Here is a 45024-nt window from a genome sequence, read left to right as displayed (position 1 = left end):
GCAGGCATCGTACAATCTAAATATCATGAGGAAGTTATCAATAAGTATCTTAAAAATGATAGAGGTAGGGAATAAACCATTAAGCCTGAAAAAGAAACGGTATGCAATCGGAACAAACCTCGAAAAACATTTGGAGCAGATCATAAATCTGTAAAATTGGGGATGAAAACGGGGTTTGGTTGAAGAACACATTCATGCGTTTGTCGTGTGGTAAGACCAGTATTACATTGACAGCCATTGAGCAGCTTGTATATGACAGCTTTGATGTGAGTAAGGTTCTGGTGGTAGCGCCACTGAGAGTAGCAAGAAATACCTGGAGTGATGAGATTCATAAGTGGGATCATCTGAAACACTTAAGATATTCCATTGTTCTTGGCTCTGCTACAGAGAGAAAAAGGCTCTGGAAGCGGATGCAGATATTTACATTATTAATCGTGAAAATCTGCAGTGGTTAATTGAACAAAGTGGAGCGAATTTCTTCTGGGATATGGTAGTGTTGGATGAATTATCAAGCTTTAAGAATTGGAACAGTAAACGTTTTAAGGCGTTTATGAAGATTCGACCAAAGGTGAAAAGGGTAATCGGATTGACTGGTACACCTTCCAGCAATGGTTTGATGGATCTGTTTGCAGAATTCAAATGTCTGGATATGGGAGAACGACTTGGTAGATTTATCAGTCAGTATCGTGTGAATTATTTTGTGCCGGACAGGATGAATGGTCCGATTGTTTATTCTTATAAGCTAAGAAGTGGAGCTGAAGAACAGATTTATGAGAAGATTTCCGATATCACGATTTCCATGAAAGCCTTGGATCATCTTCAGATGCCGGAGCTTATCAGTAATGAATATACGGTTTATATGAATGATGAGGAAGCGAAGCTTTATGCAGATATGGAAAAGAATTTATTTGTTCCTTTGAAAAAGGGAGAGATTACAGCAGCAAATGCAGCAGCTCTTTCAGGTAAACTTCTTCAGATGGCAAATGGCGCTGTATATTCTGATGATGGTGAAGAAATTGTAATTCATGATCAGAAGCTGGATGCTTTAGAAGACATGATCGAAGCAGCAAATGGCAGACCTGTGATGGTAGCTTACTGGTTCAAACATGATTTAGCAAGGATTATGCGAAGGCTTACTGAGAAAAAGATTCCTTTTGAAAAGCTGGATTCTGAGGAAAGCATTAGAAAATGGAATCGTGGGGAACTGCCGGTGGCGTTAATACATCCGACTTCTGCCGGGCATGGTTTGAATTTGCAATCAGGTGGAAATACATTGATATGGTTTGGGCTGACCTGGAGTTTAGAGCTATATCAGCAGACGGTGGCAAGACTTTGGAGACAGGGACAGACTGCGGGGACTGTGGTGGTTCAGCATATCATTACTGCTGGAACAATAGATAAAGATGTTATGAAGGGTTTGAAAAATAAGGATATGACACAAAACAGATTGATTGCAGCAGTAAAGGCGAGGGTGACACATGGCAGGTAAGAATCAAATAGATGATCCATATGAAAGACTTGCGAATGCGATTATTCTGAATGCGGTTGCTGATTACAGAGCCGCACTTAAAAAGGTAAAGCGCAATCCCAAGAGCAAGGCAGCAATAGATGAAGCATTACAGCTAGAGAAGTTTTTTAGAAGTTCGTGGTATCGACAACTGACTTCCGTTGATGGAGAGTTTCTGATCCGTAAGTTTCAGGACGAAATAAGACAATCAGAGTAAATCCGAGGAAAATAACTTTTCGGAGGTGGCTTATGACAGCTAAGGAATATTTGAAGCAGGCGTACCTGTTGGATAAACAGATACAGGTTGAGGTGAAGGAACTGGAGCAGCTTCGCGAGATGCGTGGCACGATCCAAGGATGTTCTTATGGAGAAAAGATTGGGACAAATCCCAATAGAAATCTGGAAGCACCATTTATTAAGACCATTGAAAAGATATGGGATTATGAGCAGAGGATTGATACCAAAATAAATAGACTGGTAGATCTTCGTTCAGAAATTAATGGTGCGATTGAGATAATGGAGAATCCGGAGGAAAGACTTCTTCTTAAGTATCGTTATCTGAAAAATGAAAGCTGGGAAGATATTTCCTATGAATTAAATGTATCCTATAGAACCGTACATCGTATCCATGCATCGGCATTAAATAATTTTGTTGTACCAGAATAAGGTTGGCACACTTTGACCCAACATGACATAAGCATATATGTTATTATGATAGTGTCGAAAGTAGGACAAGACAAAGCGCCTTGAGGGAGTAATCCTTCAGGGCTCAAATTAGTAGGAGGTGCGTATGCCAAGAAGACCGAATATATCGTGTAAACATCCTGGCTGTGCAGCACTTATTCCGCATGGTCAGATGTATTGCGAGGAACATAAGCCTTTACACACAAAGGACAGAGCCCATGCAGCAGAGCGTGGTTATGGTGCCAAGTGGCAGCGTGAGAGAAGAAAGTTCTTAGAGAGCAATCCATTCTGCGTGAAATGTTATGAAGAAGGTCATGTTACTATGGCTACTGTCGTGGATCATATCGTTCCGCATCGTGGAGACCAGAAACTCTTCTGGGATAGGTCGAACTGGCAGCCTTTATGTGAGCATCATCATAATGTAAAGACGATGACCGAGGATAGATTTAAGGAATATCGGTTCTGATGAAGCGAGGGTAGGGGGTATTTGAATCTTCGCAGGCCTTAGGCTACAAGACCGGCGCCCCCTTTTCTGTGTAAAATCGCGAAATGAAAGATGGGGGACATTACTATGCAAATGCAATGTATCGTAATGTTCAAAAGTCGTTGCAGGTATCTTTTTTTGAAAAACAAATAATACTATCATTGTAAAAAAGAGTTTTCGTAATGTTATTGAAAAGTTCCACCGTGCTGTTTCAATGTTATTAAGTCTACAAGTGTTGCGAATATAGGAACAAAATAGAATGCAATAAAGAAGCGGAGTCAAGAAAACGTTGACTTTTTCTGGCACTGCGAATATAATGAAAGTGTAGAAGAGAGAAAATGCTTTGAATTATGTTGGAGGTAACGATGATGGTAAAGGCAAGCGAGATTATTAGCAACAATATAATGAATATTATGAAACAGAACGGAAAAAAGCAGATTGATCTTGCAGACTATCTCGGGGTGTCCAAGCAAGTGATAAGCAAGATGCTTACCGGTGGAAGGATGATTAATGCAATTGAACTGCAGAAAATTTCGGAGTTCCTGGGTACTTCCATGGAGAATCTTGTTAAACCCCCAGCAGCGGCTGTAGAGACGAATGCGGTAAAGGCTTTTATGGGAAAGGTGGAGTCTCAGGAAGCAAGGGATGGACTTGGAATTGCAGATGAGATTGCAAATCTTATTTGTTTTTATGCACGTACTCGTGAAAACGCTGAGGAAATGATGAAACCATGGGAGGCTTAGAACTATGTGCCGAGTTTTGGATAATAGTCTTTATATTAAAGACAGAAAGAAATATACAAAAATAAGCGAATGTGCAACAAGTTTTAATTCGCTCTATAATAAGAATAATATTATTCAGGATGATATCTTCAACGTGTTGGAGAATTATGTGACACGACATGATATGCCCTTTGATATGCTGAGATATCCTATTGAAGATGCCGATTTGTGTGCATGTACTTTCATTCGTAAAGGAAGAATGTTTGTTATGGTTAATTCTGCATTGCCATTATCAAAGCAGATATTTGCAACAGCACATGAATTGTATCATATTTATTGCTATTTCGAGGAGCATGATTCCGCATTATTACAATCTGGGTCAATTTTGGCATCTGGTATTATAGATGAAGAAGCAAAAGAGATTGAGGATATGGAAGCAAATGCTTTTGCAGCTATTTTACTGGCTCCAAAGGAGCGGCTTGATGAGCAGACGGATGTGTACAATTTGTCATATAAAGATATTTCAGTGCAGACAGTGCTTAAGATAATGGACATTTTTGCAATTCCTTATAAGGCAGCGGTACTTCGTCTCTTGGAGGAAAACAAGATTGATGTTAAAGCTGCAAAGAATCTTTTGCAAGTTGAAGAAAAGGAAATTTGCAGGCAAATGGAACTTACGGGAAAAGCTGCACGCTGGCAGGAGATACCTAAGGATTTCATTAGATTTGGAAGCTTACCTGAATTGATGTATGATGTGGAGCAGTTGGATGCTGTTCGCGATGAACGGTTAGCAAGTGATAAGAGCAGATTGAGTGAAATTATGAAAAGTTTAAGAAAACAGTGAGGTAGTGCCTATGGAAATGGACAAAAAATATGCCTTGCTGGATACTGACTTTTTGTATAAATCACATTTAGCAAGAAATGCAAAAAATCATACGCTGACAGACTTTGTAATGGAATTTGCGGAGTATGAGTTTTTCTGTCATGAAATGATAAAGAAAGAACTGAGCAGACATGAACTGAATCCGGATCCGAATCCTTGGCTTGAAGAGAAAATTAAAGCAGGAAAAGTGAAATTGTATTCGGATCGAGAGATCATAAGTGAATTAGGAAAAATATACGGAGAAGAAGCAACAAGCGTATATTTAGAGTTACTGGAAACGAGTTGCGATACTTTTAATGTCAATTTTTATAAACAGTACTATGGTTCTTTGAATGAGATGGAGAACCTGAACGATGTTGAGGCCTTTTTGGCGGCATTAAAAGATTGTGATGATAATGTTCCACATAAAAAGGGACTAGGCGAGAAAAAGACCTATGTATTAATTCAAATGATGGAAGTGCTGTATGGTAATCGGGTGTATATATTCTGTTCAGATGATTTTAAAGCAAGACAGAGTATTGCAAGTTTAGAAACGCCGGTTCATTGTATCAGTATCTTAGGTGTATTCTATAAGCTGATGAAGATGGGAAAGAAAAAATCTGAAATGCAGGAATATTACGATCATTTATCTGCGTTTTTGAAGAAGCAGACGGAATATAAGGTTTGGTCGATATCTGGTCACCAACGAGATAGTGTGCCGATTAAACAAGTGTTTGATGAGATATATGATGAAAAGTTTCAGATGTTGCGGAACGGAGATTTGCAATACATAAAGTAATATGTTAGATAGTATGTAACAAAGCCTTGAGGAAAAGAAATCCTTCAGGGCTTTTCTTATGCAAAAAATTAAGGAAGGAGGGTATGACCATGGCAGGAAGAAAGCCAAAGCCTACAGCAGTAAAGAAGTTGGAGGGTAATCCTGGTAAGAGAAAATTGAATACAAAAGAGCCAATTCCGGCAAAGGGAATGCCCAACTGTCCGGAATGGTTATTACCTGAGGCTAAGAAAGAGTGGGAACGCCTGGCTGACTTGATGAATCAGATGGGGGTTCTTACAGAAGTGGACATGGCCGCATTTGCTGCATATTGTCAGTCTTATGCCAGATGGAAGGAAACTCAGGAGCATATTGATTCTGGGGGGTCGACTTTTGAAACGGATAAAGGATATCAGCAGCAGACATCTTGGGTTGGTATTGCAAATACAAATCAGAAGTTAATGCTACAGGCGGCATCCGAGTTTGGGCTTACGCCTTCATCCAGATCACGTATTGTGGCTGGTAGTACAAAGGGTAAGGAGCCGGAAGATGAGATGGAGGCATTGCTTGGGGGTGATTCTTAATGGCAAAGGAACTAAGACCAAAGGGATATCCAAAGCTTAAGAATTATAAACCTTCTCAGTTTATGCTTCCGACTTCTCACTATGACAAGAAGAAAGCGGACAGAGCAGTTACTTTTATTGAGAATCTTTGCCACACGAAAGGCAAATGGGCCGGAACACCATTCTGGCTGTTGCCGTGGCAGGAGCAACTTATAAGAGATATTTTTGGAATTGTAAAACCAGATGGGAACAGGCAGTTTCGTACTGCGTTTGTGGAAATATGTAAGAAGGTAGGAAAGAGTGAATTGGCTGCGGCTGTCGCTCTTTATTTATTATATGCAGACAATGAGCCAAGTGCGGAAGTGTATGGTGCAGCAGCTGACCGTCAGCAGGCATCTATTGTATTTGATGTGGCGAAACAGATGGTGGAGATGTCACCGGCTTTGATGAAAAGAAACAAGCTGATGGGAGCCACCAAGCGTATTGTGAATTACAGTAATGCCGGCTACTATCAGGTGCTGTCGGCTGAGGTTGGTGGTAAGCATGGATTTTCGGTAAGTGGCTTGGTATTTGATGAAATTCATACCCAGCCGAATAGGCAGTTATATGATGTACTTACCAAGGGTTCGTCGGATGCAAGACAGAATCCGTTGCATTTTATTATCACGACTGCAGGCAATGACAGACATTCTATTGCATATGAGCTTCATACGAAGGCGGTGGATATTCTGGAAGGCAGACGTGTGGACCCGACTTTCTATCCTGTGGTTTACGGGCTTAAGGATGATGAGGACTGGGAAGATGAAGCGAATTGGTACAAGGTCAATCCTTCTCTTGGATATACCGTTGATATTGAAAGGTTGAGGGATGCGTATAGAGAAGCAAAGCAGAACCCAGCTGATGAAGTCATATTCAAATGGCTTCGATGCAATATGTGGGTCAGTTCGACCGTTGCATGGATTCCTGATGCGATTTATATGAGAGGCAATGAGCCGATTGATATGGATGCGCTTGCTGGCAGAGATTGCTATGCGGGCCTGGACTTATCCAGTACCGGAGATATTACAGCATTGGTACTGATATTTCCACCAAGGAATGAAGATGAGAAGTATGTACTTTTGCCGTACTTCTGGATTCCTGAGGAAACCATTCCAAGAAGAGTGAAGGCTAATTCTGTACCATATGACATCTGGGAAAAACAGGGCTACATCATGTCTACCGAAGGAAATGTGATTCATTATGATTTCATCGAGAAGTTCATCATGGACTTATCGGAGAAGTATCACATTTTGGAAATCGCAGTGGATAGATGGAATGCGACTCATGTGATCCAGAATCTGGAAGATAATGGTTTTACAATGGTGCCTTTTGGACAGGGCTTTGCTTCTATGTCAGCTCCGACGAAGGAATTTTACAGACTGCTTATGGAAGGAAAGATTATTCATGGCGGTCATCCGGTAATGAGGTGGATGGCAGGAAATGTAGTAGTTGATACAGATCCAGCCGGAAATATAAAGGTGACGAAAGCGAAATCGAAAGAAAAGATTGATGGCATTGTTGCTGCAATCATGGCTTTGGATAGAGCAGTCAGACATGATGGCGAAAGCGGAAGTGTCTATGATACAAGAGGGCTATTGGTGTTTTGATAAGGAGGCTTTATGGGATTTTTGAGTAATATATTCCGGGGCAGGGATGCTCCCGCAAACAGAACATCAGGAAGTGCGTATTCCTTCTTTATGGGTGGTTCGACTTCCGGTAAGAGGGTAAATGAGAGAACTGCGATGCAGATGACGGCGGTGTACTCCTGTGTGAGGATCTTGTCAGAGGCTGTGGCAAGTTTGCCACTGCAGTTTTACAGATACAATGCAGATAGTGGTAAGGAAAAGGCGGTGGATCATCCGCTTTATTTTTTGCTCCATGATGAACCGAATCCAGAGATGACTTCCTTTGTATTCCGTGAGACCTTGATGACACATTTACTTCTGTGGGGTAATGCATACAGTCAGATTATCAGGAATGCGAGAGGGGAGATTATTGCTCTGTACCCGCTGATGCCCGACAGGATGGAAGTGAATCGTGACCAGGATGGCCAGATTTATTATGAGTACTATCTTAGTTCAGATGATGCGCATACCATGAAGGGAACATCGGTAAGATTGCAGGAACAGGATGTACTTCACATTCCGGGCTTAGGCTTTGACGGTCTGGTGGGATATAGTCCGATTGCGATGGCAAAGAATGCAATCGGTATGGCAATCGCCTGTGAAGAATATGGTGCTAAATTCTTTGCAAATGGTGCTGCTCCATCTGGTGTGTTAGAGCATCCGGGTACTATCAAAGATCCAAGCAGAGTAAGGGAAAGCTGGCAGGCAACCTTTGGTGGTTCTGCCAATGCAAACAAAGTGGCTGTGTTGGAAGAAGGTATGAAATATACACCGATTTCCATCAGTCCGAATGAAGCACAGTTTTTGGAAACAAGGAAATTTCAGATTGATGAGATAGCTCGAATCTTCAGAGTGCCGCCACATATGGTGGGTGATCTGGAGAAGTCGAGCTTTTCTAATATTGAGCAGCAGTCCTTGGAGTTTGTGAAGTACACCTTGGATCCGTGGGTGGCAAGATGGGAGCAGGCGATGGTTAGAGCCCTTCTTACACCGGAAGAGAAAAAGAAGTATTTCTTTAAGTTCAATGTGGACGGTTTGCTTCGAGGTGATTACCAAAGCCGAATGGCCGGGTATGTGACAGCAAGACAGAAGGGCTGGATGTCAGCAAATGATATCCGCGAGCTTGAGAATCTTGACCGCATTCCTGCAGAGGCAGGTGGTGACCTTTATCTTATCAATGGAAATATGACCAAATTGGAGGATGCAGGTATCTTTGCTGCAGATGGTGGCAGTACGTCGGATGATGCTGTGCCAGAGCAGAAGAAAGGGCAACCACCAGATGAAGGTGGTCAGCAGAATAAAAAATATGGAGGTATGCGATGAAACGAAAGTTTTGGAACTGGATAAAGAATCAGGATGAGAGCGGCTCTATGATGAGAACGATCTTTTTGAATGGAGAAATATCAGATGAAACCTGGTATGGGGATGAGGTAACACCGAAGATTTTTAAGGATGAGCTTGAAAGTGGTACAGGTCCGATTTCTGTATGGATTAACAGCCCTGGCGGTGATGTGTTTGCCGCAACCCAGATTTGCAACATGCTGATGGATTATCCATACGATGTGACAGTTAAGATTGATGGTCTTGCGGCTTCGGCTGCATCCGTGATTGCAATGGCTGGCACAACTGTCGAAATGAGTCCTGTGGCAATGATGATGATTCATAATCCGGCCACGATCGCAATCGGAGATTCCGAGGAAATGAAGAAGGCGGTGAAGATGTTGGACGAAGTAAAGGAGTCCATCATGAATGCCTATGAGATTAAGACTGGGCTTTCCAGGGACAAGATTTCAAAGCTTATGGATGCAGAGAGCTGGTTCAATGCGAAAAAGGCAGTAGAGCTTGGCTTTGCAGATAAGATTCTTTTTGCCGAGGGGCAGGAAGGTGTAACTGGTGGAGAAACAGAAGAGGACATTAAAGTTGGAGTAGTTATGTTTTCGAGACAGGCTGTGACAAATTCTATGTTGTCCAAGCTTATCCCACCGAAACAAAAGACAGAGAAACGTACTCCGGTAGATCAGCTGGAGAAGAGACTGAGCTTGTTATCACATTGATAGTGGGCTATTTACATTTTAGAAAATGGAGGATTTTCATTATGAGTAAGATTTTAGAACTTAGAGAAAAAAGAGCAAAGGCCTGGGATGCAGCAAAAGCGTTTTTAGATGCCAAGAGAGGCGCAGACGGTATGCTCTCCGAGGAAGATACTGCGACCTATGACAAGATGGAACAGGATGTTATGAATTTAGGTAAGGAGATTGAGAGACTGGAGAGACAGGCTGCGATTGATGTATAGCTTTCTAAGGCTACCAGCACTCTAATTGTCGGAAAGCCGGGTGCAAAGATGGGTAAGGATGAAAAGACAGGTCGTGCTTCTGATGAGTACAAGGGTTCCTTCTGGAATGCCATGAGAGCCAAGGCTCCTTCTGCAGCAGTGTACAATGCATTGCAGGTAGGTACAGATTCTGAAGGAGGTTATTTAGTTCCTGATGAATTTGAACATACACTGGTTGAAGCTTTGGAAGAGGAGAACGTATTTCGTACTCTTGCGAAGATTATCAATACTTCCTCTGGTGACAGAAAGATTCCGGTTGTGGCAACTAAAGGAGAAGCTTCCTGGATTGACGAAGAAGGTCTTTATCAGGAAGACGATGATGCATTCACGCAGGTATCTATTGGTGCTTACAAGCTTGGTACTATGATTAAGATTTCTGAGGAGCTTCTTAATGACAGTGCCTTTGATCTGGAAAGCTACATCAGCAGAGAGTTTGCAAGACGTATCGGTGCCAGAGAGGAAGATTCCTTCTTCAATGGTGATGGTACAGGTAAGCCTCTTGGTATTCTTGCAACAAACGGTGGTGCTGAGATTGGTGTTACGGCAGCGAGTGCCACAGCCATTACTGCAGATGAAGCTATCGATTTATTCTATAGTCTGAAGTCTCTCTATCGCAAGAAGGCAGTTTGGGTATTGAATGATGCTACAATCAAGGCAATCAGAAAGCTTAAGGATAATAACAATCAGTACTTATGGCAGCCTTCCTTAGTTGCCGGTACTCCGGACACGATCCTTGGAAGACCTGTAGTAACCTCTGCTTATATGCCTACGGCAGCGGCTGGAGCAAAGACAATCGCATTTGGTGATTTCAGCTACTACTGGATTGCAGACAGACAGGGCAGAAACTTTAAACGTCTCAACGAGCTTTATGCTGCAAATGGTCAGGTTGGTTTTCTTGGAAACCAGAGAGTGGATGGTAAGCTTGTGCTTCCTGAGGCGATCAAGGTGCTTCAGCAGAAGGTCGGCGCTACAGGCTAAAAATGATTAATGCCAGGCCCGTGGATATCTTCGGATGACCATGAAAGCTTACTGTTTGCGGATAGTGTGAGAAAGGCAAGGCTATTTATACGAGGTGATGTGGATGGTAGTGACATTAGAAGAAATGAAGAATTATCTCAGGGTGGACTTTGAGGATGATGACGCGCTGCTTTCCGGCATCATTGCTCAAAGTCAGCAGTTGTGTGTGGACATCGCAAGACTTTCTGAGGAAGCATTTGAGAAACAGAAGGTAAGTAAGATTGCGATGATGTATGCAGTAGCTTACCTGTATGAGCACAGGGAAGAGGCTGACCATCATGCTCTTACTTTATCGTTGAGGTCGCTTTTGTTTGGTGTAAGAGAACCGGGATTTTAGGAGGTGCTGATGAACATTGGACTTTTGAATGAGAAGGTAACCTTCCAGAAGAATGAACTAGTGGTAGATGCAATCGGCAATCATAAGAATGCTTGGGTTGATTTCTACAGTTGTTCGGCAACGATTGGCGGTGAAGGTCTGGCAAGCTCCAAGGAAAAAGAAGAGGCAGGAACCCTTGTGGAGGATGTGGGAATGACGGTAATTATTCGTTATTGTAAGAAAGCATCCGAGATTGGTTCTACTACGCACAGGTTGATTTTTCATGGAGAGATTTATGATATTACAAATGTGAATCATATGAATTTTAAGAAGAAAAGTCTGAAATTCAGCTGTAGGAAAGTGAGGCGGTAAAGATGACCAGGGACAGATGCAGGGTGGATGAGATGGCACATGTCATCATGGAAGGTTTGCAGGAATATGCAGACCTTGCGACAGAGGATATGAAAGCCGCTGTGAAAAAGGCAGGCAGGAAAGCAAAAAGTGATGTGCAGGCAGGAGCACCTGTGGATACCGGTCAGTATAAGAAAAGCTGGACGGTGAAAACCACAAAGGAAAGTGCCAATGCGATGGAAGTGACAGTACATTCCAAGAACCATTACCAGCTGGCACATCTTTTAGGATTTGGTCATGCCAAACGGGGTGGCGGCAGAACGAGAGCATTTCCGCATATTGCTCCGGCAGAGGAAGCTGCAGCTGAACTTTTGGAAAGAGAAGTGGAGGCGGCGTTGAAATGACAATGGAAAAGTTAGTGGAAATGCTGCAGGAGATAAAGATACCTTTTGCGTATGACCACTTTGCAGAAGGGGAAAGTCCTAAGCCACCCTTTATCTGCTATCTCTTACCCGGCAGCAATAACTTTGCTGCAGATGGGAAGGTGTATTTCAAGGTAAATGAGGTTCATATAGAACTGTACACGGATTTTAAGGCTTTGGATCTGGAGAAGAGGGTCGAGGACAGCTTTGATTCTCATGATATTTTCTATAACAAATCTGAAACATGGATTGAAAGCGAAAAGCTTTATGAAGTCCTATATATTTTTGAAATGGAGGGTTTGAACGATGGCTAAAAATAAAGTCAAATACAATCTTAAGAATGCACACTATGCAATGCTTAAGGTGGATGAAGAGGGAGTGATTTCTTTTGATACTCCTGTGGCTTTGCCTGGTGCGGTATCAATTTCTTTGGATGCCAATGGGGAACCAGAGAATTTTTATGCAGATGGTGTGGCTTATTACGTGATCAATAACAACATGGGCTACGATGGAGATTTGGAGCTTGCAATCATTCCGGAAGATTTCAGGGTATCTGCTCTGAATGAATCTCTGGATGATAATAAGGTTCTGATTGAGGATGCGAATTCCGAGCTGAATGCGTTTGCATTGCTTTTCGAGTTTGATGGCGATGTGAAGCATATCAGACATGTACTTTATAACTGCTCGGCATCAAGGCCTGGTATCGAGGGTAAGACCAATGAGGATTCCAAGGAAGTGCAGACGGAAACACTTACGATTAAGGCAACACCGCTTCCTTCCGGAGTGGTGAAGGCAAAGACTGGAAATGAGACAGATACTTCTGTTTATACCGATTGGTACAAGGCAGTTTATATGCCGTCTTTTACCGGTGTGAATACGGATACTGAGACAGTGTAAGGTAAATGGAGCTGAGGCTGATGCTTTAGCTCCAGATTTTTTGAAGGGAGACTATGCATATTCTTGATGAGCGTTCTTTTAAACGAGTAGAATCAGTGAAAACAAGAGATTATTTTAAGAATTGCTCCGTATTAAGTGGCAAAATAATTTGTGGAGAGTGTGGTTCTGTATATACACGACAGGTAAGGAAATTATCTGGTGGTGACCGGATATATGATTGGATGTGTGCAAGATACAGGGAGTTTGGGAGAAAAACTCCTAACCAATATAAGCCTTGGGTGAGTAACCGTACTAGTGTAAGATTTTCGGAAGAAGGCTGTGATAACATTACGATTAAACAGGAAACTGTTTATAAGGTATTGAATGACATAAAATGTGAATACTTTGGAAGTGATAATCAACTGATAGGAGATACAATAGGACTTTTAAAGGAAAGTATTGAACGTTGTAAAAAAGATGATACTATGCAGAAAGAAATTGAAAACATAGAATATGAGATAGAACGGTTAAATGAAACAATCCGTAACCTTACAGAAAATATGTTGGACGGGGTTATTAGTAAAGAAACCTATAAAGATATGGTGAAACGATATGAAGAGGAGCGAATGGAGTGGGATAGCCAGTTGTCCGGTATGAAAGGCAAAGGGGACAAAGTCAAGACATTAGAAGATAGAATAAGGGATATAGAGGCTGCGTTAAATGAAGAAACATTGGAGGAGGCCACCATCAGTTCTATTTTGGAGTACATAGATAAAATATATGTCTATACGGATAGATTTGAGATAACATTTCATATGGATAAGGTGCTGAGTGTAGAAAACCATGAACTGCTGAAGGAGTTGGAATCTTCCTCAAGGTTGGTTTACATGATTGCCAAAGAAGATATGAAATATAAGAGAAATGCACTGGATAAAACCAATGAAATCATATATAATGCAATCAAGGAAAACAGCAAAATTCAGATACAGGAATTGGCGGAGTTGACAGGCCTGAGCAGAACCACCATACATTTCAGAATACAGAGATTTAAAGAGTTAGGATACTTGGGCCACAGAACAGAGCCTGGAAGAAAAAAAGAGTGGGAAATTTATAGAGAATTGGACTCTGGAATAGAACGTGTAGACGCAGGATAAGAAACTGTGTGGTAGATAACGAATCCCCTAAATGGAATTACAATAACTGTTTAGGGGATTTGAAATACTCCCATAGTAGTTTGCCGCCTCATGATGTACGAAAAGAAAGTTTAACAAAAGGAAAGTTGGTTTTGTGAAAAATGAATAAAAAATTGAATGAAAATTTAGTGAAAAGCGATGAAAATAAAGGGAAAAGCTCAATTTCTGTGCTCATGGTATGCCACGGCAGTATCTTGAAAAGTCCCGGAAAAGCCAGTAAAATCAATGGTTTCACGGAGAAAAACGGCGTTTACTACACCACTACTACACCATTTTAGAAAGAACCTTGATGTGACAAATTTTAATAGACGAAAACGCAAGCGGTGGTATTCCTAAGTAGGAGTATTGCCGCTTGTTTCATGCAGTGGATATGAATCTTGAGTAAATGCTCATGTGACACAAATTAACACAAAAAGGTTTGATAGACGCCACCCCATTATTCCGTATTCCACAAAGAGAATCAAGCAATTTTTTCGTAGGAACAGGCAAGTATTTTGACGGTCATTTCTGTAAAATGGGATTAAACAACCAAACAGGAGGTAAAGACAATGGCAACAATGCGAGCAATACAGGTAGCAGCAAAAGGCGAGCCTATGACATTAGTGGAAATCCCTATTCCTCAGCCGGGAAAAGGACAGGTGCTTTTGAAAGTTGAGGCGTGCGGTATCTGTCATGGCGATTCCAAAGTAATTGAGGGCGCGGCGTCCTCATATCCCCGTATTCCCGGACATGAGGTAGTCGGGATTGTAGACAAGCTAGGCGAGGAAGTCAGCCAGTGGAAAGTAGGCCAGCGTGTGGGAATCGGCTGGCATGGCGGGCATGGACATACAACCGCACTTACAACGGACGGCGGCTATGCAGAGTATATGGTAGCTTACGAGGATGGGCTGATTGCCATTCCCGACGAAATTACCGCCGAAGAAGCCGCCCCGCTGCTTTGTGCAGGAGAAACAACATTCAGCGCACTTCATAACAGCAGCGCAAGACCCGGCGATTTAGTAGCAATATCCGGCGTCGGAGGATTAGGACACCTTGCAATACAGTATGCGAAAAAAGCCGGATATGAGGTAGTGGCTATCTCCCGCGGCAAGGATAAGGAACAGCTTGCAAGAGAACTGGGCGCACATCATTATATCGACAGTGAAAAGGAAAATGCCGCTGAAACCTTGCAGGCTTTGGGAGGCGCAAAAGTTATCCTTGCAACTGCTCCTAATGCAGATGTCATTTCCTCACTTATGGGCGGGCTGGGTACTGGAGGAGAGTTAATTATTGCCGCCGTAGACGATAATCCGCTCAAATGGTCTGCTATGGATTTTCTGAATGGCCCCAATACGGTCAAGGGTACTTTCACAGACATAAAGGAAATGGAGGCTGCTGTCCGATTCAGCATTTTAACCAATGTTCGCCCTATGATTGAAGTATTCCCGTTGGAGCGGGCAAAAGAGGCATACGAAAAAATGATGGCAGCAAAAACACATTTCCGCGCTGTACTGCGTATGGAGAAATAAATGTGTTATCTGCCCTCTACGGACAGAAAGGCACAGTTACAAAAAACTGCGCCTTTCTTCCGTATCGGAGCATTACGTTTTCTTTGCCTGCGCCCCGATACACTCTTTTATTTCCTGAACATCTTTTTGCGGGGAACGGCCAAACATACGTCGATAATCGCGGATAAATTGCGACACACTTTCATAGCCGACTTCCATAGCTGCGTCCGTTACATTTGCCGAGTTGTCCAACATAAGGCGGCGGGCTTCCATAAGGCGAAGTTTCTTTTGACATTGTAATGGCCCCATGCCTACGGCGCTTTTGAATTTTTGATGAAAGCTGGACAGGCTCATATTGCCCTGTTCTGCTAAATCCTCAACCGAAAAATCAATTTTGTAGTTTTGTTTAATCCAGCTATTGATGTAATAAATATCTCCTGCCTGCTGAATATTGATAATGTTTTGCATAAACTGCTTTCCATGCAGCCCGGTAATAAGGTCAAATATCAATTCCTTTTTCAAATGCTTTCCCATAAAGGATAATTCCGAAGAAGTCATGGAAAAGAGCCGCACAACGATATTTATAATTTTTTCATCAGTACAGGAAAATACAGGTTCAGATGTGTTTTCGTCAAATATTTTTTCAGGCAAATCGCCGTCAATATCCAGCATGACGGAAATCACATCGTCCAAAGAGAACTCTATCAGAAGTGCGGCAAACGTATTTTCTGATAATGCAGAAAAAGTTTCTGCTGTCCGAGGGCTGTCAATGGCAGAAATAAAATATTGTCCCGGAGAATAATCGCAAAATCCGTTCTCATTGTAAAGCCGCATATTTCCGTCTACCACAAGGAGAATGTAGGGATTTCCCATATCCGGCAAAAGAAAATTATGTCGATTGCAGAACAAGATAGAAATATAGGGAATGGCAGTTTTATTAAGCCCATTTGTTAATTCAAACCGGCTTATGTATGAACTTAAAATTTCATTAAAGTTTTCCATGCTATCGCCTCGCAAATACGCTTTTGTCTTGTTCTGATTATATCATAGTCCAGCCCAAATTACAGCAATCTTTAAGTGGCAAAGCCAGCCGAGCCAGAGGGCGGTCAAGATGAACGGCGCGTACCGCGCCGCCGTTGACAGCCCCGCCCGCCTTTGCAGGAGGGTAATCAAGGGGCGACAGCAAAGAGTGCTGCCGCCCCCTGTTTATCATAAACGCAGCCCGTCAACCATGCACAAGCCTTTGAGGAAAGGGGGAATTTCCATGACCTGTACGGAAGAATACAAAGAGCATATCGAGTACACGTTCCACGCTTTTTGTAAAGTCGTTATCCGCAACGCTATGTGTACTGCTGTCAGAACAAGGAACCGCAAATACAAAAGAGAAATATCCCTTGAATACCTCACAGAAGAAAAATACCACCCTTTAGGCACGAACGATAAATGTTTTCAAGCCCCGGAGCCGGACGAGGAATACATACTGAACCTTTGCGGCGATACGGTTGTCTTGAACAACGGCCTGCTGGTACAAGCCCTCTCCCGTCTGCCGGTTGAGAAACAGGAAATGCTTTACCTGTCCTTTTACCGCCGCATTTCACAGGAGAAAATCGGCAAGCTATACGGGCACAGCTGCAGCGCGACCGGCCGCCGTATCCGTAAGTCTATACAGCGGCTTTATGAGGAAATGGAGAAAATGGCGTATGAGGAATAGCCGACTTCTTCCCTACGAAACAATCATAAAAGCCACCAGCGGCGAGCCGGAGGCAGTCAACACTGTTTTACAGCATTACCGGGGGCTTATCTGTTATTACTTTCTTGTTGATGGACGGGTAGACCGGGACACAGAGGACTACATCACAGAAACGCTATTGACCGCAATTTTCAAATATGAGTTTGGAAGATAACGCCGCAGACAGCTATACTTATGTGACGAAATAGAGTATAATAAAGCCAGCGACAAAAAGAATTTACCGAAAGAAATAGGCAACTATGAAAATGCCAGAAAAAATTAATATAAGTATGTTTGCTCCATGCGGAGTGAATTGTAAAGTTTGTTATAAGCACTGTTACCATAAAAACCCTTGTGCTGGGTGTTTGAATAGTGATAAAGGGAAACCTGAACATTGTCGTGAATGCAAAAACTACACCATTTGCCCGTGAATTTGCGTAGATTTATATAGAATTGCGTGAGTTTAGGGCAAAACAGAAAAATCGAAAAAAGCGCCGAAAAGCCCATAAAATCAAGGTTTGAAGGCTTATGAAGGGATATAAGAGATATGATTAAAATACTATTTATCTGCCACGGCAACATCTGCCGCTCCCCCATGGCCGAATTCGTCCTCCGCGATATGGCCGCCCGCCGCGGCCTGGGGGATCGTTTATTCGTTGCCTCCGCCGCCACCAGCACGGAGGAGATCGGCAACCCGGTTCACCGGGGGACCAGGGAGAAGTTGCGGGAGCACGGGATCAGCACCGACGGGAAACGGGCGGTGCAGTTAAAGAAAAGCGACTATGACCAGTACGACTATCTTCTGGGCATGGAGAGCTGGAACCTCACTAACATGATGCGGATTCTGAAAAACGACCCGGAGCACAAGGTTCACCGTCTGTTAGATTTCTCCGACCGTCCCAGGGACATCGCCGACCCCTGGTACACCGGCAATTTCGACGTGACCTACGACGACGTAGTGGAAGGTTGCGAGGCATTTCTGGCCCATTTGGAGGAGACCGGTGAAATCTGACCGGCAAGAGCTTTTCACCATCGGCGAGATTGCAAAGCTTTTCGACATCAATATCCGCACGCTGCGCTATTACGACGGGGCCGGCCTGCTGAAACCGGAGCGGACGGATGAAACCACCGGCTACCGCTACTATTCCACCAAGCAGTTTGAGCGCTTAAACGCCATCAAATACCTCCGCGCCCTGGATATGCCCATCGAGCGGATCCTCCGTTTCTTTGAAAATAAGGACACAGACACCCTGATGGCCCTGCTAAAGGAGCAGCAGGAGGAGACCCGGCTGCAGCAGGAACGGCTGGAACAGATTTCCAGAAAATTACAGCGGAGAATCAGCCAGCTCTCCGACGCCCTGGAGTCCCGTCTGGAGGAAATCCAGGTGAAACACCTCCCCAGGCGCCCGGTGGCCTTTCTGCGCCGGGACATTTCCCTGGAGGAGGATCTGGAATACCCCATCCGGGAGCTGGAGCGTAGCAGTGAGCTGAAAGCCGCCATGTTTCTGGGAAAGGTGGGGGTTTCTATCCCGCGGGAACGGATTCTGCGCCGCCAGTTTACCGGCTTTTCCCAGATTTTTGTGCTGTTGGAGCAGGAGGACGGCTACCACGGCAAGGAGGAATACTTGGAGGAGAGCGACTGGATCACCGTCCGCTACTCCGGCACCCACAAAAACGCCGGTCATTACTATGAAAGGATGCTGGATTTCATGGAAAACCAGGGCTTAAAATGCCGGGGGGATTCCGTGGAAATCACCCTCATCGACTCCGGTTTCACCAACGACACGGACAAATACATCACGGAACTTCAGCTGCCAGTGAAAGAAATGTAAAACGGCAGGAACGAACCGTCAAAACAGCCCATCAAAACAAAGCGCCAAAACAAATGCGCGGATATAAAACAAAAAAATCCGACAAAAATTTTTCCGTCCTATTGACCCTCCACTAACTGGAGGGTTTATTGTTTAACAGGAAACTTTGTTTCCTGTTAAACAATAATGCTCCGCAAGGAGGCGCACTCCGCGCAAAGGAAGATGGCTGCTGACGCAGCCGCGCTCCGGCGCGAGTGTGCGCCAAGTGCACACTTTTTGTTTCCTATAAACATAACCCTGCGGAACCTATCAAAGCCAGCCGCGGCCCCAAAATCCGCCCGGCCAAGCCACCCAGTTTCCGCAGGCCCAGACTACATCACAAGGAGGCACCAAACCCTATGCTAGGAACCATCGTAAACACCACAACCATTCTCACCGGCAGCATCATCGGCAGCCGGATCAATAAAGGAATTAAGGAGGAGCACCAGCAGGTCATGTTTAACGCCATGGGCCTGGCGGCCTTCGGACTGGGCATCAACTCCGTTGTCCAGAATATGCCAAACAGCGCCTACCCCGTGCTCTTTATCATTAGCCTGGCCGTGGGTAGCCTGGTGGGAGAGCTGCTGGACATTGACGGCCGGTTTAAACGGCTGACGGACCGCTTTTCCGGGGGAAACAGCCTGGCTCAGGGCCTGTCCACGGGGATTCTCCTGTTCTGCGTGGGAACCCTGTCCATCCTAGGCCCCATCCAGAGCGCCCTCTACGGGGACAACACCTATTTGTTTACAAACGCCACCCTGGATTTCTTCTCCGCCACCGTCCTGGCGTCCACCTACGGAATCGGGATGTGCGCCGCGGCTATCGTGCTGTTTTGCTGGCAGGGGGCCATTTACCTCTGCGCCGGTTTCCTGGGCCCATTTTTGTCCCAGGAGCTGCTGACCGAGATCTCCGTCATCGGCGGTTTCCTCATTGCCAGCTCCGGAATGTCCATTTTGAACGTGAAACAGTTTAAAACCATGAATATGCTCCCCTGCCTTCTGGTGCCCCCAGTGTGGTTCCTGATCAAAGGCGTGATCGGCCTGTAGGCTGTTGCCGTTCCGGCCGCGCCCGGCACAATGCTCTAAGAATCTGTTTCCCTACACCGATTGGCTTGCCGCACCGGGAATATTTCCCGGTGCGATATCAGGAAAGAAAGCGTTTCATCATATCTTCCAGATGAAAACCATTTTTCACTTCTTGAAAACGGATTGAAAAGACTCATAATTCGGACATACATTATGAGTTTTCTTGATCGCAAAAACAACTTTTTTAAAATATGCAGCATATTGTCGATCAATCAGCAATTTACGGAATACTTCTGCAACTAATTGCGGCGGATTGTTAAATGCACCACATCCAAAAGCACCAAGCACCAGATAATCGACTTCGTTCGCAATCGCTACTTCCAAAATATTTTGAATTCGATTCATAAATACCTTTTCCAGGTTCTCCCTACTGACTGGTTTCCGTTTCTGGGTATCATAATATGGAGCTGCACAGCTGATCACGTCTACTTGAAACCACTCCGAAAGCATTTCCGGAATCTCATCATCTGACTTAAATACGGTTATATTCGGAGAATAAATGATACGGTCTGAGCCCATATCTCCTGTATTCTTCTGATTCCATTTATAGTAATGGCGAATCATATACGGCACCGTCAGAGCTTCATATAAATTACTGCATCTGCAAAGGGACTCTTCCTGAGCAGGCGCACCGTTTTTTACTCCGCCGCCCGGATGATATGAATTGGCAAAATTCAGAACCGCTGTCTTTTTCCCTTCTTCAATTAAACTTTTTGCACAGCGCAACGTGGTATCTGCCACTACTGAAATGTCCGGATTTTCACACTTTGGCTCTGCGTTTATCGCCTGAAACTGTTCCAGATACAGGAGAGAACCCGCCTGAATCTTTCTTGTTTCTTCCCGCAGCTTTTCATTCTCTTTTATCTGTATCTGTGTATCGCGGAATGCCTCCATCAGTGCAATCTGGCTAGCCATACACGTCATCTCCTTTCCATATATTTTTGATAGCTATCCAAAAAGATGTTGGGGTCAAAAGGTATTTTGCCCCCCTTTGATACCGGATTGCTCCGCACTACGTGCTCCCGCAATCCTCAAAACATTCATAATCCGCTCATTTTTCTACGAAAAATGGCTGCTTATTCATGTTTTGGCGGGTCCCAAGGTCAAAAATCCTCTTGCAAGCAAGCTTGCATCGGATTTCCGACCTTTTGACCCTGGTATCCCAAAAACAATATAACATATTTTTTTCATAATTTCGTCCCCTGAAAAGCGACATTTTGTTTTTGATTATTGAAATTGTCCGCGAACAAATCTGCATGGCGGCCGTTTTGCTCTGTAAAACCGACCGTCGTAGGCCGCATTTGCAGCAGGAAACTGCGTTTCCCATGGCAGAAAAGCCTCCGGCGGGAGACGCGCACGTTTTCAAACCCCGCAGATCCCCAATCACTGCAAAAATTTTGTCATTCGGGTCAACTGACCTGTTTTTTTCATAGATTTTATCTTATGCTGACATCAGCATAAAGGAAAGCTAGGGAGGAACATCATGAGACGTATTTTAGAAAAGGGAGGAATTTTATCCTTATCGCTGATGCTGGTATCCACCTATTCCGTATCCGCCGTTATCCCTGAAATGATCCGGTTTTATGAGGGGTACGGGCGGAGCCAGGTGGAGCAGCTGATTTCCATATCATCCGTCGCGGTCACCCTGATCATCATTCTGAACCCGTGGATTTCCCAGATACTCAGCGACAGGGCCAGCATTGTGCTTGGCCTGCTGTTTCTGACTCTGGGCGGAGCCGCCCCGGTGTGGGTCCAGGACTATGGGGCAGTTTTTGTGGCGCGTCTGATCCAGGGCGCCGGCGTTGGCCTGATGAATGTATGCGCCATCGACATGATCAACCAGCGGTTTGAAGGGGATGAACGGTCGGCCCTGTTAGGCTATCGCGGTTCGGCGGAGACGGTGGGAAACGTCGTTTTAACTCTGATCGTGGGACGGATTCTGGGTTCCGGCGCGGAGTGGAGATACTGTTTCCTGATTTATTTCTTCGGAGCGGCAGTTTTGCTCCTCTATCTCCTGTTTGTGCCGAATGGAAAGAGAGAAAAGAAGGTTTGCAGGACAGAAGAACGGACCGGCCGGCGGATGGAGAAAGGCGGAAGGAACGGATATGTATTCTGCGGCCTCTGGGGCGGATTTTTTGTGGGAGTCAATACGTGCTGTACCATGCGAATCCCCAGTCTGGTTGTGGAAAAAGGGATTGGCACCGGGGCGCAGTCCAGCCTGGTTTTGAGCCTGATGATGATCACCGGAGTGTTCGCCGGAATGGCTTTCGGTGCGCTTAAGAAACGATATTCCGGCCGCCTTCAGGGAATCTCTTTGTGCGTTTGGGGCCTTGGCCTGGCAGTCATGGCCGCGGCGGGAAACCTGATCGTCCTCGGTCTTGGGGCGGTGATTGCGGGGTTTGCCAACAATATTCTGATTACCACCGTCTTTGAGGGCATTTCAGAACAATTTCCGCCCCAGGCGGTGAAGGCGGCGACCACCTGCGCCTTAGTGGGATGCAACCTGGGCTCGTCCGCATCCCCCTATGCCCTGAACGCGATTTCCTTTATAAATGGCGGAATGTCCGCGCCGTTTGTGGTATTTTCGGCAGCGGCCGTGGCGGCTGGCATTCTGAAACCGCGCGTCCCGCGGGAAAATCACAGCTGCGATATGGCCTGATAATTGGAAATCTGCTCCAAAAGCGGCCGGTCGGTGATCTGGATCCGCTTTTCCGAAACGCGGATGCAGCCCCGCTGGGTCAGAGTTTCCAGGGCGCGGTTGACGCTGCGGATGGGGGTCTGGGCCAGGACGGACAGGTTCTGTTTGGTCAGAAACTCCAAAGCGCCTGCGTCGTCATGGGCGAGGATGGCGCAGGCAACCCGCTCCTTCACGCTGCAGAGCTGGAGAAGGACGGCCCTGCGGGAATGATAGCGCAGTTTTTTCACCAGATGTTCGATCAGGCTTAAGGTAAAGTCAAAATCCAGTTTCATCCACTCCAGAACATAGGTTTTGTGCACCATGTAAATGGTGCTTTTTTCAACGGCGACCACCTCCGCCGTCTTGAGATCCTCACAGAAAATTTCCAGCTCGCCGAACATATCACCAGAGTGATAGCTGTCAATGAACGCCACGGCGCCGCTGTAGCCTTCCATGGTCGCCACACAGGAACCGGACTCGACGAGATAGAGATGGAGGTTGTCGCCGCCGGCGGTTAAAATATACTCCCCCTTCTCATAAACCCGCTTGATGAGAAAGGGACGGATCGGTTCCGGAATATTTGCAATGGTATGAAATAACATTTTCACTCTCCTTTGGAAATGGGGGCGCAGGGAAAAAGGGAACTGTAAAAAAGAGAAACGCCCCGCGGGGATTCCAGGCCCTGAAACAGCCGGAATGCCGCGGGGCGCCTCATTTTGACCTTAATTTCCGAAACGTCAGATCCACCCGCCGTCCAGCCCGATCACCTGTCCTGTCAGGTAATTGCTCTTATACGCCAGATGGTACACCAGATCCGCCACTTCCTCCGCCTTTCCCAGACGTCCCGCCGGGATCTCGTCCACCAGGCTGATCAGCTCGTCGTCCTCCATCCAGCGGTTCATCTCCGTGTCGATGGCCCCGCAGGCCACGGCGTTTACCTGGATGTTGCTGGGGCCCAGCTCCTTTGCCAGGGCCTTGGAAAAAGCGTTGATCCCGCCCTTGGTGGCGGAGTAGGCCACCTCGCAGGAGGCCCCGGCCACGCCCCAGACGGAGGAAATGTTGATGATCTTCCCCGCCTTCATGGACACCATGTCCGGCACCGCCAGGCGGCAGCAGTTAAACACGGAGGTCAGGTTCGTCTTTACGATCCGGTCCCAGTCCGCCGGGGTCATGTCCTGGAGCAGTCCAATGTAGGAAATGCCCGCGTTGTTTACCAGCACGTCCACGGAGCCGAACTGTTTCTTCACCTTCCCGAACATGGCCTGGCAGGTTTCCCAGTCCCCCATATCCCCCAAAAACGCCAGACAGGAGGTCTGGAAGGATTCAATATCCCGTTTCGCCTGCATCAGCCGGTCCTCGTTCCGCAGGCAGCTGATGGCCACATTGTAGCCCTTTTTCGCGAATTTCACGGCGATGGCCTTTCCGATTCCGCGGGAAGCGCCAGTCACCAGTACCGTTTTCTTTGCCATAAATCATCACCTCTTGCCTCCTATTATACCAGAAAACCGCCGTTGCGTAACCAGGATTCCGTCCAAACCTTAAAACTTTCTTACACCCCCGAATCTGGGATTGTATTCCGGACGCCATACATGATATACTATTCCTTGAACGGTAAAAATATGGAACGATAAAGGAGGGATTCCCATGGGCGAGATTTATGACGTAGTCATCATCGGCTCCGGCCCGGCAGGACTGGCGGCGGCCATCTACGCGGAGCGGGCGGAGCTAAATGCCATTGTAATAGAGAAAAATGTGGTCAGCGGCGGCCAGGTGCTCACCACCTACGAGGTGGATAATTACCCCGGCGTCCGCGGCATCGGCGGCTATGATCTGGGCATGAAGTTCAGAGAGCACGCCGACAGCCTGGGCGCGGATTTTGTGGAGGACGAGGTGCTCTGCATTGAGACGGAGGGAAAGGTGAAAAAAGTGGTCTGCGCCGGTCAGACCTACGAGACGAAAACGGTGATCATCGCCACGGGAGCCGGCCACAGGAAACTGGGCATCCCCGGCGAGGAGGAGCTCTCCGGCATGGGCGTTTCCTACTGCGCCACCTGCGACGGCGCCTTCTTCCGCGGCAAGACCACGGCAGTGATCGGCGGCGGCGACGTGGCCATCGAGGACGCCATTTTCCTGGCCCGCCTGTGCAAAAAGGTCTACCTGGTACACCGCCGGGATGAGCTGCGGGGAGCCAAGAGCCTGCAGAAGAAACTGTTTTCCCTGGAAAATGTGGAGCTGGTCTGGGACAGCGTCCCGGAGCGGATCGAGGGAGAGAATAAGGTGGAAAAACTGGTGGTTTCCAACGTAAAGACGAAGGAAACAAAGGAGCTGGAGCTCCAGGGCGTCTTTGTAGCCGTGGGCATCAACCCCAACAGCGCCCCCTTTGAGGGACTTGTGGAAATGGAAAACGGCTACATCAAGGCGGGAGAGGACTGCGCCACTTCCTGTCCCGGCATTTTCGCCGCCGGGGATGTGAGAACGAAGGGGCTGCGCCAGATCGTGACCGCTGTGTCCGACGGCGCCAATGCCATCACCAGCGTGGAGCGCTATCTCACGGAAGAATAAGGGGGACGCGGACGAATGAGAACAGACAGAATGAAAAACGGTTTCTGCGCCGCCCTTTTAACCGGCGGCCTGGCGGTCTTCGCCTGCGTTCCGGCGTGGGCGGACGAGGTACCGGCCCTTGGGCTCAGCGGCAACTCCGCTCACACCGTATTGGCCACCAGCGGGGACTCCTATGACTCCATCGCCATCAGCCAGGTGACAAACTACGTAAACGTGCGGGCCGAGGCCAATACCTCCAGCGCCGTGGTGGGGAAAATTTATGACGACTGCGCCGCCACCATCCTGGCTACCGTGTCGGGAGAGGGCGGAGACTGGTATCAGATCCGTTCCGGTACGGTGGAAGGTTACGTAAAGGCCCAGTATTTCATCACCGGAGACGAGGCGGAGGCAGTGGCGAAAGAGGTGGGCACCACCTACGCCACCGTCACCAGCAATTCCGGCCTGCGGCTGCGGGAAGGCCCGTCCCTGGAGACGGCCATCCTCACCACCCTGGATTCCGGGACAAGCTATGAGGTGATCGGAGAGCAGGACGGTTTCGCCCATCTGCTCATTGACGATACCCTTCAGGGATACGTTTCCTGCGACTACATCAGCACCCGGGTGGAGTTCCGGGAGGCGGTGAGTCTGGAGGAGGAGGCTGAAATGCAGCGGCAGAAGGAGCAGCAGCGGGCGGAGGCCGAGGCGGCCATCCAGAAACTGGAGCAGACGAAGGAGGAGAACATCATCCCCGTCAACCCGGCGGGAGACGGCACCTCCCACAGCACGGACGCTCCGCCGGTGGCGGACAGCCAGACGGGAACGGGCAGTCAGGGATCCCAGAGCAACGGCCCCGGCTACTTCACTCCCGAGGGAGAACAGGCCGTCATGAGCGCCACCAGAGAGGCTATCGTGGCCTATGCCAAGCAGTTTTTAGGAAATCCTTATGTCTACGGAGGCTCCAGCCTGACAGACGGAACGGACTGTTCCGGATTTACCATGCGGATTTATGAGCATTTTGGCATCAGCACCGGCCGCAGCTCCAGAGACCAGGCGGCTAAGGGCAAAGAGATTCCCGTATCGGAGGTACAGCCCGGCGACCTGCTGTTCTACGCCAGCGGCGACACCATCAACCACGTGGCCATGTACATCGGCGGCGGACAGATCATCCACGCAGGCTCGTCCAAGACCGGCATCTGCATCGCCAATGCCAATTACCGTACGCCCTGTAAGGCTGTCACCTTCCTGGATTGACCGGAGGAGCGGAGCAGAGAGGCTACATAGAATAAAAACTCTGTCAAATGCGGAAAAAACAGCCACAGGGCGCAGGCTGCAATGTAAAACCATCTGATCAGACATCACAGAATTCATAAAACCGTTCCGGACGGAATGCGGAAACGACACCAGACACCTCGTTTTCGCCTGTCTGGAACGGTTTTCCTGTCTCCGGGAATCATCCTATCGCGGTCAATTTCTCCATAGTTTTCCTCTTTCATACACGCACAAAAATGGAAACCGCCGCAAAAAAAAACAGTTCGGACACCCAAATTGTTAAGACTACCTAATTGACATTAGGATGTCTTAACCGTAAAATAAAAGGAGGTACTTGTATACAAGGCTTTCGCCGTCCGGGACAGCGCATCTCGGAGGCAGAAAAGAGAGGCGGTAGAACAAAAGATGAAACAGCACAGATTTTGGGCATGGGCCATGCTTTTTTGTCAATAGGAAACTGCGTTTCCTATTGACAAAAAGCCTCCGGCGGAGGCGCACTCCGCGCAGAGGAAGATGGCTGCTGGCGCAGCCGCGCTCCGGCGCACGTGTGCACTGTAGCGCACACGTTTTCCAGTTTGATGGCTTTCTATACAGGCTATCGCCACAAATAGGCTGGCCAACCCAAACGGGCCGAATCCCCGCCCCGCGCAGCGGTTTCCCGACCGCCGCCCAAACGGGATAAAGGAAAAACATCACAAACCACAACACAAGAAGAAAGAAGGAATGAACAATGTTTGACTGCAAATATGGAAAAGCGTGCATCTGTTTCGCCACGGGAGTATTATTTGGAACGGCAGGCATCAAGCTGCTCTCCAGCCGGGATGCCAAAAAGGCGTATGTCCACACCACCGCCGCGGTGCTCCGCGCCAAAGAGTGCGTGATGGATACGGTAAACAAGGTGCAGGAGAACGCCGAGGACGTGCTTGCTGAGGCGAAGGCCGTGAACGAGGAGCGGGCGCAGAAAGAGGTGTTCGAGGCAGAGACGGCGGACGTTGAAACCGACGGGGAGTAATCATGAAACTTCGTATTGAGCATGAAATCAGAGGGCGGATCCGGTTTTCCACAAGCCTGGGCCGCCTGAATTCAGAGCAGGCGGACTGCCTGCTCTATTATCTTTTATCCCTTCCCGGAGTGAGGAGCGGGAAGGTGTACGAGCGCAGCGGAGACGGAGTGGTGTTCTATCAGGGGGAACGGAATGAGCTTTTGCGGCGGATTGCCGCCTTTTCCCTGGAGGACGAGTCCGTCCGGCGGCTGGTTCCGGAGTGCACCTCCCGGAAATTAAACGGGGAGTACCGGGAACGGCTCATCAGCCGGTTTGTAAAACGGGCCCTCTTTAACACCTTCGTGCCGTCCCCCATCCGCGCCGGATGGACCTGCTGCAAAGCCGTCCGCTACCTGGGCGCCGGCCTTGGCTGCGTCCTGCGCCGGAAACTGGAGGTGCCGGTACTGGACGCCACAGCCATCTCTGTGTCCCTGCTGCGGCGGGACTTTAACACCGCGTCCTCTGTCATGTTCCTGTTAGGCGTCGGTGAGCTGATGGAGGAGTGGACCCACAAAAAATCCGTGGCCGACCTGGCCGGCAGCATGGCCCTGGGCGTGGATTATGTTTGGCTGAAACGGGAGGAAGGAGACGTGCAGCTCCCCTTAGACCAGGTGCGGGAGGGCGACCTCATCCGCGTGGCCGTGGGCAGCATGATCCCTCTGGACGGCGTGGTGAGAGAGGGGGAGGCCATGGTCAACCAGGCATCCCTCACGGGTGAATCCATCCCAGTGAAAAAGGGGCCGGAATCCTCCGTTTACGCCGGTACCGTTCTGGAGGAAGGGGAGCTGGTCATCCAGGTGAAAAAAGCCGCCGGAAACACCCGCTATGAAAAAATCATCAAAATGCTGGAGGAGTCAGAAAAATTAAAATCCTCCTTAGAGAGCCGGGCGGAACACCTGGCGGACCGCCTGGTGCCCTACAGCTTTCTGGGGGCGGTGGCTACCTACGCCATCACCAGAAATCCCATGAAGGCCGTTTCCATCCTTATGGTGGACTTCTCCTGCGCCCTGAAACTGTCCATGCCGGTGGCAGTCCTCTCCGCCATGCGGGAGTGCAATGAGCGCCAGATCACCGTAAAGGGAGGAAAATTCCTGGAGGCCCTGGCCGAGGCAGACACCCTGGTCTTTGACAAGACCGGCACCCTCACCAAGGCGGAGCCGAAGGTGCGGGAAGTGCTGACCTTCGGAAAATGGGACCGGGATGAGATGCTGCGCCTGGCCGCCTGTCTGGAGGAACACTTCCCCCACTCCATCGCCAACGCGGTGGTGCGCCAGGCCGAAATCGAGAACTTAAAACACGAGGAAATGCACGCCAAAGTCAACTACGTGATCGCCCACGGCATCGCCTCCGAGGTGGCCGGCGAGGACGTGCGGATCGGCAGCCGTCATTTTATCTTTGAGGATGAAAAGTGCGCCGTGCCGGAAGACGAGACGGAGAAATTCGCCCACCTTCCAGAGGACTGCTCCCTGCTCTATCTGGCCATCGGCGGAGAGCTGGCTGCGGTCATCTGCATTGAGGATCCCCTCAGAGAGGAGGCCCCCGCGGTAGTGCGGCGCCTGAAAGAACTGGGCATTCAGAAGGTTGTGATGATGACCGGGGACAGCGAGCGCACCGCCCGCGCCATTGCCCGCCGGGTGGGCGTGGACGAGTACCATTCGGAGGTTCTGCCGGAAGACAAGGCGGCCTTTGTCCAGGCGGAACAGCGTGCCGGCCGCAAGGTGGTGATGATCGGGGACGGCATCAACGATTCCCCGGCCCTATCCGCCGCCGACGCAGGCATCGCCATCAGCGAGGGCGCCCAGCTGGCCAGGGAAATCGCCGACATCACCATTTCTCAGGACAATCTCTGGGGCCTGGCGGTGTTAAAGGAGATCAGCAATCAGCTGGTGAAACGGATTCACTGCAATTACCGCTTTGTGCTGGGCTTTAATTCCGGCCTGCTGGCCTTAGGCCTTCTCGGCGTCCTGGCTCCTGGCGCCAGCGCCTTTCTCCACAATATGTCCACCCTGGGCATCGGCCTTCACAGCATGACGAATTTGCTGGAAGGAGAGTAGAAAGGCTACGGATAAAAACAGGCGGCTGAAAAGCGCCGCCCATTTCCCTGCCCACACTCTAACTCCAAAACACAAAACCACCGCCAGTCCCTGCGCCCCTTTTTTCGCGCGCCGGAACTGGCGGTGTTGTGTTTTCTCTTATTCTCCAGGCTGTCCTTCCAGCCTCGTCCGGATCCTTAGAACTCCGGCTCAATCAGCCCGTAAGTATTTCCCTTTCTCTTGTAAACCACGTTTACCTCCTCCGTCTCGGAGTTTAAGAAAACGTAAAAGCTGTGTCCCAAAAGCTCCATCTGTACGCAGGCTTCCTCCGGATCCATGGGTTTTACGGCAAACCGTTTGGATTTCACGATGCGGATCTCGTCGTCTGCCTCGTACTCCTCCTGCATAAACGCCTCGGAGAAGGAGAGGGCCGACTGTTTCTTGTCGATGAGTTTCTTCTTGTACTTCTTTATCTGTCTCTCGATAATTTCCTCTACCAGGTCGATGGAGACGTACATATCATTGCTTGTCTCCTCTGCGCGGATAATATTGCCTTTCATGGGGATGGTCACTTCAATTTTCTGCCGGTCCTTCTGAACGCTCAAGGTGACGATCACCTCAGTGTCCGGGGTAAAGTAGCGCTCCAGTTTTCCGATCTTGTCCTCTACCGCCGCTCTCAGTCCAGGAGTTACCTCAATATTTCTGCCAGTAATTGTATAACGCATAAACCATCAGCTCCTTTTTCTTGTGATGACCTTATTATAACACGCGAATTCAAAAAATTCAACGGGACAGCGAGAAATATTATGACAATTATTCTAAATATTTTCTAAAATTTTTATTTGTCCCCGGCAGAAAAACGTTGTAAAACTATATATCCCGTTCGGAAAAAGTCAAGTAAAATCCGGCTTTTTTTGTCGAATCCGGTAAGTTTATGACAAGTACACAAAAAAACGGATGAAAAAGAATTGTCGCGGGAACGCTGAGAAAGAGGGGAAAAGAATGTGGATAATGTGGATAACTTGGTGTATAACTACTTTTTCTGTGAAAAAGGCGATTTTCCGGTGTGGACAAAATTGAGGGATTTTGTCGAAGGAAAGTGTGGATAATGTGGATAACCACAAAAGGAACCTGTGTTCTTGTGCAATGTGCTAAGTTTACCATAAAATTCCTTTTATGTAAACACTGGAAATATGACGGAGCCGTGAATATTGTTAATTTTTCATGAACAAGTTGAATAAGCGGGAGGAAGGTGTTACAATATACAAGATTATGGTATATTCCGCTACTTGCACCATGGCGGCGGAATGTGACAGGGAATCCGACAGGACCCGCCCACGGCGCGTTTTGCCGGGGCGTCCCAGGAGCCGCGGACGGAACAGACCCGTCCTCCCCGTGAATCCCTGGGGAACCTGTGAATTATATTTATATATGTAGTAGGAGAATTTAAATGAACGTTTTTGAAAAAGTCTTTGGCACACACAGCGAGCGGGAGTTAAAGCTCATTTATCCCATTGTGGATAAAATAGACGCGTTGAGACCGGAGATGCAGAAACTCTCCGACGAGGAGCTGCGGGACAAGACGAGACAGTTTAAGGAGAGGCTGGCAGAGGGGGAGACTCTGGACGATCTTCTGCCGGAGGCCTTCGCGGCAGTGAGAGAGGCGGCAAAGCGCACGCTGAATATGGAGCACTACCGGGTGCAGCTCATCGGCGGCATTGTCCTTCATCAGGGCAGAATCGCGGAGATGAGAACCGGTGAAGGTAAGACACTGGTTTCCACCGCCCCGGCCTACTTAAATGCCCTGGCAGGAAAAGGCGTCCACATCGTCACGGTCAACGATTATCTGGCAAAGCGTGACGCGGAGTGGATGGGCCGCGTCCATGAGTTCCTGGGCCTGACGGTGGGCGTGGTGCTCAACAGCATGACCACCGAGGAGAGAAAGAAAGCCTACGCCTGCGACATCACCTACGTGACGAACAACGAGCTGGGATTTGACTACCTCCGCGACAACATGGCTATTTACAAGGAGCAGATGGTGCTCCGGGAGCTGGATTACGCCATCATCGACGAGGTGGACTCCGTGCTCATCGACGAGGCCAGAACGCCTCTGATCATTTCCGGCCAGAGCGGAAAGTCCACAAAGCTCTACGAGGTCTGCGATATTTTAGCCCGCCAGCTGGAGCGGGGCGAGGAATCCGCGGAGTTTTCCAAGATGGCGGCCATCATGGGCGAGGAAATCGAGGAGTCAGGAGACTTCATTGTAAATGAAAAGGATAAGATCGTAAACCTGACGGAGCAGGGCGTAAAGAAGGTGGAGGACTTCTTCCACATTGAGAACCTGGCCGATCCGGAGAACCTGGAGATTCAGCACAACATCATCCTGGCCCTGCGGGCAAACTATCTGATGTTCCGGGACAAGGACTACGTGGTAAAGGACGACGAGGTGCTCATCGTAGACGAGTTCACCGGCCGTATTATGCCGGGACGCCGCTATTCCGACGGCCTGCACCAGGCCATTGAGGCGAAGGAGCACGTAAAGGTAAAGAGGGAGAGCAAAACCCTGGCGACCATCACCTTCCAGAACTTCTTTAATAAATTCCGTAAAAAATCCGGCATGACCGGTACGGCCCTCACAGAGGAGAAGGAGTTCCGCAACACCTACGGCATGGACGCCATTGCCATCCCCACCAACCGTCCGGTGATTCGCGTGGATCACGAGGACGCCGTCTATAAGACGAAGAAAGAGAAATTTAACGCGGTGGTGAACGAGATTGTGGAGACCCACGAGAAGGGCCAGCCGGTGCTGGTGGGTACCATCACCATCGAGACCTCCGAGATGCTCAGCCGGATGTTAAAGAAACGGGGCATTCCCCACAAGGTATTGAACGCCAAATACCATGAGCTGGAGGCGGAGATCGTGGCAGACGCCGGTATCCACGGCGCCGTGACCATCGCCACCAACATGGCCGGCCGTGGTACGGACATCAAGCTGGACGAGGAGTCCAGAAACTTAGGCGGATTAAAGATCATCGGCACGGAGCGCCACGAGTCCAGACGGATTGACAATCAGCTGCGCGGCCGTTCCGGACGTCAGGGCGACCCCGGTGAATCCCGGTTCTACATCTCCCTGGAGGACGATCTCATGCGTTTGTTTGGTTCCGAGCGCCTGATGAGTATGTTTAATGCCTTAGGCGTGCCGGAGGGCGAGCAGATCGAGCACAAGATGCTGTCCAACGCCATCGAGAAGGCCCAGATGAAGATCGAGAACAACAACTACGGCATCCGTGAGAACCTCCTCAAATACGACGAGGTGAACAACGAGCAGAGAGAGATCATCTACGCTGAGCGCCAGAAGGTGTTAAACGGCGGCAACATGAGAGACCTGATCTTAAAGATGATCACGGACATTGTGGAGAATGCGGTAGATATGTGCATCTCCGACGAGCAGAGCGCGGAGAACTGGGACTTTAAGGAGTTAAACAGCCTGCTCCTTCCCATCGTGCCCCTGCGCCCGGTGACCCTCACCGACGAGGTGAAGGCCATGAAGAAGAACGAGCTCAAGCACTACCTGAAGGAAACGGCCATTAAGCTGTACGAGGCCAAGGAGGCGGAGTTCCCCGATCCGGAGCAGATCCGTGAGATCGAGCGCGTGGTGCTCTTAAAGGTCATTGACAATAAGTGGATGTCCCACATCGACGATATGGATCAGCTGCGCCAGGGCATCGGCCTGCAGGCCTACGGCCAGCGCGACCCGCTGATCGAGTATAAGATGAGCGCCTACGAGATGTTCGAGGGCATGACCGCCGCCATCCAGGAGGATACGGTGCGCATCCTTATGCACATTCGGGTAGAGCAGAAGGTGGAGCGGGAGCCGGCTGCCAAGGTGACCGGCACCAATAAGGACACCAGCGCCGTGGCGGAGCCGAAACGCCGCGAGATCAAAAAGATCTACCCCAACGACCCGTGCCCCTGCGGAAGCGGAAAGAAATACAAGCAGTGCTGCGGCAGAAAACCGGTGTAACAGCCGGAGACTGCCCGTTTCAGCCGGCGGCCGGGACGCCAGCCCGGCAGCCGACGCCCCGCGGACGAGACAGAGAGCTGCCAGACGGCCGCGCGGCATAAAAGCATAAAAGTAAGGAAAACAGGAAAGAAGGTGACATTAGTGGTAGAGTTAGACCAGTTCAAATACGAGCTATCCACGCTCGACAAACCATTAGTGGAAGTGAGGGATTCACTTTAACCTGGACAGTAAGGTAAAGCGAATCGCTGAATTGGACAAATACATGGAGGAGCCGGATTTCTGGAACGACCCGGACCGCTCCACCAAGCTGATGAAGGAAGCAAAGAATTTAAAAGATACGGTGGAAGGCTTTCAGAAACTGGAGGAGGAGTACGAGGAGATCGGCCTGATGATCGAGATGGGACAGGAGGAAAACGACCCGTCCCTGATCCCGGAAATCGGGGAAATGCTCGCTTCCTTTAAGGAAAAGCTGGAAACCCTGCGGATCGGCACCCTGCTGTCCGGCGCCTATGACCGTGCCAATGCCATTCTGCGCTTAAACGCGGGAGCCGGCGGCACCGAGTCCTGCGACTGGTGCGGGATGCTGTACCGGATGTACTGCCGCTGGGCAGACAGCAAGGGCTTTTCCACGGAGGTTTTAGACTACCTGGACGGCGACGAGGCGGGCATCAAGTCCGTGACCGTGCAGATCAACGGCGAGAACGCCTACGGCTATTTAAAGTCGGAGCACGGCGTACACCGCCTGGTGCGCATTTCCCCGTTCAACGCCGCGGGCAAGCGGCAGACCTCCTTCGTGTCCTGTGACGTGATGCCGGACATCGAGGAAGATCTGGACGTGGACATCAACCAGGACGACCTGCGCATTGATACGTACCGCTCCAGCGGAGCCGGCGGCCAGCACGTCAACAAGACGTCCTCCGCCATCCGTATCACCCACATTCCCACAGGAATCGTGGTGCAGTGCCAGAACGAGAGATCTCAGTTCCAGAACAAGGATAAGGCCATGCAGATGCTGAAGGCCAAGCTGTTTTTGTTAAAGCAGCAGGAGAACGCGGAAAAGCTTTCCGACATCCGCGGCGACGTGAAGGAGATCGGCTGGGGCAGCCAGATCCGTTCCTATGTACTGCAGCCCTATACCATGGTGAAGGATCACCGCACCGGCTGCGAGAGCGGAAACGCCCAGGCCGTACTGGACGGCGCTTTGGATCCCTTTATCAGCGCGTACTTAAAATGGCAGAGCCTGGGCGGAAAGCCTCAGGACGACGGCGGGGACGATCTGTAAACCCGCCGGCGGCGCAGGGCGCGCCGCAAAGCACACGTTTTCAACTGATACGGGCGGTACCGCCGGGAAACCGGATGGGCCGCCTGTTTCGCTTGCATTTCCGCGGCGGACGTGATATTCTTTGTAGGAGAAACAGATGTATTTCCATTCCATACATGAGAGGACTTATGAAAGAGAAAAGCAAATATTTTGTGGTAAAACAGAAGGCGGTCCCGGAGGTTCTTTTAAAAGTGGTGGAGGCCAAACGGCTGCTGGAAACGGAGCGGGTGATGACCATACAGGAGGCGGCAGACCGGGTCGGTATCAGCCGCAGCTCTTTTTACAAGTATAAGGACGATATTTTCCCCTTTTACGACAATACGAAGGGGAAGACGGTGACCCTGGTGATCCAGATGGACGACGTGCAGGGCTGTCTGGCGGAGATTTTGGGCCACGTGGCGGCCTGCAAGGCCAATATTCTCACCATTCACCAGAGTATCCCGGTGAACGGGGTGGCCACGGTGACCTTGAGCGTAGGCGTAGGCATCCAGACCGGGGACGTGTCCGGCCTGGCGGACGAGATCCAGGAGATGGCAAACGTCCACTACGTGAAGATCCTGGCGGGAGAGTAAAGCTGTGGCGGAGACGATTTCCAGCCTGTTCTGGAAACTAGGGATTCCCTGCGTATTCCATCTGCTGACGGGGGCGTACTGCCCCGGATGCGGCGGGACGCGGGCGGCGAAGGCCCTGCTCACAGGCCATATACTCACCAGCCTGCGCTACAATCCCATGGTGTGCTACGCCGCGGCGGTGTTTCTGGGATTTGGGCTCTGGAAACTGTGGGCGAGATTTAGGGGACGCCCGGCGCCTTCCGTTTACCGGCTGAATCCGTTCCTCTATGGCGGCGCGGCCCTGGCTCTGGTCAACTGGATTTTTAAGAATTATATGCTGTTGGTAAAGGGCGTGGATTTGCTGGCGTAAGCAGGCGAAGGAAAAAGGATAAGAAAAAAAGCAGAAACGGTCTCAGACACGATATGTCTGGAAAATCCGTTTCTGCTTTTTGTTTGTGTTGTCTGTCCATTCACAGCCGGGCCGCCTACAGGCTGGGGATCCCTCCCACGCCGTCAAAAAACTGGCGGTACAGCTCCATATAGTCTTTTCCCAGAACCGGGTGGGGCAGAATCACGTTGTACACCAGCATGGCCATGGCAAAGGTAAAAAGGCTGATGACAATGCCCGCGATGGACAGGATCAGTCCGGTCATGGCCGGGCCGGAAAACTTTTTCTCATTCTGGACCCTGGACAGCAGCGCCAAAGTAAGTCCCGCCATGGCCAGAGGAAACTGGAACAGGGGGGAGATGCACATCAGGACCGAGGCCCCGCCTGTGAGCACTGAAAATGTGGCCAGCCGGGCTGCCAGGCTTTCCGTGTTATTTTTAGGATTCATGGATCATCCTCCGTAACGCACGTCCGTGCAGTTGAAAATACCAGAACATCTTAACATGAAATCCCGGGATTGTCCAGCCGGGAAAAGAATGTCTGGACAAGATGGGAGGCCGCGGGGTATAATTGCACCCGTAAGCACCGGGCCGCGAAACGGCAAACCAGCGGACGGCGCAACCCAACCATTTACGGAGGACCGAAGAACGTATGGACATTATTAAAACTCTGCAAACAGAACTGAACATCAAATACGCCCAGGCGGAGGCTGCGGTGAAACTCATCGACGAGGGGAATACCATCCCCTTCATCGCCCGTTACCGCAAGGAGGCCACCGGCTCCTTAAACGATGAGGTGCTGCGGGCGCTGGATGAGCGTTTGAAATATCTGCGGACCCTGGAGGAGAAAAAGGAGCAGGTGATCGCCACCATCCGCGACCAGGAAAAGCTGACGCCGGAGCTGGAGGCCCAGATCCGGAACGCCATGACCATGGTGGCGGTGGAAGACCTCTACCGTCCCTACCGGCCGAAACGGCGCACCAGAGCCATGATCGCCAAGGAAAAAGGGCTGGAGCCCCTGGCGGACCTGATCCTTTTACAGATGGCGCAGGAGCCGCTGGAGACGGCTGCCGCCGCCTACGTTTCCGAGGAAAAGGGGGTAGAGACCGCGAAGGACGCCCTGGCGGGAGCCATGGACATCCTGGCGGAGCGGATTTCCGACGACGCCAGGTACCGCACCTACATCCGCCGGGCCACCAGGGATCAGGGCAGTCTCCAGTCGTCTGCCAAAGACGAGAAGGCCCAGTCTGTCTATGAAAATTACTACCAGTACGAGGAGCCGGTGAGAAAGTGCGCCGGCCACCGGATTCTGGCTATCAACCGGGGAGAGGCGGAAAAAATCCTCACAGTGAAGATCCAGGCCCCGGAGGAGACCATTCTCCGCTACCTGGAGAAACAGGTGATCACCAGGGAGAACCCCTACACCACCCCGGTGCTGCGGGCTGTCATTGAGGACAGCTATAAGCGTCTCATCGCCCCCGCCATTGAGCGGGAAATCCGCAATGAGCTGACGGAAAAAGCGGAGGACGGAGCGATCCGGGTATTTGGAAAGAACTTAGAGCAGCTCCTTATGCAGCCGCCCATCGCCGGACAGGTGGTGCTGGGCTGGGATCCGGCCTTCCGCACCGGCTGCAAGCTGGCGGTAGTGGACGGCACGGGAAAGGTGCTGGACACGGTGGTGATTTACCCCACTGCCCCACAGAACAAGGTGGCGGAGTCCAAGGAAATCTTAAAGAAACTGATCAAAACCTACGGCATCACCCTGATTTCTGTGGGAAACGGCACCGCTTCCAGGGAGTCGGAGCAGATCATCGTGGAGCTTTTAAAGGAAATCAAGGAGCCGGTGCAGTACGTGATTGTAAATGAGGCCGGCGCCTCCGTCTACTCCGCCAGCAAGCTGGCCGCGGAGGAATTCCCCAAGTTTGACGTGGGACAGAGAAGCGCCGTCTCCATCGCCAGACGGCTTCAGGATCCTCTGGCGGAGCTGGTAAAGATCGACCCCAAGTCCATCGGCGTGGGCCAGTACCAGCACGACATGAACCAGAAGCATTTGAGCGAGACCCTTCAGGGCGTGGTGGAGGACTGTGTCAACAAGGTGGGCGTGGATTTGAATACCGCCTCCGCCTCCCTGCTGGAGTACATTTCCGGCATCAATAAGACCATCGCCAAAAACATTGTCACCTACCGGGAGGAAAACGGGGCTTTCACCGACAGAAAGCAGCTGTTGAAGGTGGCAAAGCTGGGGCCCAAGGCCTTTGAGCAGTGCGCCGGTTTCATGCGCATCCAGGGAGGGAAAAATCCCCTGGACGGCACCAGCGTTCACCCGGAGAGCTACGCCGCCGCCAATGCCCTTTTAAAGAAACTGGGCTACCAGCCGGAGGACATCTCCAAAGGCGGGCTGCGGGAGCTGGGGAAAAAGATCCACGACTACAAAAAGCTGGCTGCTGAGCTGGAGGTGGGAGACATCACTCTGCGGGACATTGTGGGCGAGCTGGAAAAGCCGGCCAGAGACCCGCGGGAGGAGATGCCAAAACCCATTCTCCGCACGGATGTGCTGGAGATGAAGGATTTAACTCCCGGCATGGTGTTAAAGGGAACGGTGCGGAACGTGATCGACTTCGGGGCGTTTGTGGACATCGGCGTCCATCAGGACGGGCTGGTACACGTTTCCCAGATGACGGAGCGCTATATCAAGCATCCCCTGGAGGCCGTGAGCGTGGGGGATATTGTGGAGGTCAAGGTGCTGTCTGTGGATTTGCAGAAGAAACGGATCAGCCTGACCATGAAACTGTAGACGGATTTCCGGGCTGCGCCCGGAGAGGAGAGATCGCATGAAATTTGAAATCAACCTGGATGCCACGGATCTGTGGCGGTTTTCCATGTATCACGTAAACCGCGGGCTGCAGGGGATCTTTAACCTGCTGTTTACCGCGGCGGCCGTGCTCTGCCTGATCTTTGCCCGCGACCAGCTGTCCGGCGGCTACATCGCCCTTCTGGTGGTGTGTGCCCTGGCGTTTTCCGTGTGGCAGCCGCTGCTGCTCTATCTCAAGTCCAGGAAACAGGCGAAAACCGCCGGCATCCGGGAGACGCTGCGGATGGAATTTGGAGAGGAGCTGGTGACGGTTTCCCAGGCGGATCAGATACAGGAGCTTCCCTGGGACCGGATTGTGAAGCTGATTCGCACGAAACACATGGTCATCATCTACACCGACCGCATCCATGCCTATCTGCTGCCCGTCTCTGTGGTGGGAGAGCGGATGGAGGAGTTTGCGGCTCTGGTGCGGAAACATCTGCCGAAGGAGCGATGGAAAGGATTATAATATGGTTGTGGAAACGTACAGCGCGCAGGAAACGTATGAGCTTGGAAAACGCCTGGGCCGGGAGGCGCAGGCGGGGGAGGTCTACTGCCTGGACGGCGATCTGGGGACGGGAAAAACCGTGTTCACCCAGGGCTTTGCCGCCGGTCTTGGCATCGAGGGGCCGGTAAACAGCCCCACCTTTACCATTTTGCAGCAGTATGAGGACGGCCGCCTCCCCCTCTATCATTTCGACGTGTACCGCATCGGGGACGTGGAGGAGATGGAGGAAATCGGCTATGAGGACTGCTTTTACGGAGATGGAGTCAGCCTGGTGGAGTGGTCCAGCCTGATTCGGGAGATTCTCCCGGAAAAGGTGATCCGCGTGACCATCGAAAAGGACATGGAACGGGGCTTTGACTACCGCAGGATCACGGTGGAGGGAAAAGAATGAAGATATTAGGGATAGAAAGCTCCTCACTGGTGGCGTCCGCGGCCATTGTGACGGATGATATTTTGACGGCGGAATACACGGTAAACTTTAAAAAGACCCACTCCCAGACCCTGCTTCCCATGATCGACGAGATCGTGAGGATGACGGAGACGGAGCTGGAGACCATCGACGCCATCGCCGTGTCTGGCGGCCCCGGCTCCTTTACTGGCCTTCGGATCGGTTCCGCCACGGCCAAAGGGCTGGGGCTGGCGTTAAAGAAACCCCTGATCCATATTCCGACGGTGGACGCCATGGCCTGGAACCTCTGGGGTGCCAGGGGCCTTGTCTGCCCCATCATGGATGCCAAGAGAAATCAGGTCTACACCGGCATTTACCGCATGGAAAACGGCCTGGAGGCCGTAAAGGAGCAGTGCGCCATGGATATGGGTGCCCTGGCGGAGGAGCTGAACGGCCTGGGAGAGCCGGTGATATTTTTAGGGGACGGCGTGCCGGTTTATAAGGAGATCATCGAGGAGTGCGTAAAGGTGCCCGTTGCCTTCGCACCCGCCCATTTAAACCGCCAGCGGGCAGCGGCGGTGGCCGCCCTGGGAGCGATTTACTTCGCTGAGGGGAAAACGGAAACGGCCGCCGAACACGGCCCCGACTATCTGAGAAAATCCCAGGCGGAGCGGGAGCGGCTGGGAGAAAGCCTGTGAGCGGCGTAAGCTCTTTTTCGGGAGTTTCCGGGCCTTCCGGGCCGGATTGCCGGATCTGTCTTTTAAAAAACGGGGACGCCCCCGCCGTCGCCGCCCTGGAAACCGTCTGTTTTTCCGATCCCTGGGGGGAACCGGAGTTTGCTTCTTTAGAGGAGAGCCGTCTGGATAAGGGGTTCGCCGCCTGGGTGGGGGAAACCCTCGCGGGCTACGCCATTTTGCGGACGGTAGCGGGAGAGGGGGAGCTTTTGCGCATTGCGGTGCGCCCGGACGTCCGCGGCCGCGGCATCGCCAGGAAACTGATGGAACAGGTGGAACGGGCCGCCAGAGAGGCGGGAGCGGACAGCCTTTTTCTGGAAGTGCGGGCCGGAAACAAGCCGGCTTTGGCTCTTTACCGGGCCTCGGGATTTGAGGAAAACGGCAGAAGGAAGGACTATTACCGCTTTCCCACGGAGGACGCCGTCCTCATGGAGCGGAGCCTGTCCCCTTTGGAGGACGGGGATGGCGTTTCGATTTGAAAGAATTACCACTTAAAATCAGCGTGATCTATGGTATCATGTAGGGGTATCCGGGATGGGTGCCCCTGCTTTTTGCGTTATGGGAAATTGGCTGTTTGCGCAGCTTTGTTCCGGCGCGGGAGGCGCGCCGCGGCTCACAAACTGTTTCACAGCAATAATCGTCCTCCGTGAAACAGATCCTTCAGGAGCCGAACCTTGCAGGAAACGGGCGCGGTTTGCGGGACTGCTCCCCTTTGCGCGGGGCCGGATACGGACAGAGCGGCAGAGGGCCGATAAGAGGAAGGTGAGGATAAGAATGCGAAGATACGGACACGGCGGCCGTCTGGAGACGGTGATCTGCAACGGCTGCGGGAAAAAACTGGTGGTGGAGGAAGGAATCGTGCGGGAAGGGCTTTTGAGCATCGACCACGCCTGGGACTTTTTTTCGGAAAAGGACGGAGAGATCCATCACCTGGACCTGTGCGAGGCCTGCTACGACCGCCTGGCGAACGAGCTGGCCATTCCCGTGGAGGTGGAAGAACAGACAGAGCTTTTATAGAGAGCAGGAAAGAGAACGGTGTTTTTAGGCACACCTGCCACAGAGGGCGGCTGCTGGCGCAGTTCCCACTTTTTTGTACAGGACAGGCGTCCGCCGAAACGGGAGGCGGAGCCAGGGAAATCCCCACGCGGATTCAAAACAGACGGCCGGAAGGGCTGGCGTTTTGAGAGGCGGAGGGGATTTTCTTCGTTTTATGGAAAAATGCCGGTATGGGCGAACTGCCACAAATACCGTCTATGGCGCGGATATTCATGCGGATATTCACGCCGGAAAAAGGCTTGATTCCCCACAGTCACCTGTGCTATGATTCCACATAGGGCCGAACATACAGCCGCCCGGCGCAGTCCGGCCCCGCAGGCAGAAGACGGAGCTATCGCTCCCGGCACTGCTTTCGTGAGAATAGAAATGAGGAATATTATGTTAGATATTTGTTTGCTCGGCACAGGCGGGATGATGCCCCTTCCGTACCGGTGGCTCACCTCTATGATGGCCCGCTGCGACGGGAGCAACCTGCTGATCGACTGCGGCGAGGGAACCCAGGTGGCCTTAAAGGAAAAGGGCTGGAGCCCGAAACCCATTGACGTCATCTGCTTTACCCACTATCACGCCGACCACATCAGCGGCCTTCCCGGCCTGCTTTTGACCATGGGGAACGCGGAGCGCACGGAGCCCCTGACCCTGATCGGCCCCAAAGGGCTGGAGCGGGTGGTGGGCGCCCTGCGGATGATCGCGCCGGAGCTGCCCTTTTCATTAAAGTTTATTGAGCTGGCAGAGCCCAGGGAGCGCCTCCAGATCGGTCCCTACGTCATCGACGCCTACCGGGTCAACCACAACGTCATCTGCTACGGCTACTCCATTTCCATCCCCAGAAAGGGGAAATTTGACGTGGAGCGGGCCAGGGCGGCAGGCATCCCCCAGCGTTTCTGGAGCCGCCTGCAAAAAGGGGAGACCATGGAGTTAGACGGAACGGTATTTACGCCCGACATGGTGTTAGGCCCGGAGCGGCGGGGGCTGAAGGTGACCTACTGCACCGACACCCGCCCGGTGCCGGTGATCGCCGAGTACGCCCAGGACGCGGATTTGTTTATCTGCGAGGGAATGTACGGCGAGGACGGAAAAGAGGCCAAAGCCCGGGAGTACAAGCATATGACCATGTACGAGGCCGCCAGGCTGGCGGCGAAGGCACAGCCGAAGGAAATGTGGCTTACCCATTACAGCCCGTCTTTAAACCGGCCGGAGGAATTTATGGACGCGGTGCGGAAAATCTTCCCCCGTTCCAAGGCGGCCAGAGACGGCTTTACCCTAGAGCTTGCGTTTGACGAAGGAGAAAAAGAATGAACGAAGATACCCTGATACTGGCTATTGAGAGCTCCTGCGACGAGACGGCGGCAGCGGTGGTGAAAAACGGCCGGGAGATCCTATCCAACGTGATCTCCTCCCAGATCGACCTTCACACCCTGTACGGCGGCGTAGTGCCGGAGATCGCTTCCAGAAAACATATTGAGAAGATCAACCAGGTCATCGAGGAGGCCCTTTCAGAGGCCCAGGTGACCTTAGAGGACATCACCGCCATCGGAGTCACCTACGGCCCCGGACTGGTGGGCGCCCTTTTGGTGGGGGTGGCGGAGGCCAAGGCCATCGCCTACGCGGCGAAAAAGCCTCTGGTGGGCGTACACCACATCGAGGGCCACGTGTCCGCCAATTTTATCGAGCATCCCGACCTGGAGCCGCCCTTTATCTGCCTGATCGTGTCCGGCGGCCACACCCATCTGGTGGTGGTGAAGGATTACGGCGAATTTGAAATCATCGGCCGCACCAGGGACGATGCCGCCGGCGAGGCCTTTGACAAGGTGGCCAGAGCGGTGGGCCTGGGCTATCCCGGCGGCCCCAAGGTGGACAAAACGGCGAAAGAGGGAAATAAGCACGCCGTGGAATTCCCGCGGGCCAAAGTGGAGGGCGCGCCCTACGACTTCAGCTTCAGCGGCTTAAAGTCCGCCGTGTTAAACTACATCAACCACGCCAAAATGACCGGCCAGGAAATCTGTGTGCCGGATCTGGTGGCTTCCTTCCAGAACGCGGTGGTGGAGTCCCTGGTGAGCCGCACCGTAGCCGCCGCTAAAGAATACGGCTATGACAAAGTGGCCATCGCCGGCGGCGTGGCCTCTAACTCCGCTCTGCGGGCGGAGATGAAGAAAGCCTGCCGCAAAGCCCATTTAAGCTTTTACCATCCGTCCCCCATCTACTGCACCGACAACGCGGCCATGATCGGGGTGGCGGCTTACTATGAGTACCAGAAAGGCGCCCGCGCCGGCTGGGATTTAAACGCGGTGCCCAATCTGAAATTAGGGGAGAGATAGTCCATGGAACGACCAGGGGGAAAAACGGCGGCTGTGGTGCTGGCAGCCGGACAGGGAAAACGGATGAAAAGCAGCGTTCAGAAACAATTCATGGAGCTTGCCGGCAAGCCCCTGATTGTCCATGCCCTGGAACGGTTTCAGGAGAGCGATGTGGATCAGATCGTGCTGGTAACCGGCCGGGAAGAACTGTCATATTGTAAGAATGAGATTGTCGCCGCCTTCGGCTTTTCCAAGGTGACGGCAGTGGTGGCCGGCGGGAAAGAACGCTACCACTCTGTTTACGAGGGCTTAAAGGCCCTTTCCGGCCAGGGGATCGAGTCCGTCCTCATCCACGACGGCGCCAGGCCCCTTCTGACGGAAACCATCATATCCGATGCCCTTAAGGGAGCCGCGGCTTACGGCGCCTGCGTGATCGCCGTACCCGCCAAGGATACTATCAAACTCGCGGACGAGGAGCAGTTCGCCAGGGAAACACCGCCCCGGGACCGTCTGTGGCAGATCCAGACGCCCCAGGCATTTTCCTATTCCCTCATTCTTTCCGCGTATGAAAAGCTGTTTTCCAGGGCAGAGTACCAGCAGGGAGTCACCGACGACGCCATGGTGGTGGAGACCATGACAGACACCCGCGTAAAGCTGGTGATGGGAGACTATGAGAATATCAAGGTGACCACTCCAGAGGATATGATCCTGGCAGAGGCCTTTTTAAAGGCCCGCGCTGCCCATTTTGCCTCAAAGCGGTAAATTTCCCGCAAATCCGGGCGTTTTCTCCGGCTTTTCACGCCGAAAAACGCCCATAAAACTGGGGAAAAATGGCTGCGGAGAAAAATATTTGAAAAAAATAAAAAAAAGGGTTGACAAATGGCGCCTGATTAGATAGAATGAATGAGCACTTCGGCGAGAGCTGCTGAGACGAACAGCAAAGAACGCGGAAGAAAGCACATGGAGAGATATCGAAGTGGTCATAACGAGGCGGTCTTGAAAACCGTTTGTCCGAAAGGGCGCGTGGGTTCGAATCCCACTCTCTCCGTTAGGACGGACAACGAGCCGCCAATTAAATATAGAAGATACATTCAGCAGAAGTACCCAAGTGGCTGAAGGGGCTCCCCTGGAAAGGGAGTAGGTCGTTAGTAGCGGCGCGAGGGTTCAAATCCCTCCTTCTGCGCTCGGAAGTCTTGAAAAAGACTTCCGAAAATTTTTAAAAAAAGCTGTTGACAAAGCAAACGAGTTATGATAAAATCAATAACCGCTGCGAAAAACGACAGCACTGAGGAATGAAAAACTTCCTCAAAAAATAAAAAAAGTTGTTGACAAAGCGAACGACTTGTGATAACATAAGAGAGTTGCTGCTGAGACAACAACAAAGCAAAGAACCTTGATAATTGAAGATTAAACAGTATGTAAAACC

47 protein-coding genes, 2 tRNA genes and 3 pseudogenes are annotated in these 45024 nt (G+C 50.6%); 45 read left to right on the top strand and 7 right to left on the bottom strand.

Annotation, left to right across the window (positions count from 1 at the left end; translation table 11 throughout):
* Positions 1-200: 200 nt before the first annotated feature.
* The 19 genes and pseudogenes from B5E84_RS15765 to B5E84_RS15675 all read left to right on the top strand — a co-directional run.
* Positions 201-1489 (top strand): annotated as a pseudogene (locus tag B5E84_RS15765) (SNF2-related protein); the annotation flags it as partial.
* Positions 1479-1724, top strand: coding sequence for a hypothetical protein (locus B5E84_RS15760; protein WP_242963411.1), 246 nt, complete (start codon positions 1479-1481; stop codon positions 1722-1724). The pseudogene B5E84_RS15765 and the gene B5E84_RS15760, both read left to right, overlap by 11 nt.
* 32 nt (positions 1725-1756) lie before the next feature.
* Positions 1757-2173 (top strand): sigma factor-like helix-turn-helix DNA-binding protein, encoded by a 417-nt coding sequence (locus B5E84_RS15755; protein WP_087224466.1) that lies wholly within the window; start codon positions 1757-1759, stop codon positions 2171-2173.
* Between the two features lie 124 nt (positions 2174-2297).
* On the top strand, positions 2298-2657 hold the full coding sequence (locus B5E84_RS15750) for an HNH endonuclease (protein ID WP_087224464.1): 360 nt from the start codon (positions 2298-2300) through the stop codon (positions 2655-2657).
* A 383-nt stretch (positions 2658-3040) separates the two neighbouring features.
* Positions 3041-3418: a helix-turn-helix domain-containing protein gene (locus B5E84_RS15745; RefSeq protein WP_242963410.1), complete on the top strand. Its 378-nt coding sequence runs from the start codon at positions 3041-3043 to the stop codon at positions 3416-3418.
* 4 nt (positions 3419-3422) lie between these two features.
* Positions 3423-4241: an ImmA/IrrE family metallo-endopeptidase gene (locus tag B5E84_RS15740; RefSeq protein ID WP_087224462.1), complete on the top strand. Its 819-nt coding sequence runs from the start codon at positions 3423-3425 to the stop codon at positions 4239-4241.
* A 10-nt stretch (positions 4242-4251) separates the two neighbouring features.
* Entirely contained in the window at positions 4252-5058 is an 807-nt protein-coding gene (locus B5E84_RS15735; RefSeq protein ID WP_087224460.1) for a hypothetical protein, read from the top strand.
* A gap of 89 nt (positions 5059-5147) precedes the next feature.
* Positions 5148-5618, top strand: coding sequence for a phage terminase small subunit P27 family (locus B5E84_RS15730; RefSeq protein ID WP_330374277.1), 471 nt, complete (start codon positions 5148-5150; stop codon positions 5616-5618).
* The gene (locus B5E84_RS15725; RefSeq protein WP_204248602.1) at positions 5618-7243 is read left to right on the top strand and encodes a terminase large subunit; all 1626 of its coding nucleotides are present in this window, start codon (positions 5618-5620) and stop codon (positions 7241-7243) included. Before B5E84_RS15730 ends, B5E84_RS15725 begins: the two co-directional genes overlap by 1 nt.
* A 12-nt stretch (positions 7244-7255) precedes the next feature.
* Entirely contained in the window at positions 7256-8584 is a 1329-nt protein-coding gene (locus B5E84_RS15720) for a phage portal protein (protein WP_087224456.1), read from the top strand.
* Positions 8581-9315 carry a head maturation protease, ClpP-related gene (locus B5E84_RS15715; RefSeq protein ID WP_087224454.1) on the top strand — a complete coding sequence of 245 codons (735 nt, stop codon included), beginning with the start codon at positions 8581-8583 and terminating at the stop codon, positions 9313-9315. Before B5E84_RS15720 ends, B5E84_RS15715 begins: the two co-directional genes overlap by 4 nt.
* Positions 9316-9356: 41 nt before the next feature.
* A pseudogene (locus B5E84_RS15710) lies at positions 9357-10571 on the top strand (phage major capsid protein).
* Between the two features lie 103 nt (positions 10572-10674).
* Positions 10675-10947 carry a head-tail connector protein gene (locus B5E84_RS15705; RefSeq protein WP_087224452.1) on the top strand — a complete coding sequence of 91 codons (273 nt, stop codon included), beginning with the start codon at positions 10675-10677 and terminating at the stop codon, positions 10945-10947.
* Between the two features lie 9 nt (positions 10948-10956).
* Positions 10957-11298 (top strand): phage head closure protein, encoded by a 342-nt coding sequence (locus tag B5E84_RS15700; protein ID WP_087224450.1) that lies wholly within the window; start codon positions 10957-10959, stop codon positions 11296-11298.
* 32 nt (positions 11299-11330) lie between these two features.
* The gene (locus tag B5E84_RS15695) at positions 11331-11681 is read left to right on the top strand and encodes an HK97 gp10 family phage protein (RefSeq protein ID WP_330374276.1); all 351 of its coding nucleotides are present in this window, start codon (positions 11331-11333) and stop codon (positions 11679-11681) included.
* Positions 11682-11683: 2 nt separating this feature from the next.
* Positions 11684-12013, top strand: coding sequence for a hypothetical protein (locus B5E84_RS15690; protein WP_087224470.1), 330 nt, complete (start codon positions 11684-11686; stop codon positions 12011-12013).
* A complete protein-coding gene (locus tag B5E84_RS15685) occupies positions 12006-12596 on the top strand; it encodes a major tail protein (RefSeq protein ID WP_087224446.1) in 591 nt (196 codons plus the stop codon). Before B5E84_RS15690 ends, B5E84_RS15685 begins: the two co-directional genes overlap by 8 nt.
* A gap of 95 nt (positions 12597-12691) precedes the next feature.
* The gene (locus B5E84_RS15680; RefSeq protein ID WP_162612877.1) at positions 12692-13729 is read left to right on the top strand and encodes a winged helix-turn-helix transcriptional regulator; all 1038 of its coding nucleotides are present in this window, start codon (positions 12692-12694) and stop codon (positions 13727-13729) included.
* 587 nt (positions 13730-14316) lie between these two features.
* Entirely contained in the window at positions 14317-15276 is a 960-nt protein-coding gene (locus B5E84_RS15675; RefSeq protein ID WP_087224442.1) for an alcohol dehydrogenase catalytic domain-containing protein, read from the top strand.
* 72 nt (positions 15277-15348) lie between these two features.
* Here B5E84_RS15675 and B5E84_RS15670 read toward each other — a convergent pair whose 3' ends face one another.
* Positions 15349-16257, bottom strand: coding sequence for a helix-turn-helix domain-containing protein (locus B5E84_RS15670; RefSeq protein WP_087224440.1), 909 nt, complete (start codon positions 16255-16257; stop codon positions 15349-15351).
* Between the two features lie 109 nt (positions 16258-16366).
* On the opposite strand from B5E84_RS15670, the gene B5E84_RS15665 reads away from it, so the two are divergent.
* The 6 genes and pseudogenes from B5E84_RS15665 (at position 16367) to B5E84_RS15640 (ending at position 19880) form a co-directional block, all read left to right on the top strand.
* Complete coding sequence (locus B5E84_RS15665) at positions 16367-16966, top strand: sigma-70 RNA polymerase sigma factor region 4 domain-containing protein (RefSeq protein ID WP_242963409.1); 600 nt, start codon at positions 16367-16369, stop codon at positions 16964-16966.
* Positions 16956-17159, top strand: a complete 204-nt coding sequence (locus B5E84_RS15660; protein WP_087224436.1) for a helix-turn-helix domain-containing protein — start codon at positions 16956-16958, stop codon at positions 17157-17159. Before B5E84_RS15665 ends, B5E84_RS15660 begins: the two co-directional genes overlap by 11 nt.
* 85 nt (positions 17160-17244) lie before the next feature.
* A pseudogene (locus tag B5E84_RS21515) lies at positions 17245-17391 on the top strand (DUF3795 domain-containing protein); the annotation flags it as partial.
* A 140-nt stretch (positions 17392-17531) separates the two neighbouring features.
* Positions 17532-17996 (top strand): low molecular weight protein-tyrosine-phosphatase, encoded by a 465-nt coding sequence (locus B5E84_RS15650; protein WP_087224434.1) that lies wholly within the window; start codon positions 17532-17534, stop codon positions 17994-17996.
* Positions 17986-18816: a MerR family transcriptional regulator gene (locus B5E84_RS15645; protein ID WP_087224432.1), complete on the top strand. Its 831-nt coding sequence runs from the start codon at positions 17986-17988 to the stop codon at positions 18814-18816. Before B5E84_RS15650 ends, B5E84_RS15645 begins: the two co-directional genes overlap by 11 nt.
* 377 nt (positions 18817-19193) lie before the next feature.
* Entirely contained in the window at positions 19194-19880 is a 687-nt protein-coding gene (locus B5E84_RS15640; protein ID WP_087224430.1) for a DUF554 domain-containing protein, read from the top strand.
* A gap of 144 nt (positions 19881-20024) precedes the next feature.
* Here the strand turns inward: B5E84_RS15640 and B5E84_RS15635 are convergent, their stop codons facing one another.
* Entirely contained in the window at positions 20025-20834 is an 810-nt protein-coding gene (locus B5E84_RS15635; RefSeq protein ID WP_162612876.1) for a TIGR02452 family protein, read from the bottom strand.
* Between the two features lie 568 nt (positions 20835-21402).
* Between B5E84_RS15635 and B5E84_RS15630 the strand changes: the two genes are divergently transcribed.
* Positions 21403-22578 (top strand): MFS transporter, encoded by a 1176-nt coding sequence (locus B5E84_RS15630; protein ID WP_087224425.1) that lies wholly within the window; start codon positions 21403-21405, stop codon positions 22576-22578.
* Here B5E84_RS15630 and B5E84_RS15625 read toward each other — a convergent pair.
* Positions 22557-23198, bottom strand: a complete 642-nt coding sequence (locus B5E84_RS15625) for a Crp/Fnr family transcriptional regulator (protein ID WP_087224424.1) — start codon at positions 23196-23198, stop codon at positions 22557-22559. The genes B5E84_RS15630 and B5E84_RS15625 overlap by 22 nt on opposite strands.
* Positions 23199-23333: 135 nt before the next feature.
* Positions 23334-24065 (bottom strand): elongation factor P 5-aminopentanone reductase, encoded by a 732-nt coding sequence (ymfI, locus tag B5E84_RS15620; protein WP_087224422.1) that lies wholly within the window; start codon positions 24063-24065, stop codon positions 23334-23336.
* Between the two features lie 175 nt (positions 24066-24240).
* On the opposite strand from ymfI, the gene trxB reads away from it, so the two are divergent.
* From trxB to B5E84_RS15600, 4 genes are all read left to right on the top strand, one after another.
* Positions 24241-25158: a thioredoxin-disulfide reductase gene (gene trxB, locus B5E84_RS15615; RefSeq protein WP_087224420.1), complete on the top strand. Its 918-nt coding sequence runs from the start codon at positions 24241-24243 to the stop codon at positions 25156-25158.
* A gap of 15 nt (positions 25159-25173) precedes the next feature.
* Positions 25174-26388, top strand: coding sequence for a C40 family peptidase (locus B5E84_RS15610; RefSeq protein WP_087224419.1), 1215 nt, complete (start codon positions 25174-25176; stop codon positions 26386-26388).
* A 748-nt stretch (positions 26389-27136) separates the two neighbouring features.
* Positions 27137-27418 carry a DUF6110 family protein gene (locus B5E84_RS15605; RefSeq protein ID WP_087224417.1) on the top strand — a complete coding sequence of 94 codons (282 nt, stop codon included), beginning with the start codon at positions 27137-27139 and terminating at the stop codon, positions 27416-27418.
* 2 nt (positions 27419-27420) lie between these two features.
* A complete protein-coding gene (locus B5E84_RS15600) occupies positions 27421-29502 on the top strand; it encodes a heavy metal translocating P-type ATPase (RefSeq protein ID WP_087224415.1) in 2082 nt (693 codons plus the stop codon).
* 176 nt (positions 29503-29678) lie between these two features.
* On the opposite strand, the gene hpf is transcribed toward B5E84_RS15600, so the two are convergent.
* Positions 29679-30206: a ribosome hibernation-promoting factor, HPF/YfiA family gene (hpf, locus tag B5E84_RS15595; RefSeq protein ID WP_087224413.1), complete on the bottom strand. Its 528-nt coding sequence runs from the start codon at positions 30204-30206 to the stop codon at positions 29679-29681.
* Positions 30207-30931: 725 nt separating this feature from the next.
* Between hpf and secA the strand changes: the two genes are divergently transcribed.
* The 4 genes from secA (at position 30932) to B5E84_RS15575 (ending at position 35747) form a co-directional block, all read left to right on the top strand.
* Positions 30932-33505, top strand: a complete 2574-nt coding sequence (gene secA / locus B5E84_RS15590) for a preprotein translocase subunit SecA (protein WP_087224411.1) — start codon at positions 30932-30934, stop codon at positions 33503-33505.
* A 141-nt stretch (positions 33506-33646) separates the two neighbouring features.
* A protein-coding gene (prfB, locus tag B5E84_RS15585; RefSeq protein WP_143469256.1) for a peptide chain release factor 2 occupies positions 33647-34787 on the top strand; the annotation gives its coding sequence in 2 pieces (ribosomal slippage) (positions 33647-33721 and positions 33723-34787; 1140 coding nt in all).
* Between the two features lie 167 nt (positions 34788-34954).
* Entirely contained in the window at positions 34955-35398 is a 444-nt protein-coding gene (locus B5E84_RS15580) for an ACT domain-containing protein (RefSeq protein WP_087224407.1), read from the top strand.
* A gap of 4 nt (positions 35399-35402) precedes the next feature.
* Entirely contained in the window at positions 35403-35747 is a 345-nt protein-coding gene (locus B5E84_RS15575) for a DUF2752 domain-containing protein (protein WP_087224405.1), read from the top strand.
* Positions 35748-35862: 115 nt separating this feature from the next.
* Here B5E84_RS15575 and B5E84_RS15570 read toward each other — a convergent pair whose 3' ends face one another.
* Entirely contained in the window at positions 35863-36213 is a 351-nt protein-coding gene (locus B5E84_RS15570; RefSeq protein WP_087224403.1) for a hypothetical protein, read from the bottom strand.
* A 203-nt stretch (positions 36214-36416) separates the two neighbouring features.
* Between B5E84_RS15570 and B5E84_RS15565 the strand changes: the two genes are divergently transcribed.
* The 11 genes from B5E84_RS15565 to B5E84_RS15515 all read left to right on the top strand — a co-directional run bounded on the left by B5E84_RS15565 (position 36417) and on the right by B5E84_RS15515 (position 44781).
* Positions 36417-38558 carry a Tex family protein gene (locus B5E84_RS15565; protein WP_087224401.1) on the top strand — a complete coding sequence of 714 codons (2142 nt, stop codon included), beginning with the start codon at positions 36417-36419 and terminating at the stop codon, positions 38556-38558.
* A 37-nt stretch (positions 38559-38595) separates the two neighbouring features.
* Positions 38596-39084: a YcxB family protein gene (locus tag B5E84_RS15560; RefSeq protein ID WP_087224399.1), complete on the top strand. Its 489-nt coding sequence runs from the start codon at positions 38596-38598 to the stop codon at positions 39082-39084.
* Position 39085: 1 nt separating this feature from the next.
* Entirely contained in the window at positions 39086-39514 is a 429-nt protein-coding gene (tsaE, locus tag B5E84_RS15555) for a tRNA (adenosine(37)-N6)-threonylcarbamoyltransferase complex ATPase subunit type 1 TsaE (protein ID WP_087224397.1), read from the top strand.
* Positions 39511-40209, top strand: a complete 699-nt coding sequence (tsaB, locus tag B5E84_RS15550; protein ID WP_087224395.1) for a tRNA (adenosine(37)-N6)-threonylcarbamoyltransferase complex dimerization subunit type 1 TsaB — start codon at positions 39511-39513, stop codon at positions 40207-40209. The genes tsaE and tsaB overlap by 4 nt, the downstream gene beginning before the upstream one ends.
* Positions 40206-40724, top strand: a complete 519-nt coding sequence (rimI, locus tag B5E84_RS15545; protein WP_242963408.1) for a ribosomal protein S18-alanine N-acetyltransferase — start codon at positions 40206-40208, stop codon at positions 40722-40724. The genes tsaB and rimI overlap by 4 nt, the downstream gene beginning before the upstream one ends.
* A 295-nt stretch (positions 40725-41019) precedes the next feature.
* Positions 41020-41262 carry a hypothetical protein gene (locus B5E84_RS15540; protein WP_087224393.1) on the top strand — a complete coding sequence of 81 codons (243 nt, stop codon included), beginning with the start codon at positions 41020-41022 and terminating at the stop codon, positions 41260-41262.
* Positions 41263-41679: 417 nt separating this feature from the next.
* The gene (locus B5E84_RS15535) at positions 41680-42600 is read left to right on the top strand and encodes a ribonuclease Z (RefSeq protein ID WP_087224390.1); all 921 of its coding nucleotides are present in this window, start codon (positions 41680-41682) and stop codon (positions 42598-42600) included.
* Positions 42597-43619 (top strand): tRNA (adenosine(37)-N6)-threonylcarbamoyltransferase complex transferase subunit TsaD, encoded by a 1023-nt coding sequence (gene tsaD, locus B5E84_RS15530; protein ID WP_087224388.1) that lies wholly within the window; start codon positions 42597-42599, stop codon positions 43617-43619. Before B5E84_RS15535 ends, tsaD begins: the two co-directional genes overlap by 4 nt.
* A 3-nt stretch (positions 43620-43622) precedes the next feature.
* Complete coding sequence (gene ispD / locus B5E84_RS15525) at positions 43623-44360, top strand: 2-C-methyl-D-erythritol 4-phosphate cytidylyltransferase (protein ID WP_087224386.1); 738 nt, start codon at positions 43623-43625, stop codon at positions 44358-44360.
* A 200-nt stretch (positions 44361-44560) separates the two neighbouring features.
* Positions 44561-44646 (top strand) — tRNA-Ser (locus tag B5E84_RS15520).
* Positions 44647-44692: 46 nt separating this feature from the next.
* Positions 44693-44781, top strand: a tRNA-Ser gene (locus B5E84_RS15515).
* On the opposite strand, the gene B5E84_RS20880 is transcribed toward B5E84_RS15515, so the two are convergent.
* On the bottom strand, positions 44744-45024 hold a 281-nt coding region (locus B5E84_RS20880; protein WP_204248601.1), incomplete at its 5' end, for a hypothetical protein. The two genes, B5E84_RS15515 and B5E84_RS20880, sit on opposite strands and share 38 nt — an antisense overlap.

Source organism: Lachnoclostridium sp. An14, assembly GCF_002160755.1.
Classification (GTDB): Bacteria; Bacillota; Clostridia; order Lachnospirales; family Lachnospiraceae; genus Lachnoclostridium_A.
The sequence above is the reverse complement of the archived record's forward strand: the minus strand, read 5'-3'. Positions and strand labels throughout refer to the sequence as shown.

Bases quoted from the DNA above. Each gene is read 5' to 3' on its own strand.
- B5E84_RS15760 (WP_242963411.1), top strand. From the start codon at position 1,479: ATGGCAGGTAAGAATCAAATAGATGATCCATATGAAAGACTTGCGAAT.
- B5E84_RS15755 (WP_087224466.1), top strand. From the start codon at position 1,757: ATGACAGCTAAGGAATATTTGAAGCAGGCGTACCTGTTGGATAAACAG.
- B5E84_RS15750 (WP_087224464.1), top strand. From the start codon at position 2,298: ATGCCAAGAAGACCGAATATATCGTGTAAACATCCTGGCTGTGCAGCA.
- B5E84_RS15745 (WP_242963410.1), top strand. From the start codon at position 3,041: ATGATGGTAAAGGCAAGCGAGATTATTAGCAACAATATAATGAATATT.
- B5E84_RS15740 (WP_087224462.1), top strand. From the start codon at position 3,423: ATGTGCCGAGTTTTGGATAATAGTCTTTATATTAAAGACAGAAAGAAA.
- B5E84_RS15735 (WP_087224460.1), top strand. From the start codon at position 4,252: ATGGAAATGGACAAAAAATATGCCTTGCTGGATACTGACTTTTTGTAT.
- B5E84_RS15730 (WP_330374277.1), top strand. From the start codon at position 5,148: ATGGCAGGAAGAAAGCCAAAGCCTACAGCAGTAAAGAAGTTGGAGGGT.
- B5E84_RS15725 (WP_204248602.1), top strand. From the start codon at position 5,618: ATGGCAAAGGAACTAAGACCAAAGGGATATCCAAAGCTTAAGAATTAT.
- B5E84_RS15720 (WP_087224456.1), top strand. From the start codon at position 7,256: ATGGGATTTTTGAGTAATATATTCCGGGGCAGGGATGCTCCCGCAAAC.
- B5E84_RS15715 (WP_087224454.1), top strand. From the start codon at position 8,581: ATGAAACGAAAGTTTTGGAACTGGATAAAGAATCAGGATGAGAGCGGC.
- B5E84_RS15705 (WP_087224452.1), top strand. From the start codon at position 10,675: ATGGTAGTGACATTAGAAGAAATGAAGAATTATCTCAGGGTGGACTTT.
- B5E84_RS15700 (WP_087224450.1), top strand. From the start codon at position 10,957: ATGAACATTGGACTTTTGAATGAGAAGGTAACCTTCCAGAAGAATGAA.
- B5E84_RS15695 (WP_330374276.1), top strand. From the start codon at position 11,331: ATGGCACATGTCATCATGGAAGGTTTGCAGGAATATGCAGACCTTGCG.
- B5E84_RS15690 (WP_087224470.1), top strand. From the start codon at position 11,684: ATGGAAAAGTTAGTGGAAATGCTGCAGGAGATAAAGATACCTTTTGCG.
- B5E84_RS15685 (WP_087224446.1), top strand. From the start codon at position 12,006: ATGGCTAAAAATAAAGTCAAATACAATCTTAAGAATGCACACTATGCA.
- B5E84_RS15675 (WP_087224442.1), top strand. From the start codon at position 14,317: ATGGCAACAATGCGAGCAATACAGGTAGCAGCAAAAGGCGAGCCTATG.
- B5E84_RS15670 (WP_087224440.1), bottom strand. From the start codon at position 16,257: ATGGAAAACTTTAATGAAATTTTAAGTTCATACATAAGCCGGTTTGAA.
- B5E84_RS15665 (WP_242963409.1), top strand. From the start codon at position 16,367: ATGAACGGCGCGTACCGCGCCGCCGTTGACAGCCCCGCCCGCCTTTGC.
- B5E84_RS15660 (WP_087224436.1), top strand. From the start codon at position 16,956: ATGAGGAATAGCCGACTTCTTCCCTACGAAACAATCATAAAAGCCACC.
- B5E84_RS15650 (WP_087224434.1), top strand. From the start codon at position 17,532: ATGATTAAAATACTATTTATCTGCCACGGCAACATCTGCCGCTCCCCC.
- B5E84_RS15640 (WP_087224430.1), top strand. From the start codon at position 19,194: ATGCTAGGAACCATCGTAAACACCACAACCATTCTCACCGGCAGCATC.
- B5E84_RS15635 (WP_162612876.1), bottom strand. From the start codon at position 20,834: ATGGCTAGCCAGATTGCACTGATGGAGGCATTCCGCGATACACAGATA.
- B5E84_RS15630 (WP_087224425.1), top strand. From the start codon at position 21,403: ATGAGACGTATTTTAGAAAAGGGAGGAATTTTATCCTTATCGCTGATG.
- B5E84_RS15625 (WP_087224424.1), bottom strand. From the start codon at position 23,198: ATGTTATTTCATACCATTGCAAATATTCCGGAACCGATCCGTCCCTTT.
- ymfI (WP_087224422.1), bottom strand. From the start codon at position 24,065: ATGGCAAAGAAAACGGTACTGGTGACTGGCGCTTCCCGCGGAATCGGA.
- trxB (WP_087224420.1), top strand. From the start codon at position 24,241: ATGGGCGAGATTTATGACGTAGTCATCATCGGCTCCGGCCCGGCAGGA.
- B5E84_RS15610 (WP_087224419.1), top strand. From the start codon at position 25,174: ATGAGAACAGACAGAATGAAAAACGGTTTCTGCGCCGCCCTTTTAACC.
- B5E84_RS15605 (WP_087224417.1), top strand. From the start codon at position 27,137: ATGTTTGACTGCAAATATGGAAAAGCGTGCATCTGTTTCGCCACGGGA.
- B5E84_RS15600 (WP_087224415.1), top strand. From the start codon at position 27,421: ATGAAACTTCGTATTGAGCATGAAATCAGAGGGCGGATCCGGTTTTCC.
- hpf (WP_087224413.1), bottom strand. From the start codon at position 30,206: ATGCGTTATACAATTACTGGCAGAAATATTGAGGTAACTCCTGGACTG.
- secA (WP_087224411.1), top strand. From the start codon at position 30,932: ATGAACGTTTTTGAAAAAGTCTTTGGCACACACAGCGAGCGGGAGTTA.
- B5E84_RS15580 (WP_087224407.1), top strand. From the start codon at position 34,955: ATGAAAGAGAAAAGCAAATATTTTGTGGTAAAACAGAAGGCGGTCCCG.
- B5E84_RS15570 (WP_087224403.1), bottom strand. From the start codon at position 36,213: ATGAATCCTAAAAATAACACGGAAAGCCTGGCAGCCCGGCTGGCCACA.
- B5E84_RS15565 (WP_087224401.1), top strand. From the start codon at position 36,417: ATGGACATTATTAAAACTCTGCAAACAGAACTGAACATCAAATACGCC.
- B5E84_RS15560 (WP_087224399.1), top strand. From the start codon at position 38,596: ATGAAATTTGAAATCAACCTGGATGCCACGGATCTGTGGCGGTTTTCC.
- tsaE (WP_087224397.1), top strand. From the start codon at position 39,086: ATGGTTGTGGAAACGTACAGCGCGCAGGAAACGTATGAGCTTGGAAAA.
- tsaB (WP_087224395.1), top strand. From the start codon at position 39,511: ATGAAGATATTAGGGATAGAAAGCTCCTCACTGGTGGCGTCCGCGGCC.
- B5E84_RS15540 (WP_087224393.1), top strand. From the start codon at position 41,020: ATGCGAAGATACGGACACGGCGGCCGTCTGGAGACGGTGATCTGCAAC.
- B5E84_RS15535 (WP_087224390.1), top strand. From the start codon at position 41,680: ATGTTAGATATTTGTTTGCTCGGCACAGGCGGGATGATGCCCCTTCCG.
- tsaD (WP_087224388.1), top strand. From the start codon at position 42,597: ATGAACGAAGATACCCTGATACTGGCTATTGAGAGCTCCTGCGACGAG.
- ispD (WP_087224386.1), top strand. From the start codon at position 43,623: ATGGAACGACCAGGGGGAAAAACGGCGGCTGTGGTGCTGGCAGCCGGA.